The organism is Flavobacteriales bacterium (assembly GCA_016699575.1).
GTDB lineage: Bacteria > Bacteroidota > Bacteroidia > Flavobacteriales_F > PHOS-HE28 > PHOS-HE28.
Window position 1 is genome coordinate 1,267,429 of the sequence record CP064979.1, and the last position, 57,671, is coordinate 1,325,099.

Sequence of the window (57,671 nt, forward strand, 5' to 3'; positions counted from 1 at the left end):
GGTCGAACTGGCTGATGTTCAAAGAGCTTTCCACCCAAGGTTACTACGGCTCCCGCATGCTCATCGAGGATCTGAGTTCGCAGTTCATCGCGAACCTCTATTCGATGTCACCTTGGTTGATCGCTCTCGGGCAAGTGTGCTTCGTGGTGAACGCAGTTCGCGTGGCCAGGGACCGCCGAGCCCCGTGACTTTCCCGGTCTCTGCTCTCTGAGCCTCTGCCTGAAACCAACCCCTATCGCAGCGCCTTTCCCCGTCATACCGGCCCTTCCGCCGCGCCGACTATATTCGCCGCCGCAAAGCGGTGAATGAGGAAGAGGGGACCGCCCCTCTTTTTTGTTCCCTGACCTTTGAAGCCATTGACCACCACCGACATGATCACCACCCAAGAGCTCTCCGAAGCCCTTGAGCGCCAGCTGGAAGGCACGCCGCATTTTGTGGTGCGCGCCGAGGTGCGCACTAGCGGAAAGGCCATTGTGGAGGTGGACAACGACAAGGCCGTTACCCTGGCCACGCTCACCGATATCAACAACGGCCTGCGCGCCGCCTTCGGTGAGCGGCTCGACGACGTGGAGCTGGAGGTGGGCAGTCCGGGCATGGGCAACCCCTTCCGCGTGCTTCGCCAGTACCACAAGCATGTGGGCCGGGTAGTGGAAGTGGACCTGAACAATGGCTCCACTGTTACCGGCAAGCTGCAAACGGTAAGTGATGCGAGCATCAGCCTGTTGGTGCAACAACCCAGCAAGGTGAAAGGCCGCTTGCCCAAAGAAGACAAGGACCCCACGGCGATCCCCTTCGCCGACATCAAGTCAACGAAAGCAACCTACAAGTTCAACTGATAGTGCCATGAGCACCGTGAACCTCATCGACTCGTTCAGCGAGTTCAAGGACCTGAAGAACATCGACCGGGTGACCATGATGGGCATCCTGGAGGACGTGTTCAAAAGCGTGGTGAAGAAGAAGTTGGGCGAAGAGGCCAACGTCGACGTCATCATCAACCCCGACAAGGGCGACCTGGAGATCTGGCTCAACCGCGTGATCGTGGAGGACGGCTTCAGCGAGGACGACAACCTCGACATCGAACTGACCGAAGCGCGCAAGATCGACCCCGACTTCGAGGTGGGCGAGGAAGTGAGCCAGGAGATCAAGATCCCGGAGTTCATGCGCCGCAATATCCTCTCCATCAAACAGAACCTCCAGGGCAAGATCATGGAACTGGAGAAGGACCACTTGTACAACAAGTACAAGGAGCGGGTGGGCGAGATCATCACCGGTGAGGTGTACCAGATCTGGAAGCGTGAGACGCTGATCCTGGACGATGAAGGCAACGAGCTGATCATGCCCAAGGACCAGCAGATCAAGAGCGACTTCTTCAAGAAGGGCGACACGGTGCGTGCCGTGGTGTGGAAAGTGGAGATGTACAACAACAGCCCACGTGTGATCCTGAGCCGCACGGCACCGGAGTTCCTGGAGAAGCTGTTCGAACAGGAAGTGCCTGAAGTGGCCGACGGCCTCATCACCATCAAGCGCATCGTCCGCGAGCCGGGCGAGCGGGCCAAGGTGGCGGTGGAGAGCTACGATGACCGCATTGACCCTGTGGGGGCGTGCGTGGGCATGAAGGGCAGCCGCATCCACGGCATCGTGCGCGAACTGCGCAACGAGAACATCGACGTGATCAACTACACGGCCAACGAGCAGCTGCTCATCCAGCGCGCACTGAGCCCGGCCAAGATCGGTAACATCAAACTGGACCAGGAGCACAAGCGTGCCGAGGTGTACATGAAGCCCGATCAGGTGGCACTGGCCATCGGGAAGGGCGGCCACAACATCAAGCTGGCCGGCAAGCTCACGGGCTTCGACATCGACGTGTACCGCGACAGCGACGAGGTGACCGACGACGTGGACCTGGAGGAATTCGCCGACGAGATCGAGCACTGGATCATCGACGCATTGAAGGGCATCGGTTGCGACACGGCGCGCAGCGTGCTCGATCTGAGCGTGGAAGAACTGGCCAAGCGCACCGACCTCGAGGAAGAGACGATCGCCGAAGTGGTGAAGATCCTCAAGAACGAACTGGAAGGATGATGGCGCTCATGATGTGACGACCACGCGTTGTCACTTCGAGCCCGGCAGAGAAGCGACAACAAACCGAGAACAGGCAACAGGCCCAACAACCGCATGAGCGAGACGACGGACAAGGCAATACGCCTGAGCAAGGTGGCGCGGGAGTTCAACCAGGGCCTTCACACGGTCGTGGAATTCCTTGCGGCCAAAGGATACACCGTAGAACAGAACCCGAACGCCAAGATCGGTGCTGCCGAGTACGACCTGCTGCAAGCGCAGTTCGGCACGGACAAGGCAGAGAAAGAAGCCAGCCAGCAGACCGTGGCCGCCCGCGCCGAGCGCGAGAGCGTGGTGCTCACGAAGGACGGCGCATTGACCAAGGCTGCACCGAAAGTCGAGAAGCCGGTGGCCCCGCAAACCCCTGCTGCCGAAGCGCCAGCGAAACCAGCGCCGGCGGCACCGCCCACCCCTGCCGCTCCTACGCCCGCTCCTGAACCGGAGACCATCCGCGCCAAGGTGGAGAAGGCCGAAGGTCCGAAGACCGTAGGCAAGATCGACCTGGCCCCGAAAAAGCCGAAAGCGGAGGAGCCCAAAGCACCCGCACCTGCTCCTGTTGCCCCAGCGCCCGAGCCGGTGAAGCCTGCGCCCGAGCCAGCCCCTGAGCCGGAGCTCATCCGCGCGAAGTCCGAGAAGCTGGCCGGGGTGAAGAGCCTCGGCAAGATCGAACTGCCGGTTGAGAAAAAGCCCGAGCCGAGGGGTGAAAGCGAGGAAGCCAAACGCCGCCGCAAGCGCATTGTGAAACCCGGTCCGGTGAACGTGGACCGCGCCGTGCAGCAGGAAGCTAGCAGGGCCGCCACCGGACGGCCCGGTGAACTGGACGAGAACGCGGTGAAGAAGAAGGTGAGCGAAACGCTCGCCCGTCTCACCGGTGGTGGTGGTAAAGGCCGCGGTGCCAAAATGCGACGCGAGAAGCGCGACCAACGTGGCCGTCGCTTCGAAGAAGAACAAGCAGCACGCGAGCTCGCAGGACAAACGCTGAAGGTGACCGAGTTCGTTACCGCCAGCGAACTGGCCAGCATGATGAGCGTGCCCGTCACCGACATCATCAAGGCCTGCTTCGCACTGGGCATGATGGTGAGCATCAACCAACGCCTCGATGCCGAAACACTGGCGGTGATCGCCGAGGAATACGGCTTCAAGGTGGAGTTCGTTGGAGCCGATGTTCAAGAGGACATCGTACAGGAAGCCGACGACGAGGCACGGATCACCGGACGCCCGCCCATCGTTACCGTCATGGGCCACGTGGACCATGGCAAAACCTCATTGCTCGACTACATACGCAATGCGAGCGTGGTGGCCGGCGAAGCCGGTGGTATCACGCAGCACATCGGTGCATACAGCGTGACATTGCCCAATGGCAAGCACATCACCTTCCTCGATACACCGGGCCACGAAGCGTTCACCGCCATGCGTGCGCGCGGAGCGCAGGTCACCGACCTCGCCATCATCGTCATCTCGGCCGACGACAGTGTGATGCCTCAAACGCGCGAAGCGATCAACCACGCGCAGGCCGCGGGCGTGCCCATGGTGTTCGCCTTCAACAAGATCGACAAGCCCGGCGCCAACGCCGAAAAGATCCGCGAGCAGCTCAGCCAGATGAACATCCTGGTCGAAGAGTGGGGCGGCAAGTTCCAGACGCAGGAGATCAGCGCCAAGAAGGGCACAGGCATCGACCAACTGCTGGAGAAAGTCCTGCTGGAAGCAGAACTGCTCGACCTGAAAGCCGATCCCGGTAAACGCGCCCACGGTGTGGTGATCGAGAGCACGCTGGAGCAAGGTCGTGGCTACGTGACCACCATTCTCGTGGACAGCGGCACGTTGCGCAAAGGCGACATCATCCTCGCGGGCCAGTTCAGCGGCCGTGTGCGGAACATGTTCAACGAACGTGGCCAGCAAGTGCTCGAGGCAGGGCCTTCAACACCGGTTTCCATCCTTGGCTTGGACGGCGCACCGAACGCGGGTGACACCTTCCAGATCTTCGAGGACGACCGCGACGCGCGCATGATCGCCACGCGCCGCCAGCAACTGCAGCGCGAACAAGGCATCCGCACGCACAAGCACATCACCTTGGACGAGATCGGCCGCCGACTCGCGATCGGCGACTTCAAGGAGCTGAACGTGATCGTGAAGGGCGACGTGGACGGCTCGGTGGAAGCACTGACCGACTCGTTGCTGAAGCTGAGCACCCAGAGCATCAAGGTGAGCGTGATCCACAAAGCCGTGGGCCCGATCGCCGAAAGCGATGTACTGCTGGCCAGCGCTTCCAATGCCATCATCGTCGGCTTCCAAGTGCGCCCAACACCAGGAGCGCGCAAGTTGGCCGAGACCGAGGAGATCGACATCCGCCTCTACTCCATCATCTACGACGCCATCAACGAGATCAAGGCGGCCATGGAGGGCATGCTCGCGCCGAAGGAGGTGGAAAAGGTGGTGGGCACCGCCGAGGTCCGCGACGTGTTCAAGATCAGCAAGGTGGGCACCGTGGCCGGTTGCTACGTACTGGACGGCAAGATCACGCGCAGCAACCGTGTGCGCCTCATCCGCGACGGCATCGTGGTGTACACCGGCGATCTGCAGGACCTCAAGCGGTTCAAGGACGATGTGAAGGAGGTGACGCACGGCTACGAGTGCGGCCTCTCCATCAAGAACTTCAACGACATCAAGGTCGGCGACAACGTGGAGGCCTTCACCATGGAAGAGGTGAAGCGCACGTTGGAGGGTTGATCAGTGGTCTCTGCCGATCAAGCGCGTTGCGAATGCACTGGTGGTGACCACCGAATCGGCGGTCATGCGTATGGGTGCACCCCAATGCACGACCACGTCGATGCGCTGGCCCGACCGCATTTCATACCCGTCCACATCGGCCGTGTGCGGCTGCCCTTCAATGTCACAGTCCCCACTTGCGCACAGTTGCGTGAACGGGTTCACCTCTGACCGCCACCTCGTTTGGAAGTATGCCGTATTCGCTTCGTAATTGTCCAGTGAGATGAAGCGTTGGTCGGCGGCAGCGTACCCGCTCATGTGCTTGAACAGACCGATGCGCGGTGATAGGGTATCGCTGGCCGTTTCGCCCTTCGGTGAAAAGCACAAGGGAAGCACGACCATGCCTTCATTGATCGGCTTCAAGTGGGCGATGTACTCCCCTGCTACCGCTGCGCAAGCGCCATGCTGAAGATGCCGCACGGTACCAAGCGCTAGCGCAACAAGTCCAACCGCGACGGCGATCGGTCGCGCCAAACGTTGCGGCATTGGCACGCAAGCCAGCCAAAGCGCGAACACCATCCATGAGATGAGCGCCATGCGTGAAGTGAGATAGGCGCCGCCGGCGAGTTCGTCGTTCACATGGAAGTGCACCAGCACGCACATCAGCAACAGCGCGAGCAATGGGCCGTTCCGGATGCCGCGCGACTTCCGCACAGTGAACCCCGCAAGGAGCAAGAGACCGATGAACACCATCGACAGCAGACGGAACAACGGCCGCTCCGGTGCGGGGAACACCAACAGATGTTCCATGTGCAACAGGTCCTTTATCGTAGTGGTGTTCAGCTTGTCCACCAAGAGACCTTGATGGTCGTCGCTCGGCGGCAGGAACACCGCGAACATGATCACGGCGGGGAGCAAAGCCGCCGCAAAACGCCAGGTGAGCACGAGAAGACCTTTGCGGTCGCCTCGCGTGCGCCGCAGCGCAGGCACAACCATGATCCCCGCACAGAGCAAGGCCACCACGAACGGTACCGGGTGCGTGACCATCAAAGCAAGGAGCAGCGCACCGCACATCAACGTCCTTTTCCTGGACGGATCGGCGACGAAGCGGTGCAGCGCAGCAATGGTCCAGAACAACAGCGCCAAGCCCAGGCAGAAATTGAAGAAGCCGTAGAGCAAGTGGTAGTTGAAGACGGACACGAAGACCAGTGACGAAAGCCAAGGTGTGCCTGCGCTCAAAGCGCGCACCGCCTGCTTGAACCCGAACGCGAGCAGTAACACATAAGCACTCACCAACACCTTCTCGGCTACCACTGCCGGGAAGAGTTTCAGCAATCCCGCAAGCAGCAGGTTCCCCGTCCAGTTGGGCGAGAAGTCGGTGTTCAGCGTAAAGAACCTGCCATAGCCCAAAGCATCATCGCCCCAGAGTTCGAGCAGGATGCGTGCATTGTAAAGGTGGCTGGGGCCGTCTTGGGTCAAGAAGACCGGCAAACGCCACACAGCAAAAAGGCTCGTAGCCAAGAGCAGCAGGAACAACGCGCGTTCCCAGCGGTCGTTGGTGGCGGTGGGCGGGTTCCGTTCCATCGGGCCTGGCCGCCGACGTTGGGGTGAAGCGATGCGCCTACTTCACGTCCGGGATGCGCGGCAATTCGATCTCATCCGGCACGATGTAGCACCCCGGGTATTCGGCCTTCAGCACATCGCGCAGCTTCTCCGCCTCCAGTCGTGTGCGCAGGTCGCCCACACGTATGCGGAAGTTGGGCGCCAAGTAGCTCTCATAGCCGCCAACATCCGGGTGCTTCACCAAGAAGGATCGGCGCATCTCCCGAGCTTTGTCGCGGTCGCTGCCGAGGAAGATCTGCACCCGGAAACCCTTGAGCGGATGTTTGTGCGCCGCGTACTGGCCCATGAGCTTCGCGATCCGCTCATCCTGTTCGATGGTGACATCACCAACAGCCACCACAGGGGTGTCGGTCCTGGCCGATGCGTCACGTACGGTTCCGGCCACCCGGTCCCGCGCTGGCAGATCCTTCTCCGAACCATCCTGGCCGAACCCAAGCAGAGAAACGAAGAACAGCAGGGGCAGTACGAACAAACGCATCACGGCGGCCAAAGCTAACGGCGTACCAATGCGGACTTGTGTTCACCGCTCTCGTCGAGCAGGATGAAAAGAAGAACGAGCGCACGGGACATCCCCACGATTCCACAACCGGCTGTCAGCGCAATTCGTCATGACTTTCCAAGCGCACGATCCATCCGGCGTTCGACCCCGCACGATCAGGCCCATCGCGGGCTGTAGTGCATCGGCCTTTTCTTAGAACGCTTCTAAATAGAGAGCGCCCGGGGACATGTCATGCGATCGTCATGGAGCGAAAGCATCGGCTTCTATTTTTGCGCGCGATCAACGGAGGGTGCTCTCCCGCTAAAACTTCAGGAATGCCGCGCCAGTCAAGGATTTCCCGACTTTCAACGACACTCCTTAGCGCACTCTTCCTGTTCCTGCTTGCGGCCTCGCCCAACGCAGCCTCCGCCCAGAAGGACGAAGCGGTGTATGCCGCTGGCGAGAAGCTCTTCAAGGGAAACTGCGGTAGCTGCCATAAGCCGATCGACCCTATGACCGGTCCCGGCTTGCAGGGCGCCAGAGCACGTTGGGAAGGCAAAGGCGACATCTACGCTTGGGTCAAGAACAGCCAGGCCTACATCAAAACCGGCAACTCCTACGCAGCTGAGCTCTTTGCTACTTGGAAGAACAGCGTGATGACGCCGCAGGCGCTCACGAACGAGGAGATCGACGCCATCCTGCACTATGCGGACAATTATGCACCGCCGCTTCCTCCGCCACCTCCTCCGGGTGAGGATATTGCTGTGGGTGATGACAACAGCCTCCTCATCTGGCTGATCATCCTGGCCATCCTCTTCGCCATTGTGGCCATGAGCGTGGGTGGTGTGAAGCGGCAATTGGACAGCGCCCTGAGCGAGCAGCAAGGCAAAGGCCCCCTGCCCGATCAAACGATATGGCAGCGCTTCTACGACTGGTGCGGGAACCACAAGTACTGGGCGAGCGTCATCGGCATCTTCCTCTTCTGCTTCCTGATCACCAAGGGCTACATCTGGGCCATGAACATCGCGGTGTACGGCGGTGAGGACGTGGAGCATTACCACCCTAGCCAGCCCATCGCTTTCAACCACACTCTGCACGCCGGTGCGGCCAAGGACCGGAACCTGGAGATCAATTGCCAGTACTGCCACAGCAGCGCCGAGAAGAGCAAGCACGCCGGCATCCCCAGCACCAACGTTTGCATGAACTGCCACAAGGCGGTGAACAAGGGCCGAACTGACGAGGGCACGGCCGACATCCAGAAGATCTACGCGGCCGTGGGCTGGGACGGCAAGGAGTACACCGGCGAGGAGAAGCCCATTGTATGGAACAAGGTGCACAACCTGCCCGACCACGTGTACTTCAGCCATGCGCAGCACGTAGCCGTTGGCAAACTGGAGTGCCAGCAGTGCCACGGCCCCATCGACAAGGAGATGAAGGAAGCCGAGCAGTGGGCACCCCTCACCATGGCGTGGTGCATCGACTGCCACAACCAGAAGGAGATCAAGCTGGACGGCAACGGCGGCTACTACGACGAGATCAAGCATCGCCTCTATGGCACCGACCTGGGCCATAAGGAGCTGAAGGAGTATTTGGAAGACGGGAAGATCACCGTGAAGGAGCTTGGTGGCTGGGAATGCGCCAAGTGCCACTACTGATCCTGAACACGCGCCAAGCGACCATGCCGAGCAACAACCACTACTGGACCGACCTCGCCGACCTCCACGGCAACGAAGCCGTGGCCAAGGCCCGCGCGGACGAGTTCCCCACGCAACTGCCCGCCATCGATGCGGTGCTGGGCGACAGCAAGTTGACCGGCGCCACCACGGGCCGCCGCGACTTCCTCAAGTTCCTGGGCTTCGGCATCGGTGCCGCCACCCTGGCCGCTTGCGAAACGCCGGTGGTGAAGAGCATTCCGTACGTGAACAAGCCGGAGGAGATCACCCCCGGCGTGGCCAACTGGTACGCGAGCACCTACTACGATGGCAGCGACTACGCCAGCGTACTGGTGAAGACCCGCGAAGGCCGCCCCATCCATATCAAGGGCAACCCGCGCTTCGGTATCAACACCCGTCCGGCCAAGGACGAGAAGGATGCCCTGCGCAGCCGCAGCATGGTGAACGCGCGCATCAACAGCAGCGTCATCACCCTGTACGATGGACAGCGCCTGCGCAACCCTGTGCTGAACGGTGCCGACGCCACTTGGGCAGACGTTGACAAGGCCGTTGCAGCTGAACTGGACAAGGCCGCTGCCGCCGACAAGCGCATTGTGGTGCTCACCAGCACCATCATCAGTCCCAGCACCAAGGCCGCCGTTGCGAAGCTTCAAGCCAAGTACGCCGCAGGTCCCGATGGCGCCGGCAGCTTGGTGGAGCATGTGCAGTACGACACCATCAGCTATAGCGGTGTCACCAACGCCAACCTGAAGAGCTTCGGTAAGCGCGTGATGCCGAGCTACGACCTCACCAAAGCCGATGTGCTGGTGAGCTTCGGCGCCGACTTCCTCAGCAGCTGGGGCAGCACCACCGAGCACGGCTGGCAGTACGCCGAGCGCCGTAAACCCGGCAACATGAGCCGCCACTGGCAGTTCGAGAGCCGCATGAGCATGAGCGGGGCCAGTGCCGACGAGCGCGTGATGCTGAAGCCTAGCGAGGTGAACGCAGCGCTGATCGCCCTGCACGACGAGATCGCCAAAGCCACCGGTGGAACGACCGCTGGCGGTGGTGCCGCAAGTGATGAAGTGAAGCACGCGGCGAAGGAGCTGCTCGCCGCCAAAGGCCGCAGCGTAGTGCTGTCAGGCGAGAACAACGAAGGCGTGCAGGTGTTGGTGAACCACATCAACGCGATGCTGGGCAACTACGGCAGCACCATCGATCTGGCCAACCCCACCAGCTTCTGCCAAGGCGACGACGCCAAGGTGGCGCAACTGGTGAAGGACATGAATGCCGGCGCGGTGGGCGTGCTGCTCATCAGCGGCGTGAACCCGGCCTACACCTTGGCCAACGCGGCCGAGTTCAAGACCGGCCTGGGCAAGTGCTTCAGTGTGAGCTTCAGCAGCTACGCGGACGAGACCGCCAGCGCGTGCAATGCCATCTGCCCCGACCACCACTGGTTGGAGAGCTGGAACGACGCCATGCCGAAGCCGGGCCGCTACGCCGTGGTGCAGCCCACCATCAAGAACATTTGGAACACCCGCCAGTGGCAGGAGAGCATCCTGCGTTGGAGCGGGGACAACAGCAGCTACTACGATTTCATCCGCGCCAATTGGCAGGCGAACATGGGCGGTGTGGCCGACTTCGGCAACGCGTGGAACATGAGCGTGCACAACGGCGTGTACGATGCTTACACCAACCCTGCTGAAGCATCCGCGTTCGCTGGGGATGTAAGCGCCGCCGCAACCGACGCGAAGAGCGCGACGAAGGGCGGTGAGTGGGAGGTGAGCTTGTACGAGAAAGAAGGCATCGGCAACGGTTTGCACGCCAACAACCCATGGTTGCAGGAGCTGCCCGACCCCATCAGCAAAGTCACCTGGGACAACTACGTGTGCATGGCACCCGAGGATCTCATCGGCCTGTTGGGCTGGGAGATGAACGGTGCCAGCGTGCGCAACCTGTACATCGGCGAGCAGAGCCCCGCGCACGTGGCGAAAGTCACAGTGAACGGTGTTGAACTGGAGCTACCGGTGGTCCCAAGCCCGGGCCAAGCCCCCAAGAGCGTGAGCATCGCAATGGGTTATGGCCGTGGTGCCAATGGCGAGAAAGTGGGCTTGGCCGCCACCGTGGACGGTGTGCCCGTGGGCAAAAGCGCCTACCCCTTCACCAGCATGGTGGGTGGATCGGTCAGCTACAGCGGTGCTGGCGCGGTGAGCCTCACGGGCGGCACCTATGCCCTGGCCCTCGCGCAAACGCACATGACGGCCATGGACCGTCACAGCATCGCGAAGGAGACCACGCAGGAAGTTTGGGCCGAGCACAAAGGCAAGGAAGTGGGCGGCTACAACGAGCCGCACAAACTGGTGGTGCACGAAGACGTGAACGGTGACGGCACCATCAATTCCCAGGACAAGAAGCCGACGAGCGAATTCGACCTCTGGACCGCGCATCCGGTCGCCCAAGTGGGCCACCGCTGGGGCATGAACATCGACCTGAACAGTTGTTCGGGCTGCGGTGCGTGCATCACGGCGTGCACAGCGGAGAACAACGTGTCAGTAGTGGGCAAGGACGAAGTGCGCCGCAGCCGCGACATGCACTGGCTGCGTTTGGACCGCTACTACAGCAGCGACATGACGCACGCTGCGGGCAAGGAGGCCGGTCTCGGCAAGATCGACCGCTTCCTGGAAATGGAAGTGCCGAGCCGCAACCCGAAGGTGTTCATGATGCCGGTGATGTGCCAGCACTGCAACCACGCACCGTGCGAAACGGTGTGCCCGGTGGCGGCCACCACGCACAGCAACGAGGGCCTCAACCAGATGGCCTACAACCGTTGCATCGGCACGCGTTACTGCGCCAACAACTGCCCCTACAAGGTGCGCCGTTTCAACTGGTTCAACTATGTCACCGAGCGCTTCGCCGAAGTGAACCCCGCATGGGACGATCTCGGCCGCATGGTGCTGAACCCCGACGTGGTGGTGCGCAGCCGCGGTGTCATCGAGAAGTGCAGCCTCTGTGTGCAAAGCATCCAGGCCGGTAAGCTCCAAGCCAAGAAGGAAGGCCGCCCGGTGAAGGACGGCGACATCCAGACGGCGTGCATGGCCGCTTGCGGAACGGGCGCCATCACCTTCGGCGACCTGAACGACAAGGACAGCAACGTGGCGCAGCTCGCTGCCGATGAGCGCGCCTACGGCATGCTCGACGAGATCGGCGTGCAGCCCAACATCAGCTACATGACCCTCGTGCGCAACACGCACGGTGGCGCGCACCACTAAGAAGCACAGGACCACATGCACAGCGAAGCAGCACTACGCGAGCCCCTGATCCTGGGCCACAAGACGTACCACGATATCACCAACGATATCGTAGGTCCGATCGAGAACAAGGCCCCGCGCGGCTGGTACATCCTCACGGCCATCGCCTCGCTCATCGCCCTCTACGGCGTGGGCTGCATCATCTACCTGCTGAGCAACGGTATCGGCAGCTGGGGCTTGAACAAGACGGTGGACTGGGCCTGGGACATCACCAACTTCGTTTGGTGGGTCGGTATCGGCCACGCCGGAACCCTCATCAGCGCAGTGCTGCTGCTCTTCCGTCAGAAATGGCGCATGGCCGTCAACCGCTCGGCGGAGGCCATGACCATTTTCGCCGTGATCATGGCGGCCACGTTCCCGCTGATCCACATGGGCCGCCTGTGGCTCGGCTACTGGGTGTTCCCGCTGCCCAACCAGTTCGGTTCGCTGTGGGTGAACTTCAACAGCCCGCTGCTATGGGACGTTTTCGCGATCAGCACCTACTTCAGCGTATCGCTCGTGTTCTGGTACATCGGCCTCATCCCCGACTTCGCCACCATCCGCGACCGCTTGACGAAACCGAGCTGGAAACGCGCGTACAGCATCCTCAGCTTCGGCTGGAAGGGCAACGCCAAGGCGTGGACCCGCTTCGAGGAGGTGAGCTTGGTGCTCGCAGGTATCGCCACCCCGCTGGTGTTCTCGGTGCACAGTGTGGTGAGCTTCGACTTCGCGACTTCCGTGATCCCCGGCTGGCACACCACCATCTTCCCGCCCTACTTCGTGAGCGGTGCCGTGTTCAGCGGCTTCGCCATGGTGCTCACGCTGCTGCTGGTGATGCGCAAGGTGATGCACCTCGAGGCGTACATCACGGTGAAGCACGTGGAGTACATGAACATCGTGATCATCGTCACCGGCTCCATCGTCGGTGTGGCCTACATCACCGAGCTGTTCGTGAGCTGGTACAGCGGCGTGGAGTACGAGAGCTACGCGTTCATCAACCGGGCGACCGGTCCGTACTGGTGGAGCTACTGGGCGATGATGACCTGCAACGTGATCAGCCCGCAGCTGTTCTGGGTGCGCAGCTGGCGCCGCAACCTCACCTTCACGTTCTTCATGAGCCTGGTGGTGAACACCGGCATGTGGTTCGAGCGTTTCGTGATCATCGTCACCAGCCTGCACCGCGACTACGTGCCCAGCAGCTGGAGCATGTTCCATCCCACCTGGGTGGATGCCGGCATCTTCATCGGCACCATCGGCATCTTCTTCACACTGTACCTGTTCTTCGCCCGCTACTTCCCCGTGCTGGCGCTGAACGAGCTCAAGAGCATCCTGAAGATCACCGGCGAGAGCTACAAGGCCGAAGCCAAAAACCACCACCACTAGGCCATGGCGAACAAGGTCATCTACGCGGTGTACGACGATCCCGAAGTGCTGAAAGGCGCTGCGCGCAAGCTGGTGACCAGCGGCGTGAAGGTGAAGGACGTCTACAGCCCCTTCCCGGTGCACGGTCTGGACCCCATCATCGGGGTGAAGCGCACCCGCCTCGCCATCGCATCGTTCATGTTCGGCATCACGGGCACCACGCTCGCGCTGATCGGCTTCTACTACTTCATGATCACCGATTGGCCGATGAACATCGGTGGCAAGCCCAACAACACGCTCTACCACAACCTGCCCGCCTTCGTGCCGGTGATGTTCGAGTTCACGGTGTTCTGTGCCGCGCACGGCATGGCCATCACCTACCTGATCCGCAACAAGACCTTGCCCGGCATGCCTGCGCGCAACCCCGACCCACGCAGCACCGACGACAAGTTCGTGATGGAGCTGCGCACCGAGGACAACCACGGGCACAGCGCCGAGCAGATCACCAGCATGCTGCGCGAGACGCCGGTGTTCGAGATCAACGAACGCGAGTACTGAGCCATGAGCAAGCACACCCTCATCCTTACTTCGGCGGCGCTCGCGGTGTTCACCCTCGCGGCGTGCGGTGGCGATCCGGACAGCCCCGGCATCGAGTATTTCCCTGATATGTACCGCAGCCCGGCCGTGGAGGCTTATGTGGATTACGGCCAGGACCCTTACTACTTCGAGGACAGTGTGGTGGTCGGTCAGCGCATGACCCAAAGCGCGCGCAAGCCGGTGCCGGGCACCATCGCCTTTGCCGCCGACCAGAGCAAAGCCGCTTACAACTTCCCTTACCCCTACCCCAACACCACGGAAGGCTACGAGGCCGCCGCCGCCAACCTCTGCCCCCTGCCGATGACACAGGAGAACGTGGACAAGGGCAAGGTGATCTATGACAAGATGTGCAAGCACTGCCACGGCGAGAAAGGTGCCGGTGACGGGCCTGTGGTGAACAACGGCAACTACCCGCCGCCAGGCGCCTACAACGGCCCGCTGAAGTCCCTGCCCGAAGGCAAGATCTTCCACAGCCTGATGTACGGGAAGAACCTGGCCATGGGCAGCCACGCCGGACAGCTCAACAAGGAAGAGCGCTGGCTGGTGACCCGCTACGTGCAATACCTGCAGAACGACAGCAAGCTGACCGTAGGTGCGGCACCCGCCGTCGCCGACAGCGCCACAACGGCTGTCAATTCGAGCAGGATCGAGAATACACCCGCGAACTGATACGAGCACCACGATGGAATTCACCTTCAGCAAACGGGCACGCACACTGAGCTTGGCACTGGCCGTCTTCGGTCTGCTGCTTTTCGTGGCCGGTTTCATGACCAGCCACGGCGAGACCGGTCAACGCGTGTGGGCCAACCTGCTCGTGTGCGGTTTCTTCTTCTTCGGCATCTCTTTGGGCGCGCTGTTCTTCTACGCCCTGCAATACGCCACCGAAACCGCGTGGACGGTGATGGTGAAGCGCGTCTACGAAGGCATGCTGGCCTGGCTGCCCATCGGTGCGGGCGTGATCTTGCTGGTGCTCCTGAGTAGCACGCCAGCGCTCCATTGGAGCCACCTCTACCACTGGATGGAGCCCACGCTCTACGATTCCGCGAGCCCGAATTACGACGCGATCATGGACGGCAAAAAAGCCTTCCTGAACCAACCGTTCTTCTGGATCCGCACATTGGCCTACGTGGCCACCTTCGTGTTTGCCGCGCACTGGTTCCGCAAGGAGAGCCTGCGCATGGACAAGGAGAGCGGTGAGACCCTGGTGAAGAGCCACTTGAAGAACTACCGCCGGGGCGCCCTGTTCCTCGTGTTCTTCGCCGTGTTCAGCAGCACCATGTCGTGGGACTGGCTCATGGCCATCGACGCGCACTGGTTCAGCACGCTGTTCGGCTGGTACGTGTTCAGCGGCATGTGGGTGAGCGCCATGATCACGGCCGTGGTGATCGCTCTGTACCTCAAGAGCAAGGGCTACCTGCCTCAAGTGAACAACAGCCACATCCACGACATGGGCAAATGGGTGTTCGCCATCAGCTTCCTGTGGACCTACCTCTTCTTCAGCCAGTTCATGCTGATCTGGTACGCCAACATCCCCGAGGAGGTCACGTGGTTCCAGACGCGATGGGAGCACTACATGCCCATCTTCTGGATGACCTTCTTCATCAACTTCGCCATTCCGATGGTGCTGCTGATGAGCCGCGACGCCAAGCGCAATCCGCGCTTCCTCATCGGCGTGGGCACGGTGATCTTCATCGGCCACTGGCTCGATGTGTTCATGATCGTGATGCCGGGCACCATGCACGACCATTGGCACCTGGGCCTGGTGGAAGTCGGGTTGTTCCTCGCCTTCCTCGGCGCATTCGTTTACGTGACGTTGAACCGCTTGACCAAGGCACCGCTGACACCCGTGCAGCACCCGTACCTTGAAGAGAGCATCCACCACAGCATCTAAGCCCGCACCGGCAACGAACCACCTCAGCAGATGATGACGCTCCTGGTACTACTGGTCATTGCCCTCGGGATCATCGCCGTCACCCAGATGGCGCGGGTCTATGAGATCACTTCGAAGCTCCGTGGGAAGAAGGAAGAGGAGATCAGCCCGGCTGCCAACCGCAGCAACGGGCAGGCCTTCTGGATCTTCTGCATCGCCTACTACGCGTTCTTCTTCTGGCTCTACTTCGCCTACGGCGACAAACTGCTGCCCGTTAGCGCAAGCAAGCACGGCGTGGTGCTCGATGACCTGATGACCCTGAACTGGGTGATCCTGTTCGTGATGTTCTTCTTCACGAACACGCTGCTCTTCTACTTCGCCGGCAAGTACTACTTCCGCAAGGACCGCGTGGCGAAGTGGTACCCGCACAACAACAAGCTCGAGCTGGCATGGACGGTTGCTCCTGCCATCTTCCTGGCAGTGATCGTCATCACCGGCCTGAATGCTTGGCAGGACATCACCGCCAAGGCGGCCCCCGGCACTCCGGAGGTTGAGCTCTACGCCAAGCAGTTCGATTGGACAGCACGCTATCCCGGCAAGGACGGCGTGCTCGGTGCCACCGACTTCCGCCTCATCAACGACAACAACCCGCTGGGCATCGTCACGGAGAAGAGCATCGCAACGCGTTTGGGTGAACTCCAGAAGGAAAAGGATGCCACGATCCGATCAGTGGCCGATGGAAAGGACGTGCTGCCCGAGGAGAAACTGACCGAGCTGAAGAACCACGCGGACAAAGTGAGCCGCGAGATGGACCGCATCGTGAACCTGCGCACCATGATGCAGCAGGACTTCGCCAAGAACGGAGCTGCCAGCAAGTACGCTGCCGGTGCCGATGATGTGGTGATCAAGGAATTCCACCTGCCGGTGCACGAAGAGGTGAACCTGGTGATCCGCAGCCGCGACATCATCCACAGCATGTTCCTGCCGCACATGCGCGCCCAGATGAACGCCGTGCCGGGCATGAGCACCGCGTTCAAGATGACGCCCACCATCACCACCGACAGCATGCGCTTGGTGACCAAGAACGACAAGTTCAACTACGTGCTGTTGTGCAACAAGATCTGCGGTGCGAGCCACTACAACATGCAGATGGACCTCATCGTGGAGAAGAAGGCAGCCTATGATGCATGGGTGGCCGACATCAACCAGAAAGGATTCGAAATCGCCGAAGCCGCAGCGGGGGAACCCGCACCTACGGCAACAGGCGACAGTACGGCAACGGTAGCTAAGGACAGTACGGTAGTGGCCGTGGTGACCTCACCAGCAGGCAACTGACCAACAACGCATTGACGAACCATGGGTGCACACGCACACGCTGATCACGGGGCGGCCGCTCACCACGAGCACCACCACCACGAGGAGAGCTTCATCTCGAAGTGGATCTTCTCGCAAGACCATAAGATGATCAGCAAGCAGTTCCTCGTGACTGCGATCATCATGGCCGTGGTGGCCGTGATGATGTCCATCTTCTTCCGCCTGCAACTGGCATGGCCGGGCGAGGGCTTCGCGATCACCAACTTCTTCCTGGGTGACAAGTGGGCGCCCAACGGCGTGCTGGACAGCAACATGTACCTCGGGTTGGTGACCATCCACGGTACCATCATGGTGTTCTTCGTGCTGACCGGCGGTCTGTCCGGTACGTTCAGCAACCTGCTCATCCCCTTGCAGGTGGGAGCGCGCGACATGGCCAGCGGTTTCCTGAACATGCTGTCATACTGGTTCTTCTTCCTCAGCAGCGTGCTCATGCTCGCCAGTCTCTTCGTGGAAGGGGGACCCGCAAGCGCTGGCTGGACCGTTTACCCACCGCTGAGCGCATTGCCACAGGCCATACCCGGCTCCGGCGCCGGCATGACGCTCTGGCTCACCAGCATGGCCGTCTTCATCGTCAGTGCCCTGCTCGGTGGCTTGAACTACGTGGTAACGGTGCTGAACCTGCGCACCAAGGGCATGAAGATGACGCGCATGCCGCTCACCATTTGGGCATTCCTGATCACCGCGGTGCTCGGCATCCTCTCTTTCCCTGTGCTCTTGAGCGCGGCGCTGCTGCTGCTCATGGACCGGACACTGGGCACCAGCTTCTACCTGAGCGAGATCCACATCGGCGGTGAGGCCTTGGACAACATGGGCGGAAGCGTGATCCTCTTCCAGCACCTGTTCTGGTTCCTCGGCCACCCGGAAGTGTACATCGTGCTGCTGCCCGCATTGGGCATCACGTCCGAGATCATCGCCACCAATGCGCGCAAGCCCATCTTCGGTTACCGCGCCATGATCGGGTCCATCCTGGCGATCGGCTTCCTGAGCTTCATCGTGTGGGGCCACCACATGTTCGTAACCGGCATGAACCCCTTCCTCGGAAGCGTGTTCGTGGTCACCACCCTGCTCATCGCCATACCGTCGGCGGTGAAGGTGTTCAACTACATCACCACGCTCTGGAAAGGCAACATCGTGATGACGCCGGCCATGCTCTTCAGCATCGGCCTTGTGGCCACCTTCATCGCGGGCGGTCTCACTGGCATCATCCTCGCCGACAGCTCGTTGGACATCCCCGTGCACGACACCTACTTCGTGGTGGCGCACTTCCATATCGTGATGGGCATGAGCGCCATCTTCGGGATGTTCGCCGGGATCTACCACTGGTTCCCGCGCATGTACGGCAAGATGATGAACACGCGCATGGGGTATGCGCACTTCTGGATCACCTTCATCTGCGCGTTCGGCGTGTTCTTCCCCATGCATTATATCGGCCTGGCCGGTGCCCCGCGCCGTTATTACGAGTACACCTCGTTCCCGATGTTCGACAACGTCATCGACCTGAACGTGGTGGTGACCGTCTTCGCCATTGCCGGCGCGTTGGCCCAGCTCATCTTCATCTACAACTTCTTCTACAGCATCTTCCGGGGCCCGGCCACCAGCCAGAACCCCTGGCGCAGCACCACCCTGGAGTGGACCGCCCCCGTGAAGCACATGCACGGCAACTGGCCCGGCAAGATCCCCGAGGTGCACCGTTGGCCCTATGACTACAGCAAGCCCGGCAAGGACGAGGATTTCGTGCCGCAGAACGTGCCGCATGCCGACGGCGAGGAGGAGAGCCACGGCTGATCGTTGAATGAACGAGCGTTGAAGCGTCCGCACCGATGGTGCGGACGCTTTGTTTTCGGCCCAACTCCGTCGCTTTGACCCCATCCCTGCCCTTCCCCGGAGGGGAAGGGTCAGAGTGCAAGCGAACGCCGTGGAGCACCCAGCCCAACCCGCGCCCTTGCCACCAAGGAGCTACCACCTTGTCGTCACCCCGCGCTTGACGCGCGGGCTCCGGTATGGCGCTTCTGCGCCATTGCAATCCAGCCTCACCCCTGCCCCACTCCGCTGGAGAGGGGTCAGAGTGCAAGTGAAGAAGGTTGTTGCCGGGCGTCTATTGGCGCTCCTGCTCTTCCTCCTTCCCCTGACTTCCACCGCTCAGCTCCTGGACAGCATCCGCCTGTTCAGGCAGGAAGAGCCCCGCATCGTGGTGCGCCTCGACACGCGCGGCAGCTTCATCAGCAACGAACCCGTGAACATCCACGGGGTGAAGGTGGGCTGGGAGCATGCGCGCCGGTTCCAGTACGGCTTCGGATACAGCGTGCTGCTGAAGCCCGTGCACCGCGAACGGCAGATCTTCGAGGCGGGCATACTCCGCAACGTGGAAATGCGGTTGCGGATGGGCTACGTGAACGCCTACGCCGAATACGCCTTCTACCAGCGCCGCCGCTGGACCGTGCGCATACCCGTGCAAGTGGGCCTGGGCCATGGCAGCGTGGTGTATGAAGACCTCACGGGCACCACCCGCAAGTGGCGGAAGACCTGGTTCGCCACCTACGAACCCGCCATGGTGGTGCAGTACCGCTTCCTGAAGTACTTCGGGCTGCAGGCCGGCTTCGGCTACCGGCTGGTGTTCCGCGCCAGCGCAAGTCTTGGCGAACAACTCACCGCGCCGATCTACGTGGCGGGCGTCAAGGTGTTCACCGGGGATATGTGGAACGACCTGAACAGGTGATCGCGCTCTGATCACCTCAATTGCCCCAGTCTCTCCGCATCGAGCCGTAGCAGGATGCCGAGGAGGATACTGAAGCCGATGAGCGAGCTGCCGCCGTAGCTGAAGAAGGGCAGCGGTATGCCGATGACGGGGGCGAGGCCGACCGTCATGCCGATGTTGATGGTGAGGTGGAAGAAGAAGATGCACGCCACGCAGTAGCAGTAGATGCGCGTGAAGCGCGAGCGCTGCCGATCGCTGATGAAGATGATGCGCAGGATGAGCGTGGCGAACAGCGCGATGAGGAGCACGCTGCCCAGGAAGCCCCACTCCTCCCCTACGGTGCAGAAGATGAAATCGGTGCTTTGCTCGGGCACGTACTTGTATTTGGTGTGCGTGCCTTCCAGGTAGCCCTTGCCGAGCAGGCCGCCGCTCCCGATGGCGATCTTGCTCTGCTCCACGTTGTAGCCGAAGCCCTTCAGGTCTTCCTTCTGCCCCAGCATGTCCAGGATGCGGTCGCGGTGGTGGTCCTGCAGCACGTTGTTGAAGGCGTAGTCCACGCTGCTGATGATGCCCACGCTGATGAGGAAGGTGAACCCCATGAGCTGGAAGTAGCGCTTGCGCTCGCGGCGCACCACCAAGCGGCGCACCACGAAGACGAGGCCCAGCAGCACGAGCGCGATCATTGTGATGAGGAAGTACTTGCCGGTGAGCACCACCTCGGTGAAAGGCAGGTCCTGGCTGCTGTCCTTGGTGAGCAGGCTGAGGATGCCGAGCACGAGCGCCAGGATGCCCAGGAGCAGGAAGTTACCGGACAGGCCTTCCTTGTAGAGCACCAGGATGAAGGCGAGGCTCACGAGCGCGGTGCCTGTATCGGGTTGAAGCAGGATGAGCGCCGCCGGGGCCGCGATGATGACCGTGCTGACCAGTCGCGAGCGGTTATCGGCGAGCGCTTTCAAGCCGCTGAGGTAGCGGCTGAGGGCAAGGGCTGTGGCGAACTTGGCGAACTCGCTGGGCTGTACGCCGAAGGAGCCCACACCGAACCAACCCTTCTGGCCATGCACCTCCTTGCCGATGATGAGCACGAGGACGAGCAACAGCAGGATGAAGGCGTAGATGCCATAGCTGAAATCACGGAGGAAGTCGCCGCGCACCAGCATTACCGCAGCGCCCAGGGTGAGGCTGATGCCGATCCACACGGCCTGTTTGCCGTGCTCGGTGGTCTGGTCAAAGAAATTGGGGAAGTCGGGGTCGTAGCTGGCGCTGTAGATGTTCATCAGCCCCAGCCCCATGAGCAGCAGGTAGATGCCCAGGATCACCGGGTCGAGGTTGGCGATGATGTTCTCGCGCTTGTTCATCGGCGGCGGCGCGCGGGTTTTTTCTTCTTCACGAAGAACTTCTCCTTGCTGATGAGGTCGGCCTCCTCCATCTTCTTCACCACCTCGGGGCGCTTCACTTCGCCGGTGAGGTACTGCTCCATGAGCAGGCTTGCGATGGGCGCGGCCCACGTACCGCCGAAGCCGCTGTTCTCCACGTAAACGGCGATGGCGATCTTGGGATCTTCCATCGGCGCGTAGGCGATGAACACGGCGTGGTCCTGTCCGTGCGGGTTCTCGGCGGTGCCGGTCTTGCCGCACACGGTGATGCTATCGATGCGGGCGCTGCGGGCCGTGCCGCCGGGCTCGTTCACCACGCGGCGCATGCCCTCGTCCACCAGGTCGAACCACTTGGCATCGATGCCGGTCTCATGGCGCTGCCACGTGGTGAGCGTGCTGTCCTGGTGCCCCACGGCGCGCACCACGTGCGGGTCGATATAGTAGCCGTGGTTGGCGAAGATGGCCGCGAGGTTGGCCATCTGCGCGGGCACCACCAGCACTTCGCCCTGGCCGATGCTCAGCGAGTAGATGGTGCTGAAGGCCCAGCGCTCCTTGCCATGCACACGGTCGTACAGGTCAACACCAGGGATGCTTCCGCCCTTGAGCGCGGGCAGGTCGAGCGCGGGCTTGGCACCAAGACCGAAGCGCTGCATGTGCTCCTTCCATTCCTTCAATCCGATGGCGGCGTCCTTGAAGCGGTTCGGGTCTTTATCCTGCTCCAACAGGCGCTTGAACACTTGGTAGAAGTAGGGATTGCACGAGTATTGGATGGCCTCTTCAACACTGCCCGCCGTGGGGTGGTTGTGACAGCCCACCAATGCCTTGTTGCACGCGAAACTGGTGTTGGGCTGAATGACGCCTTCCTGCAAGGCCGTGAGCGATTGCACGATCTTGAAAATGGAGCCCGGCGGGTACTGCGCTTGCAACGCGCGATCGAACAGCGGGTTGAGCGAGTCCTTCTGAAGGATGCGGTAGTTGGTGTTGCGCACGCGGCCCACGAGCAGCTCGGGGTCGTACGTGGGCGAGGTCACCATGGCGATCACTTCGCCGGTCTTTGGTTCCAGGGCCACGATGCTGCCCTTCTTGCCCTTCATCAGCCGCTCCCCCAGCGCCTGCACGTCGAGGTCGATGCTCGTAAAGAGGTGCTTGCCGTCCACGCTCAACGTATCGTAGGCACCGCCTTTGTAGCGGCCCTTCATGTTGTTGTGCACGTCCACTAGCATGAAGCGCACGCCGCGTTGCCCCCGGAGCTCCTTCTCGTAATAGCTCTCCAACCCGCCCACGCCGATCACGTCGCCCGGCTTATAGTACGGGTCCTGCTCGACTTTCCGCGCGTCCACTTCGCTGAGATAGCCGAGCAGGTGCGCCGCCACTCGCGCGGGGTAGGTGCGCAGGGTGCGGCTTTGCCCATAGAATCCCTTGTGGTTGTGAAGGTGCACGGCAATGGCCGCGTACTGGTCCGCAGTGATCTGTTTCTCGAAGATGCTGGGCTTGTAGGCGCTGTAAGCCCTGGCATCCTTCAGACGTTTGCGGGCCTCTTCCAACGGTACGCCCACCAATTGCGCCAATGCCGCCGTATCAAGGCCTTTCACCTCACGTGGCACCACCATGATGTCGTACACCGGGGTGTTGGCCGTGAGCAGTCGTCCCTTGCGGTCGTACACGAGGCCCCTGCTGGGGAATTCCGTGATGGTGCGCTGGCTGATGTTGGCCGCCTTTTTAGTCCATTGGTCGTCGATGACCTGCACGTAGAACAAACGCAGCACGAACACCGCGCACACGAAGAGCACGGTGGCGACCAGCACGTATTTGCGGTCCTCGAAGTTCATGAGCGCTGCCGATCGGAGCGGAAGAAGAGGAGCTGCACCAGCAGGATGAGCACGAGGGTGAGCGCGGCGCTGGCCAGGCTGCGGCCCAGTGTTCCGAAGAACCGGTCGAAGCGGAGCACTTCGGTGAAAAAGAGCCAGATGTGGTGCACGGGCACCAGGAGAGCCGAGCATGTGATGAACCAAACGGCCCCCATGGTCCGCAGGCTCGGCGTTACGCCGGGCTCATAACCATCGCGCGGGCGCAGCAGCCGCAGCACGCCCGTGCGCGCGAAGGCCATCACGGTGCAGGCCCCGGCATGCATGCCCGGGGTGCTGCTGAACAGGTCCACGGTGGCCCCGGTCGCGAACCCGATGAGCAGTACCGCCCATGTAGGCAGTTCCAACGGAAGCATGATCAGGAAAAGGACATACAGGTAGGGCACCAGCCAGCCGTTGGCCACATCGAGCTGATCGAGCAGCAGCACCTGTGCGGCGATGAGCACCACGAACCGGAACAGGTTGCCGACGATGATCATTCGGCGGGGAGCTTGGCTTCCAACGTGTCGCGTTCCAAGGTCAGCAGGTCGTTCACCACCCATACGTGGTTGCACCGCGACAGGTCCTCGCTCAGGGCGATGACGATGTCCAGCGCCACCGCGCCCGGCGTGTTCTCCACGCTTTGCACCACGCCCACCGGCACGCCCATGGGGAACACCTGGTCGTTGCCGCCCGTCACCACGGTGTCGCCCACTTCGATGAGCGCATGCTTGGGCACGTCGCTAACGCGGGCCGTCAGCGGGTCGCCGGTATCCCAAGTGTAAATGCCGGAATGCCCGGTCTTCGGGAAGATGGTGCTGAAGTGCAGGTCCGCGTTCAACAAGCTCATGGCCGTACTGAACCGCGGGCTGCATTCGTACACCTTGCCCGCCACGCCTTTCGCCCCGATGACGCCCATGCCTTTGCCCAACCCGGCCTTGGTGCCTTTGTCCAAGGTGAGGTAGTTGCGCTGCTTGCCGATGGTGTTGTTGATCACGCCCGCGTCGAAGTAGCGGTAGCGCTGCAACAGCACCGTGTCGTTCACGATGTGCACCGGGGCCGTGGTGGCCAGGAAACTGCCGCGTGAGCGTTCCATCAGATGGGCCAAGGCACCGTTCAAACGCTGGTTGTCTTCCACAAGGTTGGTGTACTGCACCACTTCATCGCGCCAGCCGTACACCGTGCCCACAGCTGCCTGGCTACTGGTGAAGGCCTGCGCCCGATGATGGTCGTTTCCGCGCGCCAGCCACACGAACGAGAGCGTCATCAGCGCGATGAACAGCAAGGTGCTCCGCGACCGCCAGAGGAATCTGAAGAGGTCTCTCATCGAGTAGCGAGCGGTGAGTAGTGAGTAGTGAGTGGTAACGACTCACCACTCACTACTCACTACTCTTCAATCCCTCATCAGGAATTGGAAACGATCAATGTTCTTGAGCGCGATGCCGGTGCCGCGAGCCACTGCGCGCAGGGGATCCTCGGCCACGTGCACGGGCAGCTTCGTCTTGATGCTGATGCGTTTATCGAGGCCGCGCAGCAGGGCGCCACCGCCGGCCAGGTAGATACCGGTGCGGTAGATGTCGGCGCTCAGCTCGGGCGGCGTGGCTTCCAAGGCGCTCAGGATGGCCTCTTCGATCTTACTGATCGACTTGTCCAGGGCCTGTGCGATCTCCGCGTACGTCACCGTGATCTCCTTGGGGATGCCCGTCATGAGGTCGCGGCCCCGCACAGCATAATCGGGCGGTGGGTTCTCCAGTTCGGTCATTGCGGCGCCGACCTCGATCTTGATCTGCTCGGCCGTGCGCTCGCCCACAAGGATGTTGTGCTGGCGGCGCATGTACTCCTCGATGTCCTGTGTCAGTTCATCACCAGCCACGCGGATGTTCTTGTCGCACACGATGCCACCCAGGGCGATCACCGCGATCTCGCTTGTGCCGCCGCCGATGTCGATGATCATATTGCCCATCGGCTCCTCCACGTCGATACCGATACCGATGGCAGCGGCCATGGGCTCGTGGATCAGGTACACCTCCTTGGCGTTGGCATGCTCGGCGCTGTCGCGCACGGCGCGCTTCTCCACTTCGGTGATGCCACTGGGGATGCAGATCACCATACGCATCTGCGAGGCGAAGAGCTGGCGACCCGGGTTGATCATCTTGATCATGCCCTTGATCATCTCTTCCGCTGCCCGGAAGTCCGCTATCACGCCGTCCCGCAGCGGACGCACGGTCTTGATGTTCTCGTGCGTCTTGCCGTGCATCTGCTGCGCAGCACGTCCTATGGCGATCACCTTGCCACTGGTGCGGTCCATGGCCACGATGCTCGGCTCATCCACCACCACCTTGTCGTTGTGGATGATGAGCGTGTTGGCCGTGCCGAGGTCGATGGCGATCTCTTGGGTGAAGAAGTTGAGGAGGCCCATGTGATGGGGTAGGTTCAGTGTTTGAAGTGGCGGTTGCCGGTGATGACCATGGCTTGTCCCTGCGCATCGCAGGCGGCGATGCTCTCGTTGTCCTTGATGCTGCCACCCGGCTGCACGATGGCGGTGATGCCGGCTGCGTGAGCGATGGTGACACAATCGGGGAACGGGAAGAAGGCGTCGCTGGCCATCACGGCGCCCTTGAGGTCGAAGTTGAATTTGCCCGCCTTGGCGATGGCCTGCTCCAGTGCATCCACGCGACTGGTCTGTCCGGTGCCGCTGGCGAGCAGCTGCCTGTTCTTCGCAAGCACGATGGCGTTGCTCTTGGTGTGCTTCACCAGAATGTTCGCGAAGACCAGGTCGTCCATTTCCACTGCGGTCGGTGCCTTCTTGGTGGCCACGGACATGTTGGCTGGTCCATCAACGGCCGCGTCAGGCGCTTGCTCCAACACGCCGTTGAGCGCGGTACGCAGTTTCCGGGCTGGTTTGGTGGAAGGCTTACGCACGAGGATGATGCGGTTCTTCTTCTTCCGAAGCACCTCCAATGCATCGGTGTTATAGCCCGGTGCGCAGATGATCTCGAAGAAGATGGTATCGATGGCCTCGGCCGTGATCTTGTCGATAACGGCGGTGGTGATGAGCACGCCGCCGAACGCGCTCACCGGGTCGCCAGCAAGCGCATCGTCCCAAGCAGCTTTCACTGTCGGCCGCAGCGCGGCACCGCAGGCATTGTTGTGCTTCAGGATCGCGAAAGGCACGCCAGGCAGCGTAGCGAGGTCGTCAACAAGTTCCACCGCACTGTCCAGGTCCAGCAAGTTGTTGTAGCTGAGGTCCTTGCCGTTCAGCTGCTCGAACATGCCGCGCAGGTCACCGTGGAAGGCCGCCGGTTGGTGGGGGTTCTCGCCATAGCGCAACACGTGCGTCCCACCCGTGAACCAGCGCTGGATGGCACCGTCGTAGCTGGAGCTAACGGCGAAGGCAGCGGCGGCAAGCTGCTTACGCTCAGCCAACGTGCTGGTCCCCTTTCCCTCGTCAAGCATCCTCTGCAACGCCGGGTACTGGCCCATGCTCGGCACGATGACCACATCGTTGTGGTTCTTGGCCGCTGCGCGGATCAAACTGATGCCACCGATGTCGATCTTCTCGATGATCGCTTCCTCCGTTCCACCCGCCGCTACCGTCGCCTCGAACGGGTACAGATCAACCACCACAAGGTCGATCGGCGGGATGGAATACTCCTCCAACTGGGCCACGTCGCTCTCAAGGCCGCGCCTGCCGAGAATGCCGCCGAACACCTTCGGATGCAATGTCTTCACGCGGCCCCCAAGGATGCTCGGATAGGTGGTGAGTTCTTCGACAGGCGTAACGGGAATGCCCAGCCGCTCGATGAACTCCTGCGTTCCTCCCGTGGAATAGAGATGCACCCCCAGGCGGTGGAGGCTCCGGACGATGGGTTCAAGACCGTCTTTTTGGTAAACAGAAAGGAGCGCGCTGGTGATGCGCTTGGTGCCGTCCAATGGGGATGTGCGCGAAGGCCGCGATTTGGTTGCGCAAGTTTACACTGCGGCAACACCGTGCGCGGAGCCTCACCGCCCTGAAAGGCAACGGATTACCAACAAGGTTCTGAACGACAGCCGAACGCCCCGGCACGGGAAGAGCGCCCCTTCCTGGTGGCCTTCCATGCCCCCCTCCGCCCCTACTTTCGTCGACCTTCCATCCGCCTTCGCACGAGCTTCGGCGGGATACCATGAGCGACATCATACGCCTGCTGCCCGACCACGTGGCCAACCAGATCGCAGCGGGCGAAGTGGTGCAACGCCCGGCCAGCGTGGTGAAGGAGCTGTTGGAGAACAGCGTGGATGCCGTGGCAACCTCCGTCGCGCTGGTTGTGAAGGATGCCGGGCGAACGCTGATCCAGGTGAGCGACAACGGCATGGGCATGAGCCCCACCGACGCCCGGCTCAGCTTCGAGCGGCACGCCACCAGCAAGATCAGCAAGGCCGACGACCTCTTTGCCCTGCGGACGAAAGGCTTCCGTGGCGAAGCGCTGGCCAGCATCGCGGCCGTGGCCCAAGTGGAACTCAAGACACGGCGGACCAACGATGAGCTCGGCACACGCATCGTCATCGAAGGGAGCCGCATCCGCAGCCAGGAACCGATCGCCGCACCAGTCGGCACCTCGCTCAGTGTGCGCAGCCTCTTCTTCAACGTGCCCGCACGCCGGCAGTTCCTGAAGAGCGATGCGGTGGAGCTGAAGCACATCGTGGACGAGTTCCAGCGCGTGGCCCTGGCCCACCCCGACCTGGCCTTCACCTTGGTGCACAACGACCAGGAGATGTTCCACCTGCCCGCGCACGACCAGCCGGGCGTTTCGAGCGCTGGACTGCGCCTGCGCATCGCGCACCTCTTCGGCCGCAAGTACGACGAGCGCTTGGTGCCCGTGGAGGAGCACACCGACTTCGTGAGCGTGATGGGCTTCACCGGAAAGCCGGAGCACGCGAAACGCACGCGCGGCGAACAGTTCTTCTTCGTCAACCGCCGTTTCATCCGCAGCAACTACCTGGACCACGCCGTGCGCACCGCCTACGATGCACTGCTTCCCAAGGACCACTATCCGGGCTGCTGGGTCTTTTTGGAGCTCGATCCGGCCCACATCGACATCAACATCCATCCCACCAAGACGGAGATCAAGTTCCGCGACGACCGCACCGTGTACGCGATCGTGAACGCGGCCGTGCGCCGCGGGCTGGGCAAGAACAACATGGGCCCCTCGCTCGATTTCGACCACGAGCCCGCCATCGACATCATGGCGCAAACGAGCCAGCGCAGCGTTACGGTGCAGAGCGCGGCATGGCGCAGCACGGACCTCGGCCGCCACACCCGCGTGGACGGCTGGCAGCAGCTGTTCGACTTGTCGGGGACGGAGGACGGAGTGGTGAGGAGGCCGGTTGATAACGGGCGGAATAAGGACCATGCAGAGCCGGGCATTGGGCGGGATCCCTCCTCGAAGACTCGTCGGGATGACGAGGGAACGGAAAGTGCCACGGAAGCGACGGAAGTCGGCCACGCGCCGATCACATTGCCAAGCCGGGCGCTGGACGATGTGCCGAACAACGAGCGGCCCGTGACGCAGTTGCACGGCAAGTACATCCTCGCCCAAACTCGCAGTGGCTTCATTGTAGTGGACCAGCAGCGCGCGCACGAGCGCATCCATTACGAACGTGCGTTGAAGTCGCTCACGGAAGGCGCAGGCATGAGCCAGCAACAGCTCTTCCCAGCCACCGTGGAACTGTCACCGGCGGACCATGTGCTGCTCAGCGATATCCTGCCCGACCTGCGCGCGCTCGGCTTCGACCTGGAGCCCATGAGCGGTAGCACCGTAGCCGTGAACGGTATGCCCGCCGAAGCCGCCGACGAAGATCCCGCCGCGCTGCTCGGCTCACTGTTGGAGCAAGTGAAGCACGAACGCGGCACCCTGCGCAACGAGCGCCACCACGCACTGGCCCGTAGCATGGCCTTCGGTGTTGCGCAACGACAGGTGCGCACGCTCACCACCACGGAGATGCACGACCTCATCGATCGGCTCTTCGCCTGCGAGCAACCCTATCGCTCACCCGGTGGTAAGCCAGTGATCGTTCCTTTCAGCCTCGACGAACTCAACGAACGTTTCGAGCGATGATGCGCGCCTACGGATCCCCCTTCCAGCTCGGTGTGCCGCCGGTAGTGAAGAACCTGCTCATCATCAACGGGCTGTTCTTCCTGTTGCGGATGGTGTTGGGCACTGACGATCTGGGAACCCACAAGCTGGACCACCTGCTGGCCTTGCATTGGCCGGGAAGCCCGCATTTCCGGCCGTGGCAGATCATCACGCACATGTTCATGCACGGAAGCTGGGGCCATATCCTCAGCAACATGTTCGGCCTTTTCATGTTCGGCAGCTCTTTGGAATTCCTCTGGGGGGCCAAGCGCTTCATCTTCTACTACATGGTCTGCGGCTTGGGCGCCGCGGCCCTGCACCTAGCGGTGGGGTGGAGCGATGTGCGGGCCGCCGAGCAAAGCGCTGCCACCTACGGGGTCAGCATCGAGGATGTGGTGGACGCGAACCTGATCGCACACGAGGACATCGTAGCGGCGGAAGAGGAACTGGCCGAAGCCATGCGCGTAGAGGATTCACGCTCGGCTGCCGAGAACCTGTTCTGGACCTATGAAAGTGTCATGCTCGGTGCCAGCGGGGCCATCTTCGGAATCCTGCTCGCCTTCGGGATGATGTTCCCGAACGAGATCATTTTTACGCCCGGCCTCTTCTTACCGCTGCCCGCAAAATTCGTGGTGCTGATCTATGGGGGCATGGAGTTCTTCCGAGGTTTCAGCGGGGCGAACGATGGTGTTGCGCACTTCGCGCACCTGGGCGGCATGCTCGTGGGCATCTTCCTCATCCTGCACTGGAAGAAGCGTGTGATCCTGTAGCGGTGCGCCATGCCCGAGGTCAAACGCTCCCCGGTCCGTCGCCTGATCAGGTGGTTGGCCCTGCTGCTGTTGACGCTCCTCGCTTTTGCAGCGCTCTACGGACTGGCCATGGTACTACTACCACTAGTTGGCAGCAACACCGACTACACTGCGCCGCCCACCGGCCACACCATCTACCTGCACAGCAACGGTGTGCACACCGACATCGTGCTGCCCGTGCGCACGGAAACGAAGGACTGGTCGCGCACGTTCCCGTTCGCCAACACCAGCAGCGGCGACAGCACCTTCACGCACATCGGCATCGGCTGGGGCGACAAGGGCTTTTACCTGGAAACGAAGGAGTGGGCCGACCTGAAGGCCAGCACGGCAGTCAAAGCGGCTTTCGGCCTAAGCGGCTCCGCATTGCACGTCACCTACCAGAACGCACCTGACGTTGGCGAGGACTGCCGTGCAGTGGTGGTGAATGATAGCACGCTTCATCTGCTCGTGCAGCGCATCGAGGCTGGCTTTGTAAAGAACAGTGACGATGCACCACAGTGGATCGCGGAACGCTACTACGGCGAGCACGATGCGTTCTACGAGGGCACCGGGCGCTACGGCCTCTTCCACACGTGCAACACCTGGACGAACAGCACACTGAAGGAATGCGGCTTGCCCGCAGCGCTGTGGACGGCCACGGCCGGTGGGGTGTTGAGGCAATATCATTGAACGATGGACAGCAAAGGATCTTCATGGGGTGCTGCATTGTTCTCCGGCATTCTGCTCGTGGTCATGTTCGGATGCCTGCTGCTGATCTTCCTTGACTACCACAAGCGGAGCAACATCCATAAGGCGCTACTGTTCATCGGGGCGATCATCGCAGCAGGTTGGCTGGTCCTGTCTTTGCCCCAAGTGTGGAAGCTGGTCCTGGCCTCGGCGGCCCCCTTGCTTGTGTTCGTCTATGTGCTGCTGGCCCGAAAACGGAAGAAGCCTTAGCGCACACCTTTGGAGCGCTCCCATGCGACAACAGCTACTGAACTGGATGCGTGAACGGCCGATGGCCGCGCTCACCCTCATTGCCCTTGTGCCACGCCTGCTGGCGGCGTTGTTCAGCCAGGGCTACTTCGCGCACGACGACCACTTCCTGGTGATCGAAGCGGCCGACAGTTGGGTGAAGGGTTACGACTACAACGACTGGCTGCCGTGGAACCAGCATGGTGAACCACGTCCGAGCGGCCACAGCTTCGTGTACGTCGGTGCGCACTACCTGCTTTTCAGCGCGCTCGACGCCGTGGGGTTGACCGACCCCAAAGCCATGATGGTCGTGGTGCGTTTGCTGCACGCACTGCTCAGTTTGGTGGTGGTGCGTACGGGCTATCGCATCGCCCTGCGCATCGCGGATGAGCGCACAGCCTGGCAGTGCGGCCTTTTCCTCGCGCTGTTCTTCTTCATGCCGTTCCTCGCCGTGCGGAACCTGTTCGAGGTGGTGTGCATCCCCTTCCTAATGCTCGGCGCATGGCCGTTGGTGAAGGATGAACGAGGCCCAACGCTGCAACAAGCGCTGGTGGCCGGGCTGTGGATCGGGCTTGCCGTGAACATCCGCTTCCAGACGATCGTGTTCGCAGCGGCACCGGGGATCGTCCTGCTCTTTGGTCGTTGGCGACAAGCATTGGCATACGGCATTGGGGTGTTCGTTCCGCTGCTTGTGCTGCAAGGCAGCATCGACTACTTCATCTGGGGACGGCCGTTCGCGGAGATCGGAGAGTACGTGTTCTACAACATGGCCAATGCCACCACCTACTTCGACCAGCCGTGGTGGTTCTACCTGCCTTGGCTCGCCGGTGTTTTCATTCCGCCCCTGAGCGTGTTCGTCTTTTTCGGGTTCCTGAAGGACTGGCGCAGGCACCTCCTGCTGTGGCTGCCGGTGACCTTCTTCATCGCCTTTCATTGCTGGCACCCGAACAAGCAGGAGCGCTTCATCACCACAGTGCTGCCACTGTTCTTCGTGCTCGGTTTCTGCGCATGGGAGCGCTGGCGGCTCAGCAGCAACTGGTGGCGCGAACGCGACGGTTGGTGGCGGAACATCCTGCGGTGGACGTGGGCCTTCAACTCCGTGTTGCTCATCGGTCTGCTCTTCACGTACAGCAAGCGCAGCCGCTGCGAGGCGATGTATGCGCTGCGGGATGTACCCGGCATCACCGGCGTGATCATCGAGGATACCTTCGAGAAGGAACCTCCGCAAGCACCGCTCTTCTACCTGGGCGCTTACAAGCCCGGGCTGCTGTACTTCAGCGACCCGGCCATGGACCAACGCGCCGCATTGATGGCCGCCGAACCCGCGCGCCGACCCAACGCCGTGTGTTTCGTCGGGAAGGAAGACCTGGCCCAGCGCCGCATGGCCGTGGAACGCCAACTGGGCTCGTTGACTTTCGTCGCCGAAGCCGGGCCCGGACTGGTGGACCGTATTGTGCACTGGCTGAACCCGATCAATCGCAACGAGACCATCACCGTGTACCGGCTGCAAGTGGAGCCACGGCCGTAACCCGGAATAGTTTCCAATGGCATGTTTTGGATAGGTTGCGCTGCGCCACTACCTTGGCAGCAAACAACATCACCATGCAAACGCCAAACGCCATATCGCTTAAGCGGTAGGCGGAAGTTCTTCATCTCCTCTAGTACTATACTGACCGTGGTCGTCTTAGCCAGTGCAGTGCAGCTGAGCTTCGCTCCAGCGGCTCCACCTCCGGGTCTCACCTACACGTTCGGGCACGAGAACAGCGGCGGGATACCGCTCTATCGATTGTACATCGAAACATGGGGCACCAATGGGCTAATTGGTCCAACACAGGTGTACGGGAATGTCCCAACGGGCACGATCACGTACACGATGCCGCTGAACGTAGCGCATATCCGTGGCGTAAGGGTGTATTGCACGGCATGGAACTCATTCTCAACCTACTGGAATGCCTGTGGTGCGTATACAGGTGGTTGTAGTTGGACCACTTGCGCTCCGGACCTGTATTGCTACGATTTCGATCACATTTCGACGAACGGTTTCTGCATGGACAATGGTTGGCTGCGGATCGGTACCGATTGACCATAAGGAACATGCTCCGGAAAGCGTTGCTGATGGTATGGGCGGTAGGCTCAGCATTGGCACTCACCGCACAATCAGGTGCACTGCGTTATTGGGACAACTGGTATTTAGGGTTCGGGGTTGGACTTCAATTCGATTCCACGGCAACACCGACCGCGAACCCGGCAACCGAACCACTCCTATGCTGGGATGGCTGCATCGTCAGCGATCCGCATGATGGCACACGCTTGTTCTCGGTACACGCCTGCGGGATCTATGACGGGCTGGGCAACGCGGTTCCGAGAAGCGGGGAATGGACCGGCACTTGGTTGACTGCGTTGCTCCCTCATCCGGGAGACCCGGATCTGTTCTATCTCTTCCATTACCAGGACGGCCCGACCGTGACGGGGAAGATCGTGTATTCCACCTTCGACCTATCGTTGAACGGAGGCTTCGGCGATCTGGTCGGACCGGTCGGGACTGTACTAGCGGACAGTGCTTCCTTTGAAGTGAAAGCAATCAGTTCACCCGGTGGTAATCGCCATTGGCTCATCGCACATGAATGGGAAAGCGACGAGTTCCTAGTCTTCGAGGTGAACGGACAAGTCGGCCTCGTTCCCCAGCCCCAGTCAATGCAAACAGCCTTCATCATGAATGACGGTGCTTGGCATGAGAGCCACTGGGGCGTCGATCCCGGGAACTCCAGGTTGGCCATTGCATGGAGGAGCCAGATCAATCCGTCGAACTTCAGTCGGGTGCACCTTTTCAATCTCGATCACAACATTGGGGCGGTTTCCGAGACTGCCGTTTTTGAAGTTTTGGACTGGGGGCGGATCCTCGACCTGGAGTTTTCGTCCAATGGGAGCAAACTCTTCATCTCTACCATGCCCGGTACAAGCACCCACGCCCTGCATCAGATCGACCTTTCCAGCGGCGACAGCCTGACCATAGTGAACAGTTCGGTGGGGATCGAACACCCGTTCCAAGGGGTCAGCGACGAGGGATTTGAGATGGCTCTTGGGCGCGATGGGCGGATCCACGCCACCAGCCAATCGCATCCCTTCTATCAGTTCCACACTTGGCGCATCAACTACCCCGATTCGATTTGTCCGGCTTGCGCACCCGACACAAGCAACACCTACTTGGGCAATCAAGACCCGGGCGTTTTCTACATCCCTTGGTCGTTCTGGACATACCCGCCGGAGGTGGGAATTGAACCTGACCAGCAATTGTATGGGACTGCGCATGCATGGATGAACAGCGCGAATAACATGACAGTGCAATTTGATCCTGCGCCAACGGGCAGTGCACAACTACAAGTGATCGGCGCCAATGGCCAAATCGTTCGGCGAGCCCCATGGCCCAATGGCAGCCCTCAAGCACGGGTTGACATGTCCGGCACCGGTGCCGGTGTGTATGTGGCCCGCGTGCTGGACACCAAGGGTGGCACCATCGGTAGCGCTCGTTTCGTGAAGACCGAATGAGCCACGTCCTTCCGACATGGAAGAAGCCCGGTCAAACGTCCGGGCTTCTTCCATTCTCACCGTGGGGTGATAGACCATTGCGTGTCAAGTGCACGGTTTCTTCGGCCATAACGGGCTGACCCCGTTCTTTGCGCCCGCAACAAATGGACTTCGACCTCTCCGTCCTGCTCACCGCCGACGGCATCATCGCGCTCCTCACGCTCACCGTGCTGGAGATCGTTCTCGGCATCGACAACATCATATTCATCAGCCTGCTGAGCGGCGAACTACCGCCGCACCAGCGCGACAAGGCCCGCATTACCGGATTGGCGCTGGCCATGTTCACCCGCGTGGCGCTATTGCTGTCCTTGAGCTGGGTGATGAGCTTGAAGAACACCCTGTTCACGTTGGGCGGCCACCCCGTGAGCGGCCGCGATCTCGTGCTCCTGCTCGGTGGCCTCTATCTCATCTACAAGAGCTCTGCGGAAGTCTTCAAACTGGTGGAGCTCAAGGACGAGGACGAGCACCATGTGAAAGCCGCGTCCTTCTTCTGGATCATCGCCCAGATCGTGTGGATCGACATCGTGCTGAGCCTGGACAGCGTGATCACCGCGTTGGGCATGAGCAACCAGATCCCCATCATGGTCATCGCCGTGGTGACGGCCGTGCTGATCATGATGTTCGCCAGCAAGCCCATCGCCGAGTTCGTGAACAAGCACGCCAGCGTGAAGGTGCTGGCGTTGGTGTTCCTGGCCATGGTGGGCATCGTGCTTGTCATCGAGGGCATGGGCACGCACATCAACAAGAACTACGTGTACGCGGCCATGGGCTTCAGCCTGCTCGTGGAAGGCTTGAACCTGCGCATGCGCAAGAACGCCGACCGCAACAAGAACCTGCCGGACCAGGAGGACTAGGGCAACTGCGCTTGGCGCACCGCCGTGGGCAGGTTGCCACCCACATTGACCAGGATGGGGTCGCGGTCGTTCGCTGCACCCGTGTACTTCACCACGCCGTCCAGGTTGATGTCGGCGTTGAGGTAGCCCGCCTGGACATTGCTGGGCAAGGTGCCACCGATGGTGGAAAGGATGATGTCGCGGTCGTTGCCGGTACCGGTGTACTTCAGCGTGCCGTCGTGGTCCACATCGCCGCTCCATAGGCACTGGCGGCCGTTGATGATCGCGGCGGGTTCCGTACCGAACAGGGGCACCGTGGGCTGCGACAGGTCCAGCAGCGCTGAGGCGGAGGAAAGCTGAACAGGGGCACCGGTCATGATGCCCAAATGGTTGCGATGCCGCACGGCCACGTAGTACGATCCGGCAGGCATGGCAAAACCCAATGTTGAAGCAGCATCTACGGCGAGCACAGTGCCGTCACGCTGCAACAACGCGCATTGCGAGGCCAGCACGACGGCACTGTCATCCGGGTCGCGCAGTTCGACCAGCACCCAATCGGTGATCGCTTCGTCGCCGGTGGCGTACATCACTTCCGGCAACACAGCAATGGGAGCCACTGTAGGTGACAACCCAAGGGCGCTGTACGGCTCGGACAACGGAAGCAGGGAATCACCGGCCAGATCGGCATGCATGGTCATGGTCGCCGTATCCAACGGTCCTTGCAAGAGCACACGCAATGGAAGCGTCAAACCGGCCGGTGAAGGCACGACCAGATGGTCCGTGATGCCATCGAAGATGCTGTCCGTTCGAGCGGCGAAGAATTCGGCCCATGCGTGCGGCGTGCCGCTGATGTCCTCGAAACGGTGCGCCGCGCCGATCCCCGTGAGCTGGTTGTGCAACTGCGCCTGGTCGGCGTTGCCATTGGTGCTCACCAAAAGGTGCAAGTAGGTCTGTTGTGCATGCGCGGTGAACTGCGGCAACACCGTGAACAGGTTGTGCGCGGTGGTCTGCGGCACGTCATTGTAGCACGAGAACTTGAACTGCGGGCTTTCATTGCCGATCACGCGGATGGCGCCGTCGAACGAAGTAGCACTGGAGAACAAGTTGCTGCGCAACGCCAGGTTCATCGCACCATAGCCGCCCATGCTGAACCCGACTATGGCGCGGTTCGCTTTCTGCGTACCGACCCTGTATGCCGTTTCCAAATGCGGGATCAATTCGTTCACCACCGTGCTGTAGCCCTGCACTTGCGTGCCGGTGCCCGTGCTCTGCGAGGCATCGTGCCAGAACGCATTGCCGACCGGGTTCAACACCACCAGCACACTGCGCGGGAAGGTGCCGTTGGCCATGCGCGCCACGAACTGCACGAAGTAGTCCGTGTACACCTCCGTGCTGCCGTAGCCCGGTAGCAAAAGGACGAGCGGGTAGTACCGACCGGGCTCGTTCGCGTAATCGTGCGGCAGGTAGATCTTGTACTGGATGTTCTGGTCGTGGATGTCGCTGAAGTAGGAGGCCAGCAGCGTTGTGCCCTCGGACTCCTGCAGCACCCCACCGGGATTGCACCACGGATCGATGCACTGCGTCCGGGCCACGAGCACGCCCAACCAAGCCGCCGCAAGGACCAACGCACGGTTCAGCATGGTCCGCCGCTCAGGGGATCTGTGCGTTGCGCGTGGCGGTCGGCACCGAGCCGCCAACGTTCGTCAGGATCGGATCGCGATCGTTGGCCGTGCCGGTGTACTTTACCTGGCCGTCCATCGTGCAGTCCTCGGTGTAATAACCGTTCACCGTGGCCGTGGGCACCGTACCGCCCACACGCGTCAGGATGGGATCGCGGTCGTTCGTGCCGCCGGTGTACTTGAGCTGGCTATCGCGAACAGCATCGCCCATCCAAAGGCAGTTGACACCACTGATGGTGGAGACGGCTGCCGCGAAACCACCGTTCAGGTTCACGCTGGCATTGGACAGGTCCTTCAGCGATGCGGTGGATGTCAGGGCCTGTGGGCTTTGGGTCATGATACCGAGGTGGTTGCGGTGGCGCAGCGCGATGTAATAATCGTCGGCGGGCAAGCTGAACTGCACATCGCTGGTGCCGTCGGTGGACACCACATTGCCGTTGCGCAGCAAGAGCGCGCTCTTGCTGGCAACGATCTGCGCGCTGTTGTTCTTGTTGCGCAATTCCACCACCACCCAGTCCACCACCGCGCTGTTGCCGGTGATGTTCAGCACCGCTTGCTGCACCGTTTCACCACCGCCGCCATTGGTATGCACATAGCCCAATGCGGTGTACGGCTCCGTCAATGGAACGAAACCGCCAGTGCGCAATGCGTCGTTCATCGTGCCTGCGACACTGTTGTAGGGTCCTTCCAGGAACGCCTTCAAGCGCACCCTCACCAACGGTGCCACGGCGAACGGATCGTAGCCATTGAGCGTGTTCACCGAATTCGACGGGTCGAGCCAATCGCGAAGACGCGTGCTCGCCGCTGTGCCGTCCCAGGCCGCGCTCAACTTCGCGAAGCCGCTGTACTGCGTGGTCGCTAGGGCGCATGTCGGTGGGAACGGATCGGCCACTTCGTGCAGGTTCCCCACCACGCGCTTGTTCTGATCGAACAAGGGCGCTCCACTGCCCACGGCTTCGATCATCCCGCTTTCCCAGAAGCACTTCCATGCCGGCGTAGGGATCAGGCTCGTGTAGCTCGTGGGGGCGTTATTGTCGAAGGTGATCTTCTTCACGTCGTACAATGGATGCAGTATTGCTGTGCCCTGCGTGGGCTGTGTGCCCGTGCGGTCCCAGCCGGCGTAGTAGGGGTTGTAGTTGGCCGGTGGTGCACTGCTCAGTTCCACCAGGCCGAAGTCATCGAAGTACTCATTGGCCCGCAACGTGGATCCACTGATGTTGGTGGTGGTGGGTCCGGTGCTGCCCACGCAGGTGGGGCTTTCGTAGTTGAAGTAGAACACCCACTGGTTCACGGTGGGCACGTAGCAGTGGTTGGCAAAGTAGAAGTACGGTGTGCCGTTCTGAAGGGTGTTGTTCATCAACGTGCCGCTGCAACCAGCACCATCGGGCCTCAGGAACATGGCCACTGCGCGCTTTTCAACCTGATAGTTACTGGCGACCGGGCAGATGGTGTTGTTGTGACAAGGGCTGCTCTGGTAACCGGGGTCGTAGTCGCGCAACAGGCCCTGCTCGCCGAAGTTGAAGATGTCGCGGTAGCCGTGGGTGATGCTGGCGATGCTCAGGGCCTGCGGCGCCGTGGCATTGGCGGGCACCTGCACTTCTATGATGATGGAATCACCGGGCACTACGGAAGTCGCCAAGCCTCCGTACGGCTGCTCGTTCGCTTCGGTGAACCCCCCGATGAAAAAGCTGCGGTCCTTGTTGTAGAGGTAAACGAACGCGCCGGGCGCGAGGTCGAACTGATCGAACTGAACGCTCAACATCACCGCACCCGGACTGTACACCGCCAGGCGGCAGCGCTGACGATCGTCAGGCAAAGCATCCCATTGGCCCTGCGCCAATACATCGACCATGGCGAAGCGCTGCACGCCGTACCTGACCTCTGTTCCGTTCTGCTGTTCCTGCGCGATCAGCGTCTGGCGGTCCAGCCCCGGAAGCTCCAGTTTGGGCAAAGCGTTCTGGTGACCTCCCGCTCCGCCCCAATTGTAGGGCTGGCCCCCGTGGGCGATCTGTGCCACGGATGGCGCAGCGAACAAGGTCGCAAGCAGTGGTAATACAAAGCGTGACATGAGGGATGGGTTAGGGAACGCGAATCTACCGGCTGCACCAAGGGCGATCAACGAGCCATCCCCATATACGCGGGTCCGGTCGCGGCGGATCAGCGGCCCGTGATGACGAAGGCCGTGCGCCGGTTCTGCGCGCGACCGGCCTCGGTTCCGTTGTCGGCCACGGGCTGGGTGGGGCCATAGCCCTTGGCTGAAAGCCGTGCTCCGCTGATGCCCCTGCTCTCGAGGTAGCTCTTCACGGTGAAAGCCCGGTCTTGACTGAGCGCCATGTTGTCGCCCATGCCGCCCACGTTGTCCGTATGCCCTTGGATCTCGATGCGCACCGATGGGTTCTCCTTCAGGAAAGTCGTCAGCTCATCCAGCACGAACTCGCTGGCTTTCTCGATCACGGCACTATTGGTGGCGTAATTGATGTCGTTCACCCGGTAGCTCTTGCCCACTTCGATCTTCTGTACGGTCATGTCCACCTCGGCCACGCCGCCCCGCGTCGTATCACTGGCACTGAAAGCACGGCTGTCGAACACGTGGTCGGGCTTCTTCACCGTCACCACCACATCGGCACCGGCTTTCAAGCGCACCACGGCCGCGTACTTGCCATCGGCTTCATCCACGCGCAGCACCTCGGTCTTGCGGGTGTCGAGGTACTTGATCTCCACGGTGGCGTCCTTCACGGGTTTGCCGCTCTCGTCCTTGATGTCGCCCTTCACCACCAGGATGTCATCGGGTCGGGCATCCTGCGGCATGTCGAAGGTGAAGACATCGAGGCCGCCCATGCCCTTGTGGCGATTGCTGGCGAAGTAGGCGAGCTTGCCATCGGCGCTCACGATGAGGCCGTGCTCATCCTCCGGGGTGTTGATCGGTGCTCCCAGGTTCTTCGGTTTCGTCCAACTTCCGTCGTCGTTCAGTTTGCTGAAGAAGATGTCGTAACCGCCTGCACCTCGATGGCCCTTGCTCGCGAAATAGAGCGTTCGGCTGTCGCTGTGCATGAAGGGTGCCTTGTCCGCACTATCGGTGTTGATGGGCGCCGGCAGCGCCACGGCCGTGCCCCACTTCCCGGCTTTGTCGCGCGTGCAGCTGTAGATGTCCATCCCTTTGCTCCCGTCCTTGGGCATGCGTGCGAAGTAGAGCGTGTTGCCGTCGGAGGTCAGGCTCGGTTGGCTTTCCCAACCATCGGTGTTCACGCCTTCACCGAGGTCCTCCAGCTCGCTCCACTCCCATTGTATGCCACCTGCATCGAGGTTGAACTTGGTGTCGTAGTGGCTGCGGAAAATGTCGCAGTTGCGGTAGCCCTTCACATCAGGCGGGCCGCACACCGTGACGAACATTTCCTTGTTGTTCACGCTGATCGTCACACCACCGTAACCGTCCCCCGTGTTGAAGGGCTCGGGCAGCGCGGCACCCGCATCGAAGCTGCTCTTCGTATCACCCCGCTTGCTCCAGGTCAGCTCCTCGACCTTCCGCGCAACGAAGTCGCCCTTGGCCTGCACACTGCGCACCCGGGTGAAGAAGATGAGCTCGTTGTCCGGCGAGAGGTTCGGCAGGTACTCGTCGTTGGCCGTTGAAACACCGGCCACCACTTTCGCCGGACCTGCGGTGGTGTTGCGGTTGAAGTCGGCGAGGAACTCGAGTTCGGGCATCACCTCTTCAACGTCCTTGTACTTCTTGTCCTGGTCCTTGCTGAACTTGCTCTGATCATCGCTCGGGAACCGTATGAAGGCATCGAAGCTCTTCTTCGCCTTGGCGTACTCACCGTTGCCGTAGTGGATGCTGCCCATGTAGTAGTCCACATCGGCATGGTACTCCGGGCACTTTGCCTTCAGTTGCTCGAAGTACTTCAGGCTCGCCTCGTAACTGACGTTGCTCTCCTTGGCACGCTTGTACGCGCTGATCCCGAGCTGGAACAAGCATTCTGCGCAGTTGGGATCCACCTCTTGCGTGGCTTTCAACTTCGCGTGGCGCTCGCCACCGTCCTTGGCCTTGGCGGCATCCTCCAACAGTTTCACGATCTTCTTGTCGGTGGGCTTGGCGCAAGGGTCGGTGGCGCCGCCTTGGTCTTCTTGCGCCAGTGCGCGATTGCCCCCAAGCACAACAAGCACCGCCATCACGACCTTGAGAATGCTGCAGCCCATCCTCTCGATTCCTCTCTTTCCCATTCCTGCCTCCTATTTCACCGTCGTGTTCGTTTCCTCGGCTTTCTTGATGATGGCGTCGCCCTGCTTCTGCGCTGCAACCACCAGGCCATCGGCTTTTTTGTCGGCCTCGGCCAGGTACTTCTGCTCCTGTTTGTCGGCTTCCTTCTTGGCGGCGTCCGCCGCAAGTTTCGCGGCCACCTTGGCCAAGGGGTTCGTGACTTTCGCCAGCTCGGCATCGGCGGCTTTGTAGGCGTCGGACTTCACCTTGGCGGCTTCCGTTCGTGCCTGGGCCTTCAATGCGTCGGCTTGTTTCTGTGCCTCGGCCACCAGCTTGGCGGCTTCTTCACGTGCTTTTGCGATGGCTTCTTCCTTCGCCTTGCCGATCTCCTCGTTCACGGTGTTCTTGATCTCCGTCACCACCGTCTCCTTCAGGTTGGTGCTGCCACCGGCGAAGACGGGCTTCACCACGGGCTTCATCACCGTGCCTGTGATCTTGCAGGTCATATCGAGCTCTTTGGGCACCTGCACGTTGGAGCCGATGGCACTGTTCAATTGGCCGAGCAATCCGCCGACCGCTTGAGCCGCTTGCGCGCCGAACATCTCGGTGGGCACCTTGGCGTCCATGTTGTAGTCGATGCTCTGATCGGCGAACGCCGTGCTTCCGCCCACCTTCGCTTGGATCTTGTCCAGCTTAACCGGGAACTTGTCGGTGATCATCTTCCCGTCCTTGAAGTGATAGCTGAAGTCGAGGTTGTCGATGACGGTGTTCTCGAGCTTCGTCAGTTTCAACGCACGGGCCAGGTCCACCAACGGCTGGAAGCCTTCGATCGCCACGGTCTTCGTTCGCAGTTTGCCATCGCCCGTGAGGCTCTCCATCACCGGCATCATGTCGGGGCCCAGTACGCCGGTCATGCGCAGGTCGGTGCTGAACTTGCCTGTGCACGTCTTCACGATTGGCGCCACCATCTCCACGGTCTCCACGTACTTCACCGTCTGCTCGATGTCCACGTCGTTCACGTCGTAGGTGAGGTCGAAGGTGGGCTTCTTCGGATCGGTGGTGACGTACGAACCGCTCATGCCGATGCCACCGCCGAGCGCGTTGAAGAAGACATCGCGCAGATCCACCCGGCTGTCGTGCACGTGCAGGTTGCCCTTTGCGTTGTCGAGGGTCATGTCATCGAAGAGCACTTGCTTGGCCGCTAGGCCCAGTTTGAAATCGATGTTCTTGGGGACTTCGATGATGGACATGCTTGACGTATCCGTGCTGACCCCCTCCTGGCCTCCCCCGGTGGGGGAGGATGCAACCGCTTCCTCGTCGCTCATGAACTCGTTCAGATCAAGCTTGTTGCTCGTCATGGTGAAGGCACCGACGATGGTGCTGTCCTTCAGCAACCACTCCAGGTAGTTGTCGAAGCGGCCTTGCGCTTTCACATCGCTTGCACCGATTGTGCCGTCGAACCCGTCCAGTGACAGGAACTTCGGACTGAACGTGAAGTACAGGCCCGTGATGCCGACCGTCGGCATGCTGTCCGCTTTGTACTCCATGCCCATGAGCTTGAGCGTGCCGGCCGCGTTGAACTTGTCGTACTGCTCTTCCTCGATGGCGCTCATCCGCCCCTTCAATTGCACATCGGCCACAAGACTGCCCTTCAGGTCCTCGCCCTTTTCCATGGGCACCACCTTCTTCACGCTGGTCAGGTCCACGTTCGCTTTCAGGTCGGCGTCCACATCGGGGTCGCTGATGGGGGTCTTCAGGAACATGCGCGCGTTGACCGGGTTGCCGGCCATGCGCATGGCGAAGCGGCTCAGGTCGATCGTCATGCCGTCAAGGTCCTTTCCCTCGGGGCTGATGATGGCGCACATCACCTGGATGTCGTCCACGCTCTCCGGCAAGCTGGGGTATTTGAAGCGTCCGTTCTCCACCCCGATGTTCACGCCGAAGCCGGGCATGGTGTTGTCGTTGAAGGTGCCCTTCACGAAGCCGTCGAACGCCGCCTTGCCGGTCATGTCAACTCCGTCCAGGTTGCTTGCGAATTCGGCCGGCACCAACGAAAGCAACGTGGCCAGGTCGTTCTTCTTCGTGTTCCACTTCAGGTCCATCACCATGTCGTCGCCAGGCATGCTCAGCCAGCCGTCGAAGCCGAGCACGAGCTGATTGATGGTCACTTCGTTCTCCTTGAAGGTGTACTTGCTCTGCGGCATGTCCATCTCCAGATCCGCCTTCATGTCGAGCTTCACGTTGCGCAAGTACTTCACCCCGTCGAACAACACGTTCACCGTATCGCTGTGCGTGGTGGTGTTCAGCACGAAGAGATCTTGCGTGAAGTCGCCATTACCGTTGTGGTCGAGCCCGAGCAGTTCCATGGTGTACGGCAGGCTCGCATCATCGTAGATCAGGCGTCCGTCGGTGATCCAATACTCCTGCAAGGCGATGTTGAAGGCCGTGGCCCCGGTATCGGCAGGTTCTGCAGCAGCTGAACTGTCCACCTTGGCAATGTCCCAGTTCGCTTTGCCGTCTTCCAGCACCTTCACGTGGATGTTGGGCCGCACCAGCCCGATCTTTTTGATCTCGATACGATCGCCGAAGAGGCTCATGAGCCCAACAGTGGTCTCAAGCGATCCGATGTCGGCCAGGCAAATGCCCTCGAAGGGTGCGTTGTTGCACACCTTGACGTTGGCCACGGTCACGTTCAGGTTGGGGAAGCTGCTCAACAACGTGATGTCCCATTCGCCCCAATCCACGGTGGCGTTCAGGTTCTTGTTCACTTCCTCCTTCACGCGCGCTTCGATCTTGTCCTTGAAGGCGATGGGGATGATGATGGCCGCCGCGATGAGCAGCACGAAGAGGATGAGGAGCGTGAGACCGATGCGTTTGAGCCACTTCATGGATGGGAAGGTGGAAAGGTGAAAGGGTGCGAAGGTGGTTTGGTGAGGGGGTGATCCGGTCCGAGGTTCTTTGTCACTTCGAGCGCAGTCGAGAAGGCAAAGGTGAAAACGCCTTCAGCGGCTTGATGGTGCGCTCGTCGAAAAGGTGAACAAGTACGGGGTGGATCGCGGTGCAGCCAAGACGCATGCCGAACAACGTCCGATCAGACCCTTGCCGCACGTTGCCGCAGCAAATGATCGGCGAGGACGAGACAGGTCATGGCTTCCACGAGGGGCACGGCACGCGGCACCACGCACGGGTCGTGACGGCCCTTGGCTTCCAGGGTCACGGCTTCGCCGGCACTGTTCACCGCGGCTTGGGCCTTGGAAATGGTGGCGGGGGGTTTGAAGGCCACATCGAAGTGGAGCTCATCGCCATCGCTGATGCCGCCCGCCAGACCGCCTTGCGACTGCTGGTTGTGCGTGCTTCCCCGCATGGCAGCCGCCCTGAAGCCGTTGCCGATCTGAAAACCTTTCGTGGCGTTGATGGACAGCATGGCCTTGGCCAGGTCGGCGTCGAGCTTGTCGAATACGGGCTCCCCCAGGCCAACGGGCAGACCACGCACCACGCACGAGACCACGCCACCGATGCTGTCGCCCTCGGCGCGCACCATCTCGATGACCTTGGCCATCAAACCTGAAGCGACGGGCTCGGGGCAGCGAACATCACTCTGCCAGGTTGCGCTCGGATCGGCCGGGCGCTTATCCATGATCACGTTGCCCACCTGGCTGACATAAGCCTGCACGATCACGCCTTCACGCACCAAGAGTTGGCGGGCAATGGCCCCGCCGACAACACAAGCAGCCGTGGTGCGTGCACTGCTACGCCCGCCGCCACGATGGTCGCGCAAGCCGTACTTCTCCTCCCAGGTCTTGTCGGCGTGCCCAGGCCGGTAAACGTCTTTCAGAGCATCGTAGTCGCTGCTGCGGGCATCGGCATTGCGGATCAAGAAGCCGATGGGCGTGCCAAGGGTCCGGCCATCGAACAGACCGCTCAGGAACTCCACTTGGTCCGCCTCATTGCGCGCAGTGCCCAATGGCGTGCTGCCGGGGCGCCTTCGGTCGAGTTCCAGCTGCACGGCTGCCATATCCACTGGCAATCCCGCAGGACAACCATCGAGCACACCACCAATGGCAGCGCCGTGGCTCTCGCCGAAGGTGGTCAACCGGAAGATCTGGCCGAAGGTGTTGCCGGGCATGCGGCGAAGGTGGTTGAAAGGCGGCACTTGTACCATCGGGCACGGCCACCAATGCTCACCGGAGAACGTTATCGTCCCTTGCGGAAACCGGACACCAGTACGTAAACAGCGATGGCCAAGCCGACCATGTACACGATGGCCAACGCCGGCTTCTCGAAGCGTAGTTCATCGGCGTGGAACTGGTCCAGCAATCCACCTCCGATGATGACCGCGATGATCAGCATGGGCAAGTTCAACGACTTCTTCTTCTCCGTGCTCGCGTTCATTGTCCCCTGGGTGAGGCCGCGAAGTTCAGCACGACGCAACTACCACTCGCTGGTCATGGCCGCATCCAGGCTCTTGATCACGCCGGTGAGGATGGCGTGCATCTTCTCGAAGTCCTCGCGTTCGTCGGTGGCGAGCTTGTCCTCCAGCGGGTACTTGCCCACGGCCACGTACTCCAGATCGGTGAGCTTGTAGCGGTAGCGCTTCTCCTTCAGGTCCACCGTCAGGTTGTACTCCACGAACTTGCGCTGTTTGCCGGGCAACGCCTCACGGTCGTGGATGGTGTACGTGTCGCCGTCCACGCCGAGCTTCACGTACTGGCTTTCCTGGGCGTTGTAATTCTGTTTGATCCACTTCTCCAGCTTGGTCCGCAGCTCTTCCTTGCTGAACGAGAGCGTATCGCTCGCCTTGGTGTACGCGTACTTGTGTGTGATGCTGTCGCGTGGGATGATCTCGCGCTTCTTCTGGGCTTGGGCCGAAGTGACCAGGGCGATGCACAGGAACCATAACAGGGCACGCATGAGGGTGTGGGGTTGGTTGCCCGAAAGTATGGCGGCGCGACCGCTATCCTTGCAACGGACATGTCGCGCCTGCTCATCAAGAACGCCAAGGCCCTGCTCGGCACCCACCCTGCCGGAGCACTGCGTGTTCACGGCGGCGACATGGCCACGCTGCCGCGCATCGAGGACGGCTGGCTGCTGGCGGAGAACGGCCGCATCACGGCGCTCGGCTCCATGGACACCTGGCCCGGCATCACCGATTGGAACGGCCTGGAGGTCATCGATGCAACGGGGCGTTTCGTGTTGCCGGGCTGGTGCGATCCGCACACGCACGCCGTGTTCGCCGCAACGCGCGAGGAGGAATGGGTGGACCGTCTGCGCGGGCTCACCTATCAGGAGATCGCGGCCAAAGGCGGCGGCATCCTGAACAGCGCGCGCAAACTGCGGGAGGCCAGCGAGGATGACCTCTTTGTCGCAGCCAAGGCACGCGTGGAAGAACTCATGCGGCTCGGCACGGTGGCCATCGAGATCAAAAGCGGTTACGGCCTTTCGTTGGAAGCCGAACTGAAGATGCTGCGCGTGGTGAAGCGGCTGAAGGAGGCGCTGCCCCTGCAGGTGAAAGCCACGTTGCTCGGCGCGCACGCATTGCCCACCGAATTCAAGGAGCACCGCTCAGCTTACCTGGACATGGTGGTGAACGAGCTCATCCCCGCCGCGGCCCGGGAAGGACTCGCCGATTTCGTGGATGTGTTCTGCGAAACGAACTACTTCACCGTGCCGGAGATGGTGCGCGTGCTGGAAGCCGGAGCCAAGCATGGCCTTCGCGGCAAAGTGCACGTCAACCAGTTCACTTCCATCGGCGCCATCGAAGCCGCCGTGGAGCACGACTGCCTAAGTGTTGATCACTTGGAAGTCATGAACGATGGGGATATCAAGTCTCTCTCTCCCCTCTCCACCGGAGAGGGGCCGGGGGTGAGGTCAAACTCGCCATTGCCCACACTCCTCCCCGGCTGCTCCTTCTTCCTCGGGATCCATTACGCTCCAGCCCGCCGCCTCATGCAGCAAGGTTGCGCCGTGGCCTTGGCTAGCGACTTCAACCCCGGCAGCACCCCTAATGGCAATATGAACCTGGTGCTGTCGCTGGCCTGCACACAGCTGAAGATGCTGCCGGAGGAAGCCATCAACGCCGCCACGCTCAACGCCGCAGCGGCCATGGACCTGTCGCACGAGGTGGGCAGCTTGAGCATCGGCAAGCGCGCCAGCTTCATCGTTACCACGCCGCTACATTCGCCGGCCGCGCTGCCCTACTATTTCGGCAGCGACAACATCGACACCGTCGTCATTGATGGAAGGATCATCCGGGCCGGAGAAGCAGTGGCCTGAACCCAACGACAAGGGGCTGCCCAGCCATCCGTTCCGCCCGCCGGGACTGGAGATGATGATGGGGCTGGGCTTGTTCTTCAGCGCCTTCATGGTGCAACAGATGGGCTTGCTCTGGGGCTTCTCCACGCACCCGCACGTGGAAGCGGCCAAAGCCGAGGCCCCGCTGGAAGACGTGATCGAGGCCTTGCAGCACCACGGCGATGTGGTCTCCTGGTCCGTCGGCTGGGGTGGCACCATCGGCACATTGACCATCCTGCTGTTCGTGGCGCTGTGGAAGAAGAAGCAATGGCGCTCCTTCCTTGCGTTGCGCACCCCACCGCTCAAGACAGCGCTGAAATGGATGGGGATCTTCCTCGCGTTCGCGCTGGTTATTGAGCTCGTGGTTTCGCAGTTCGAGGTGTTGCAGGACCCCTTCACGGCGGAAGTCGTCGGCACCGTCACCAAACCGTTCCTGTTCATCCTGTGCATGGGCATCATCGGCCCGCTCTTCGAGGAACTGGCGTTCCGTGGTCTGTTCTACGGAAGCCTGCGCTACCTCCTGGACAAGCATGTGGCCATCGCCATCGTCAGCGGTGTGTTCACCGTGCTGCACATGCAGTACTCGCTGGCCATCATGTTCACACAAGTGTTCCCCCTGGCCGTGCTGCTGGGCTATGTGCGCAGCGAGACCAACAGTCTTTGGCCGGGCCTGCTCATCCACATACTGGTGAACAGCAGTGCCCTCTTCATCGCGAGTGCCTGACCGGCACGTTCAACTCCTCACCTCCATGACCGCTCCCATCATCGAATGCGTGCCCAACATCAGCGAGGGCCGCGACCGCCAGAAGATCGACGCCATCGTTGCCGCAGCCGCCAGTGTGGACGGTGTGCGCGTGCTGGATGTCGATCCCGGCAAAGCCACCAACCGCACCGTCATCACGTTCGTGGGCGCGCCCGGGCCGGTTTGCGAAGCCGCCTTCCGCTTGGTGAAGAAAGCGCAGGAGCTCATCGACATGCGCAACCACACGGGCGAGCACCCGCGCTTCGGCGCCACCGATGTGTGCCCCTTGGTGCCCATCAGCGGCATCAGCATGGAGGAGGTGGTGCCCTACGCGAAGAAGCTCGGCGAACGCATCGGCAAGGAGCTCGGCATACCGGTATACAACTACGAGTTCGCGGCCAGCGAGGAGAAACGCCGCAACCTGGCCAACAACCGCGCAGGCGAGTACGAAGGACTTCCGAAGAAGCTGATGGACCCCGCGTGGAAACCTGACTTCGGTCCGGCCGAGTTCAACGAGAGCGTGGCGCGCAGTGGCGCCATTGCCGTGGGTGCCCGCAAGTTGCTGGTGGCCTACAACGTGAACCTTAACACCACGAGCACGCGCCGCGCCAACGCCATCGCCTTCGACATACGCGAGGCAGGTCGCAAGGTGAAGCAGGCCGATGGCAGCGAGCAGCAGGTGCCCGGCAAGCTGAAGAGCGTGAAAGGCATCGGCTGGTTCATTGAGGAGTACGGCATCGCACAGCTCTCGCTCAACCTCACCGACATCGACATCGCGCCCATGCACATCGCTTTCGATGAGGCTTGCAAGAGCGCACAGGAGCGCGGCATCCGTGTCACAGGCAGCGAGCTGGTGGGCCTGGTGCCGAAGAAGGCCCTGCTCGATGCGGCCGACTTCTACCTCGCACGCCAACAGCGCAGCCTCGGCATCAGCGAGCGCGAGAAGATCAAGATCGCGGTGAAGTCGATGGGCCTCGACGACCTGGCGCCGTTCGACCCGGAGAAACGCGTGATCGAATACCTGCTCGCCGACACCAAGGACGAACGCCTGGTTCGCATGGACCTCAAGCGCTTCAGCGAGGAAACGGCCGCCGAAAGCCCCGCCCCGGGCGGTGGCAGCGTTGCGGCCTACTGCGGTGCGCTCGGTGCCGCGCTGGGTACCATGGTGGCCAACCTCAGCGCGCACAAACGCGGCTGGGACGAGCGTTGGGAAGAATTCAGCCAGTGGGCGGTAAAAGGCGAAGCGCTGCGCCAACAACTCATCGCCCTAGTGGACGAGGACACGCGTGCGTTCGACGCCATCATAGCGGCGATGCAACTTCCGAAGGGCTCGCCTGAACAAGTGGAAGCCCGCAAAGCCGCCATCCGAGAGGCCACCAAGGGTGCCATCCTTACGCCGCTGCGCACGCTGGAGCTGTGCGTGGAGTGCATGACCGTTGCCAAAGCCATGGCCGATAGCGGCCTGAAGGCCAGCGTGAGCGACGCCGGTGTGGGTGCCCTCTGCGCGCGGGCCGGTGCGCTCGGTGCCTACCTCAACGTGCGCATCAACTGCGCAGGACTCGACGACGAAGCCTGGAAGAAGGACGTGCTGGCCAAAGCCGAAGCGTGGAAAAAGAAGGCCGAAGAGGAAGAGGCAGCGGTAATGGCCGTTGTGCTGGGGAAAGTCTGAGCCCGGGCAGCCCAACGGCATTTCCACCGTCACGTTGGGTGTGATCCCTTACGTTCACGTTCCCATGCGCTCCACGCTCTTCGTTCCGCTCGCTCTTGTCCTTCCCAACCTGCTGTGCGCACAACAGTGGTATTGCATGAACCCGACATACCCGAGCACACCGCCGAATGCCAGCGGCATGGTGGGGTTCGAGGCCGCAGGCAAGTTCTACTACGGCTTCGGTACGGATGACTTGGACCAGATCGACGGTAGCTGGGAAATCTATGACCCGGCCACGAACACGGCCTCGTGGTCCGGTGCACAAACCGCTGGGCGGTCGCAATGCGTTGCCTTCAGCGTGAACGGCTATGGCTATGTGGGCACCGGCAATGTCCAGGTGGGCGGACCCTTCGATCCCAGCTACGTGACCAGCTTCATCCAGCGGTACGACCATGTTGCCGGTCAGTTCACCTCGGGCTCGCACTTCGCCGGTGGGCCACGCCTCGATGCGGTGGCTTTTACCATCGGCAACCTGGTGTACATGGGCGGCGGCCTCGATGTGGACACAGCGCTCGGCACAACGCTCCCGGAGAACGACCTCTGGGTCTTCGACGCGGTTGCGGATACATGGACATCACGCGCCGACATGCCGACCAACCTCAACAAGGGCCTCTCCTTCGTCCTGAACGGGAAGGGCTACGTGATGCCCAACGGGAGCAATGCCCTCTGGGAGTACGACCCCGTTGCGAACGCATGGGCCACACGCGCCCCGTACCCGGGCACCGCGCTGAACGGCCGTTGTGCTTTCGCGCTCAACGGGCTGGGGCATGTGGGCACCGGCACAAGCGGTGGCAGCGATGCGCAGGCGTTCTTCACGTACGACCCCGTGAGCAACACATGGGCAAACGCGCCCAGCATGTGGGCATCAGGTGGTCGAACGGATGCCTTGACCTGCGTGATCGGCAACAGTGCTTATGTGCTGGGTGGCAAGCGCAACTCGAACACCATCCTCGGTGACCTCTGGCGCTTCGGGCCCGCCACCTCGCCGTTGCCCAATGCGTGGACCCAACGGCCCTTCATGCAGGCAGCCGCGCGCGAACTCCCCATTGCCTTCACCATTGGCGACAAGGGATACGTGGGTGGTGGCAGTGGACAGAACGGCAACCTCACCGACTTCTGGATGTACGATCCGGCAACACAAGCCTGGACCGCTCGTGCCAACATCCCGGCTGTTCAAGCCGATGAGGGATTCAGCATCGATGGCATCGGGTACGTGGTGACGGCCGCCGCTGCCAACAACTTCTTCGCCTACGATCCGGTGGCCAATGCCTGGAGCCCACGGGCCGACATGCCCGGCGGCGCCCGCAGCGCGGCATCCAGCTTCGCCATGGAGGGCAAGGGCTATGTGGGCGGCGGCGTGATCGGCGGAACGCGCACCAGCACGTTCTATTGCTACGATCCGCTGACGAACACCTGGACGCAACGGGCCGACATCCCGCTGGCACGGCGCAGTTCCACCGGATTCGCCATCGGCAACAAAGGGTACATCTGCGCGGGCAACTTCTCCGGTTCAAGCACCACGATCGGCACCACCTACCGTTACGACCCCGTGGCCGACTCGTGGACGGCCGTGGCTGCCTATCCGTTCAACGGTAACGGCAACCAGAACGGCATGTGCTTCACCATCGGCAACCGCGCCTACGTAGGTGGTGGCTTGGTGGGCGGACCCACGTTGAGCAGGCACTTCCACGCGTACGACGCACCCACCAACACCTGGACGCAAATGACCTTTTGCGGTGGCGGCTACCGCTACAACGGGGTCGGCTTCGGCATTGGCGACAAGGGTTACCTCTTCGGTGGGCGGCTCGAGCCGGACACCATTACGCCCTTCCTCAACAACGCCGAACGGAGCAACGACTTGTGGGAATACATCCCGGAGATCATCAGCGTATCGCCACGCGCATTCCTGGAAGGTCCGTTCGGTGCGCTTGCGGGCGTGATGCACGACAGCTTGCATGCGCAAGGACTCCTGACCGCACTGGATCCATACGGCGCGAACGGCTACCCCAACCCCGGCGGCACCTACACCGGCATGCCGACGCAAGTCCCGGCGAACACCGGCACCGATGCGATCGTCGATCGTGTGGTCGTGGAACTGCGCGATGCCGCGAACCCAACGATCGTGCGCGCCACGCGCCATGTGTGGCTGCAGCGCGATGGCGATGTGGTGGACATGGACGGCACATCGCCGGTGCGTTTCACTCTGCCGCCCGGCAACTACCATGTGGCCGTCCGCCATCGCAACCACCTGGGCGCAATGACCTTCACCGCACCAGCGCTCTCGGGAGCGCCGACCATGGTGGACTTCACCGACCCGGGCGTCGCGACCTACGGAACGGACGCTCGCAGGATCATCGGCCCGCACGCAGTGCTCTGGGCGGGGGATGTGACCTTCAACGGACAGTTGAAATATGCCGGGGCGAGCAACGACCGCGACCCGATTCTGGTGGGCGTGGGCGGCAACACACCGCTGAACGTGGTGCCCGGCCATTTTGCCGAGGATGTGAACATGGACGGGCTGTTGAAGTACGCCGGGGCGAACAACGATCGCGACCCCATCCTGCTGAACCTGCCGGGCAACGTGCCCACGGCGGTGCGCAACGCGCAACTGCCCTAGCGCAACCGCCAAAAGCAGCGAAGGGCCGCCGGAGATACCGGCGACCCTCGCTTTGCCCTAACGATCAGTTCCCTGACCAAAACCTGAGTGCTTCAACGGGGCGGGTTGGGATAGGTTACGGGGTGGGTGAAAAAAGTTGGCCGGAACGGCGATGCCCGCACACATAGGCAACCGGACCCACAGGGGTACGCGCCTACGATGCGGCGGGCCTTCAAGCTGCAGGATGATCGGGCAAACTGCACCAACATCAATCTACCACCACTTTCACACCGCTCAACCACCTCCCCTCATCGCGCAGGTGCAAGTGATAGACGCCCTGCGGCAACCCCGACAAGTCCAGTGCGGTGCTGCTGAAACCGCGGCCCACTTGCTCGTTGCGCACGGTGCGGCCAAGCCCATCAACCAGCACGAGGCTCAGTATGCCGCGAACCACCAGATCGGCCGGCAGCGCAGCTGATACGGTGACCGTGCCGTGCGCCGGGTTCGGGTACACGCTCAATGCGTTTTCCAAACCAAGGGCCACCTCCTCCATGCCATCCCAGCCGCAGCCCGGCACCAAGCAGCCCATGCTGTCCACCTTCAGAAGCCACACCATTTCCAGATTGGGTATGCTGTCGTCAGTTCCCTGTTGCGCGACACCGGTCATTGCAAAGCCTCCATCGCTGGTCGGCTCCACATCGTAGGGGATGTGGTTGCTCGCCTGTCCACTATAGTAATTGTACTTACGCAACCAAGTGAGGTCACCATCAGGCTCCAACTTGTAGAGCAGACCCCTGCGTATTCCACCGCCCTGCAAGCTCAATTCGTATCCGCTCGCCACCAAAGACCCGTCATCTAGTTCTTCCATGTCGTAGCTGAAAGCCCAATACTGTTGGTTATACTGCTTGGTCCACATCACGTTCCCGTCGATGTCCCACTTCCTGAAGTAGTTCCACTGCATATTGAACGGGCCACCCGGCAGAGGCATATAGCTGCACGCCGCCACAATACCACCGTCCTGCGTCTGAAGGGCGCTCACGTTCGTGCCAACGTACCGGCTCCCGCCAATGTCCCGCCGCCAGATCACATCGCCGATGCTGTCCAGCCGCATAACCCAAACGGGGTTGTCCACGCCGCCCAACTGGTAGCCAGAGTAAACCAGCCCATGCGCACCACAGGGTCTCACTCCTAATGCCTCAGTGGTTGAGGTAAAACTCTTGGTCCAATGAACACCGTTGAGCGTGTCGCCAACAACCAGCAAAGCCGAACCGCTAGTTTCATCCGGATCATTGAAACCGCATACTGCAAAGCGATCATCCGGCAACAAACAGGTCTGTCGCCCACCCACGTATCCCGTGTCCAACAATGTCCGCGTCCAAACGGTATCACCATCTGCCCCGTAGCGCACCAGGCTCATTTGGCTCCATGAAAAGTTCCCGGCTTGGAAAGCGGTCAAGGCGGTGAGCGCCGTTGGGCCGTTATTCCAGGCCGCATCGCTGTAGCCATGATTGTAATCGTGGGCCGTCGTGGAATAGTGTTGGGTTTCATCCATGAACGCCCCATTCGCATCGAAATGAATTGCGAACGGTTTGCCCAGGTTCCCTGGCACTACGGCTTCGGCGATCACCATGTATCCGCTCGGCACCTGCACGACTGAGCGGCCCACGGCACCACCTGCGTCCAGCATGCCCTGTTGCACACTATGATTGTGAACCACATTGAAAGTGCCTTGTCCAAGGCACACGCCTTCCGCGAGAATCAGCACGACCCCGATCCGCCTCATTGCTTCAGTTCGTTTTCGCCACGGTGAACTTCACCTCAGCAACCGGAACACCCTCCCGTAAGAGCGCACCCAGATACAATCCGCTGCCCCAGCCGTGCAGGTCAAGCTCCACAACCCCCGACTTGTCCGTCAGTGCGAACTGCCCTACCACTTGGCCCATGCCGCCGTACACCACCAAGGCATCGGCCTGCGTGCCCGTGCTATAGCTCAGCACCACATCCTCAACTGCGGGGTTGGGTTGTGCCTGTAGTTGCGGCACATCGCGTTCCACAACACGCTCGCGAACGCGCGGACGGTAAGCCTTCCAATCGTTGGGCAGCTCCAACACCGGCAGTTCGCGCCAGTGGTCGGCCTCCAACAGCACGTCCCATGCCTGCGCCGCTCCGGAAAGACCGGTGTAGGCCAACGTTTCCAAAGCATCGATTTCCGTGCTCCCCATGGTGGTGCCATGGTTGGTGCCTTCCATGTAACCCGCGTAGGTGATCAGATCGGCATAAGCCTCCTCTTGCGCCCATTCCTCGCTGAGCAGGTCGTTCACAGCGCCATGGTCCGAAGCCGCCAAGGCATGGTGTACCAACGCAATACGGTTGCCCCGGCCCAGGCCGTCGTCCAGCACGGCTTGCAAGCTGTCCATGGCACCGGCGGTTACCGTATCGGCCGCCCAGTAGCGCATGCAGTTCGTGGCCGCCATAAAGTGCTCGGTGTTCAACTCGTTGATCTCGCGTTCCAGCACGTCCTTCATGCTGCCTGGGCCGTTGGCCTGGGCATCGTCTATAAGGGCCATCTGGTAAGTGCTCACCAAGCCGCTGTTGGGCAGGCGCTCCACGATGTTCTGCTGCACCGGCGCGTTCTGGATGAAGACCTGCGTGATGTGCCAGCCGTCCATCGGTTCGCCGCGTTCTATCACGGCTTCGAGCACCTCTTCACTTAGGGGGTGGTGCGCGAAGAGTATGTCGCGTAATGCATGACTTTCAAGCCAAGGTGTTTCCTGGGTCAAGGCCTCCATTACATCCGGGGTTTCGCCCATATCCACGGTTTCGTTGTACTGGGCCAAAGTGCTCACCAAAGCGGCCTTTGCGTTCTTGCGCGCAGCGACCTCCGAATTGATAACAATACCGCCAACGGCCGCGAAGCCGTCTGCACAGTGTACTGGCTTGTCCAAAAGCAGGCCGTTGAAGGGCACATTTTCCTGCATGTAATCAATGTTCGGACACTCGACAACGCAATCGGGATCATCGTGCCGGTGGTAAAAGAAGTAACAATCGGGGTCTATGGCGGGGTCGAAGGCCATGTCCCAATCCACGGTGCAGGAGGGGCTGTTGAAGAAGCGGTTGCCAGCAAGGGCTGTTGCAACCCCAAAGACTCCTTGGTTCCCTGAGATCCGCGCATTCGGCCCAAGAGCGTAGTCCACCTTGTTCGCGGTGTAATCCCCGCAAAGAATGTCCAAGCCTATTTCAGGGTCGGTAGCCTCATCACAATGATCACCCCACACCGTGGTGCCAAGGGTCAGGTTCATGAACTCGTTGTTGTAGATGCGGTTGTTCATCTCCGCCGTGCCCAGGAAGACAATGCCAAGGTTGCTATTAGGGGTGCCCCCATCAAAGAGATTGTCCTCCACCACGTAACCATAGGTTTGGAACAGCAGCAAACCAATGGGCGAAGGAGTGCCGGGTTGCCACTCGGGCACTTCGAACACATTGCCGGTTACTTCACCCTGGAAGGGGCCAAGGTCAGCAAGGCCGTACACCGTGTTACGGAAGTGCATGTCCCGCACCCAGTAAGGCCGATGGCGCCCCACGCTTACCCCGCACCACAAGCCATCGAAATAACTCTGGGATGAGTTGCCATTGCCGAGCACACGAGGTGCGCCCCATGAATTGCTCAGGATACCGAAGCCCCGCTCAATGCCGGAGCTGGTGGTGCTGCTGATGATGTTCCAGAAGCGGCAGTTCTGGAAGAGCACCCTGCCGCACCATCTGAGGTTGGCATGAGCATAGGGCACCTCTGCATCCGGCCAATTGTCGTTGGTGCCGAAATCGCAGTCCTGGAACCTGTTCTGCGTATTGGGCGGGGCCGGAACCGCGCCCGTGGGCCCAAGGATCTGGACATCGATGATGTTGTTCAGCCATTGCGTGCTTGCGCTGTGTATGATGCCACGATATCCACTGCTTGTGTAGCCACCAAGGCCATTGCGCGTTGCGGCCAAAGCACCAACCTCGGCATTCTCCACCACCGCATTCTGGGTCCTGAACCTGCCTTGGTTGCTATAAGGCAACTGCGACAAGTTACTGTTACCCCGCACTTCAACGCCTCTCCAGCGTTCGTCGCAAGCATTGGTGAGCGTGCAGCCGTTGCAGTAGAGGTAGCCGCCGGGTTGCACTATGATCCCGGCCCCGGTCCCGAACTCGAACCGCATGCCCTGTATCGTCAACGATGCCCCGTCCGGTACCATGAGGTTGCCCGCCATGCGCACAGTGTTGGAAGTACCGAAGGGGTTGGCCGCCGCCGTCCATGTAGTGCTGCCGCTGGGCGCTTCGGATCCATTGAAGGCCGTGAGGTCGAACCGGGTAGCACAGCAGGAAACGTCGCTCATCGCAGGGGGAGGATTACCGCCCGGTTGAGCATTCAATAAGTAGTACAAGTCACCACCGTTCATTTCTCCGGAAATGCACACTTCGTTGAGTGCATACACATCATCATCCCAAACGGCGTTCACGGGGTCATCGGGGTCAATCAGCGCTCCGAGAAGAGCATTGCCCAATGCATCCTTGCCGCACACGTAGAGCGCTGGCGTTATGCCCCCTGGCGCCATGCCGAGTTCAAGTTCGCTATCAAAGAACTCCGGGGCGGTGGTCACGAGGTCATTGAGGGTGTTGTTGTCCAGATCGATGTAGCCGAGGGAGGTCGGTCCGTTGGTATAGTTCGGCATCCACCAGTACAGATATTCGCCATTGGGAGAAAACTCCAAGCCTGCGATCCGCATCTCGAGGATGGGGTCGCCATTGACATCCAAAGGGTCAGGCCCTTGGCTGTCCGTAAAGACCAAGTAGGTCCCTGCACCGAGGAACGGCCACAGATCCGCGTCCAATGCATTGATCCTCCAATAGTTCACGCTGAAGAACCGGTCGTTGCCATCCGCGTGATAGTTTGTGAAGGCGAACCGGATCTCCGACCCAACGCTCACCACCTCGACCTCTCCCTTTGCTGATCTCAGACCGTAGTTAACCTGTCCACTTGAAACGGTACCCGTCCTGATGTGGACCAGATCATTGCTTGTGATCTCGAAGATGGCGTAGTGCCATCCGGTTGAAGCGAACAGGAAGTGGCGTTCTGCCACGGCATTGTACACCGCATCGAAGTGGATCGTTCCGGTGGTTCCTTGCCATGGGTCGATCGGGATCGTC

At 61.2% G+C, this 57,671-nt stretch carries 42 protein-coding genes (2 of these 42 only partly in view); 25 read left to right on the top strand and 17 right to left on the bottom strand.

Features of this window, described 5'->3' with window-relative positions; translation table 11 throughout:
• The 4 genes from IPJ76_05245 to infB all read left to right on the top strand — a co-directional run.
• On the top strand, nucleotides 1–188 hold the 3' portion of the coding sequence (locus IPJ76_05245; GenBank protein ID QQR87634.1) for a hypothetical protein. Its footprint begins 298 nt before the window's first position; 188 of the gene's 486 nt are visible here — the last part of the coding sequence; its start codon lies off the left edge, out of view; the stop codon is at nucleotides 186–188.
• A gap of 168 nt (nucleotides 189–356) precedes the next feature.
• The gene (locus IPJ76_05250) at nucleotides 357–836 is read left to right on the top strand and encodes a hypothetical protein (protein ID QQR87635.1); all 480 of its coding nucleotides are present in this window, start codon (nucleotides 357–359) and stop codon (nucleotides 834–836) included.
• Between the two features lie 7 nt (nucleotides 837–843).
• A complete protein-coding gene (gene nusA, locus IPJ76_05255) occupies nucleotides 844–2,082 on the top strand; it encodes a transcription termination/antitermination protein NusA (protein ID QQR87636.1) in 1,239 nt (412 codons plus the stop codon).
• Between the two features lie 93 nt (nucleotides 2,083–2,175).
• Entirely contained in the window at nucleotides 2,176–4,845 is a 2,670-nt protein-coding gene (gene infB / locus IPJ76_05260) for a translation initiation factor IF-2 (protein ID QQR87637.1), read from the top strand.
• On the opposite strand, the gene IPJ76_05265 is transcribed toward infB, so the two are convergent.
• Together IPJ76_05265 and IPJ76_05270 are read right to left on the bottom strand one after the other, a co-directional pair.
• Entirely contained in the window at nucleotides 4,846–6,408 is a 1,563-nt protein-coding gene (locus IPJ76_05265) for a hypothetical protein (protein QQR87638.1), read from the bottom strand.
• Nucleotides 6,409–6,445: 37 nt separating this feature from the next.
• The gene (locus IPJ76_05270) at nucleotides 6,446–6,925 is read right to left on the bottom strand and encodes an SPOR domain-containing protein (GenBank protein ID QQR87639.1); all 480 of its coding nucleotides are present in this window, start codon (nucleotides 6,923–6,925) and stop codon (nucleotides 6,446–6,448) included.
• Between the two features lie 335 nt (nucleotides 6,926–7,260).
• Between IPJ76_05270 and IPJ76_05275 the strand changes: the two genes are divergently transcribed.
• The 9 genes from IPJ76_05275 to IPJ76_05315 all read left to right on the top strand — a co-directional run bounded on the left by IPJ76_05275 (nucleotide 7,261) and on the right by IPJ76_05315 (nucleotide 19,783).
• Nucleotides 7,261–8,580 carry a c-type cytochrome gene (locus IPJ76_05275; GenBank protein ID QQR87640.1) on the top strand — a complete coding sequence of 440 codons (1,320 nt, stop codon included), beginning with the start codon at nucleotides 7,261–7,263 and terminating at the stop codon, nucleotides 8,578–8,580.
• A gap of 23 nt (nucleotides 8,581–8,603) precedes the next feature.
• Complete coding sequence (locus tag IPJ76_05280; protein ID QQR88397.1) at nucleotides 8,604–11,846, top strand: TAT-variant-translocated molybdopterin oxidoreductase; 3,243 nt, start codon at nucleotides 8,604–8,606, stop codon at nucleotides 11,844–11,846.
• Nucleotides 11,847–11,861: 15 nt separating this feature from the next.
• Nucleotides 11,862–13,247, top strand: coding sequence for a polysulfide reductase NrfD (gene nrfD, locus IPJ76_05285; GenBank protein QQR87641.1), 1,386 nt, complete (start codon nucleotides 11,862–11,864; stop codon nucleotides 13,245–13,247).
• 3 nt (nucleotides 13,248–13,250) lie between these two features.
• A complete protein-coding gene (locus IPJ76_05290) occupies nucleotides 13,251–13,784 on the top strand; it encodes a DUF3341 domain-containing protein (protein QQR87642.1) in 534 nt (177 codons plus the stop codon).
• Nucleotides 13,785–13,787: 3 nt separating this feature from the next.
• Nucleotides 13,788–14,492, top strand: a complete 705-nt coding sequence (locus IPJ76_05295) for a cytochrome c (GenBank protein QQR87643.1) — start codon at nucleotides 13,788–13,790, stop codon at nucleotides 14,490–14,492.
• Nucleotides 14,493–14,589: 97 nt separating this feature from the next.
• A complete protein-coding gene (locus tag IPJ76_05300) occupies nucleotides 14,590–15,714 on the top strand; it encodes a quinol:cytochrome C oxidoreductase (protein ID QQR88398.1) in 1,125 nt (374 codons plus the stop codon).
• 30 nt (nucleotides 15,715–15,744) lie between these two features.
• Entirely contained in the window at nucleotides 15,745–17,028 is a 1,284-nt protein-coding gene (locus IPJ76_05305) for a cytochrome c oxidase subunit II (GenBank protein ID QQR87644.1), read from the top strand.
• 21 nt (nucleotides 17,029–17,049) lie between these two features.
• Nucleotides 17,050–18,852, top strand: coding sequence for a cbb3-type cytochrome c oxidase subunit I (locus IPJ76_05310; protein ID QQR87645.1), 1,803 nt, complete (start codon nucleotides 17,050–17,052; stop codon nucleotides 18,850–18,852).
• Between the two features lie 286 nt (nucleotides 18,853–19,138).
• Nucleotides 19,139–19,783 carry a hypothetical protein gene (locus IPJ76_05315; GenBank protein ID QQR87646.1) on the top strand — a complete coding sequence of 215 codons (645 nt, stop codon included), beginning with the start codon at nucleotides 19,139–19,141 and terminating at the stop codon, nucleotides 19,781–19,783.
• Nucleotides 19,784–19,794: 11 nt separating this feature from the next.
• Here the strand turns inward: IPJ76_05315 and rodA are convergent, their stop codons facing one another.
• The 6 genes from rodA to purH form a co-directional block, all read right to left on the bottom strand.
• Nucleotides 19,795–21,117, bottom strand: coding sequence for a rod shape-determining protein RodA (gene rodA, locus IPJ76_05320; protein ID QQR87647.1), 1,323 nt, complete (start codon nucleotides 21,115–21,117; stop codon nucleotides 19,795–19,797).
• Nucleotides 21,114–22,964: a penicillin-binding protein 2 gene (gene mrdA, locus IPJ76_05325; protein ID QQR87648.1), complete on the bottom strand. Its 1,851-nt coding sequence runs from the start codon at nucleotides 22,962–22,964 to the stop codon at nucleotides 21,114–21,116. Before mrdA ends, rodA begins: the two co-directional genes overlap by 4 nt.
• Entirely contained in the window at nucleotides 22,961–23,479 is a 519-nt protein-coding gene (mreD, locus tag IPJ76_05330) for a rod shape-determining protein MreD (GenBank protein ID QQR87649.1), read from the bottom strand. Before mreD ends, mrdA begins: the two co-directional genes overlap by 4 nt.
• On the bottom strand, nucleotides 23,476–24,306 hold the full coding sequence (locus IPJ76_05335) for a rod shape-determining protein MreC (protein ID QQR87650.1): 831 nt from the start codon (nucleotides 24,304–24,306) through the stop codon (nucleotides 23,476–23,478). Before IPJ76_05335 ends, mreD begins: the two co-directional genes overlap by 4 nt.
• A 66-nt stretch (nucleotides 24,307–24,372) precedes the next feature.
• On the bottom strand, nucleotides 24,373–25,398 hold the full coding sequence (locus IPJ76_05340) for a rod shape-determining protein (protein ID QQR87651.1): 1,026 nt from the start codon (nucleotides 25,396–25,398) through the stop codon (nucleotides 24,373–24,375).
• Between the two features lie 14 nt (nucleotides 25,399–25,412).
• Nucleotides 25,413–26,912 carry a bifunctional phosphoribosylaminoimidazolecarboxamide formyltransferase/IMP cyclohydrolase gene (purH, locus tag IPJ76_05345; GenBank protein ID QQR87652.1) on the bottom strand — a complete coding sequence of 500 codons (1,500 nt, stop codon included), beginning with the start codon at nucleotides 26,910–26,912 and terminating at the stop codon, nucleotides 25,413–25,415.
• A gap of 230 nt (nucleotides 26,913–27,142) precedes the next feature.
• Between purH and mutL the strand changes: the two genes are divergently transcribed.
• The 8 genes from mutL to IPJ76_05385 all read left to right on the top strand — a co-directional run bounded on the left by mutL (nucleotide 27,143) and on the right by IPJ76_05385 (nucleotide 35,294).
• Nucleotides 27,143–29,074 carry a DNA mismatch repair endonuclease MutL gene (gene mutL / locus IPJ76_05350; protein QQR87653.1) on the top strand — a complete coding sequence of 644 codons (1,932 nt, stop codon included), beginning with the start codon at nucleotides 27,143–27,145 and terminating at the stop codon, nucleotides 29,072–29,074.
• Complete coding sequence (locus tag IPJ76_05355; GenBank protein ID QQR88399.1) at nucleotides 29,074–29,862, top strand: rhomboid family intramembrane serine protease; 789 nt, start codon at nucleotides 29,074–29,076, stop codon at nucleotides 29,860–29,862. The genes mutL and IPJ76_05355 overlap by 1 nt, the downstream gene beginning before the upstream one ends.
• 9 nt (nucleotides 29,863–29,871) lie before the next feature.
• The gene (locus IPJ76_05360; GenBank protein ID QQR87654.1) at nucleotides 29,872–30,570 is read left to right on the top strand and encodes a TIGR02117 family protein; all 699 of its coding nucleotides are present in this window, start codon (nucleotides 29,872–29,874) and stop codon (nucleotides 30,568–30,570) included.
• A 3-nt stretch (nucleotides 30,571–30,573) separates the two neighbouring features.
• Nucleotides 30,574–30,837 carry a hypothetical protein gene (locus IPJ76_05365; GenBank protein ID QQR87655.1) on the top strand — a complete coding sequence of 88 codons (264 nt, stop codon included), beginning with the start codon at nucleotides 30,574–30,576 and terminating at the stop codon, nucleotides 30,835–30,837.
• A 22-nt stretch (nucleotides 30,838–30,859) separates the two neighbouring features.
• Nucleotides 30,860–32,383 carry a glycosyltransferase family 39 protein gene (locus IPJ76_05370; GenBank protein QQR87656.1) on the top strand — a complete coding sequence of 508 codons (1,524 nt, stop codon included), beginning with the start codon at nucleotides 30,860–30,862 and terminating at the stop codon, nucleotides 32,381–32,383.
• A gap of 147 nt (nucleotides 32,384–32,530) precedes the next feature.
• The gene (locus tag IPJ76_05375) at nucleotides 32,531–32,938 is read left to right on the top strand and encodes a hypothetical protein (protein QQR87657.1); all 408 of its coding nucleotides are present in this window, start codon (nucleotides 32,531–32,533) and stop codon (nucleotides 32,936–32,938) included.
• 11 nt (nucleotides 32,939–32,949) lie between these two features.
• Nucleotides 32,950–34,401: a T9SS type A sorting domain-containing protein gene (locus IPJ76_05380; GenBank protein QQR87658.1), complete on the top strand. Its 1,452-nt coding sequence runs from the start codon at nucleotides 32,950–32,952 to the stop codon at nucleotides 34,399–34,401.
• 143 nt (nucleotides 34,402–34,544) lie between these two features.
• Nucleotides 34,545–35,294 carry a TerC family protein gene (locus IPJ76_05385; protein ID QQR87659.1) on the top strand — a complete coding sequence of 250 codons (750 nt, stop codon included), beginning with the start codon at nucleotides 34,545–34,547 and terminating at the stop codon, nucleotides 35,292–35,294.
• Here IPJ76_05385 and IPJ76_05390 read toward each other — a convergent pair.
• From IPJ76_05390 to IPJ76_05420, 7 genes are all read right to left on the bottom strand, one after another.
• Nucleotides 35,291–36,913 carry a hypothetical protein gene (locus IPJ76_05390; protein ID QQR87660.1) on the bottom strand — a complete coding sequence of 541 codons (1,623 nt, stop codon included), beginning with the start codon at nucleotides 36,911–36,913 and terminating at the stop codon, nucleotides 35,291–35,293. The genes IPJ76_05385 and IPJ76_05390 overlap by 4 nt on opposite strands.
• Nucleotides 36,914–36,923: 10 nt before the next feature.
• Nucleotides 36,924–39,020 carry a hypothetical protein gene (locus IPJ76_05395; protein QQR87661.1) on the bottom strand — a complete coding sequence of 699 codons (2,097 nt, stop codon included), beginning with the start codon at nucleotides 39,018–39,020 and terminating at the stop codon, nucleotides 36,924–36,926.
• A gap of 89 nt (nucleotides 39,021–39,109) precedes the next feature.
• On the bottom strand, nucleotides 39,110–41,170 hold the full coding sequence (locus tag IPJ76_05400; protein ID QQR87662.1) for a PD40 domain-containing protein: 2,061 nt from the start codon (nucleotides 41,168–41,170) through the stop codon (nucleotides 39,110–39,112).
• Between the two features lie 9 nt (nucleotides 41,171–41,179).
• Nucleotides 41,180–44,035, bottom strand: a complete 2,856-nt coding sequence (locus tag IPJ76_05405; protein ID QQR87663.1) for an AsmA family protein — start codon at nucleotides 44,033–44,035, stop codon at nucleotides 41,180–41,182.
• A gap of 203 nt (nucleotides 44,036–44,238) precedes the next feature.
• Entirely contained in the window at nucleotides 44,239–45,273 is a 1,035-nt protein-coding gene (gene aroC, locus IPJ76_05410; GenBank protein ID QQR87664.1) for a chorismate synthase, read from the bottom strand.
• Nucleotides 45,274–45,341: 68 nt separating this feature from the next.
• On the bottom strand, nucleotides 45,342–45,539 hold the full coding sequence (locus IPJ76_05415; protein ID QQR87665.1) for a hypothetical protein: 198 nt from the start codon (nucleotides 45,537–45,539) through the stop codon (nucleotides 45,342–45,344).
• Nucleotides 45,540–45,578: 39 nt separating this feature from the next.
• Nucleotides 45,579–46,058 (bottom strand): hypothetical protein, encoded by a 480-nt coding sequence (locus IPJ76_05420; GenBank protein QQR87666.1) that lies wholly within the window; start codon nucleotides 46,056–46,058, stop codon nucleotides 45,579–45,581.
• Nucleotides 46,059–46,118: 60 nt separating this feature from the next.
• Here IPJ76_05420 and IPJ76_05425 point away from each other — a divergent pair, with 60 nt between their 5' ends.
• From IPJ76_05425 to IPJ76_05440, 4 genes are all read left to right on the top strand, one after another.
• Nucleotides 46,119–47,420 (top strand): imidazolonepropionase, encoded by a 1,302-nt coding sequence (locus IPJ76_05425; protein QQR87667.1) that lies wholly within the window; start codon nucleotides 46,119–46,121, stop codon nucleotides 47,418–47,420.
• Nucleotides 47,383–48,162, top strand: coding sequence for a CPBP family intramembrane metalloprotease (locus IPJ76_05430; protein QQR87668.1), 780 nt, complete (start codon nucleotides 47,383–47,385; stop codon nucleotides 48,160–48,162). Before IPJ76_05425 ends, IPJ76_05430 begins: the two co-directional genes overlap by 38 nt.
• A gap of 25 nt (nucleotides 48,163–48,187) precedes the next feature.
• Complete coding sequence (gene ftcD, locus IPJ76_05435) at nucleotides 48,188–49,849, top strand: glutamate formimidoyltransferase (GenBank protein QQR87669.1); 1,662 nt, start codon at nucleotides 48,188–48,190, stop codon at nucleotides 49,847–49,849.
• Between the two features lie 64 nt (nucleotides 49,850–49,913).
• Entirely contained in the window at nucleotides 49,914–52,505 is a 2,592-nt protein-coding gene (locus tag IPJ76_05440) for a hypothetical protein (protein ID QQR87670.1), read from the top strand.
• 247 nt (nucleotides 52,506–52,752) lie between these two features.
• Here the strand turns inward: IPJ76_05440 and IPJ76_05445 are convergent, their stop codons facing one another.
• Together IPJ76_05445 and IPJ76_05450 are read right to left on the bottom strand one after the other, a co-directional pair.
• On the bottom strand, nucleotides 52,753–54,171 hold the full coding sequence (locus tag IPJ76_05445) for a T9SS type A sorting domain-containing protein (GenBank protein QQR87671.1): 1,419 nt from the start codon (nucleotides 54,169–54,171) through the stop codon (nucleotides 52,753–52,755).
• A 100-nt stretch (nucleotides 54,172–54,271) separates the two neighbouring features.
• Nucleotides 54,272–57,671, bottom strand: the 3' portion of a protein-coding gene (locus IPJ76_05450; GenBank protein QQR87672.1) for a hypothetical protein. It continues 566 nt past the right edge of the window; 3,400 of the gene's 3,966 nt are visible here — the last part of the coding sequence; its start codon lies off the right edge, out of view — the gene reads right to left on this strand; the stop codon is at nucleotides 54,272–54,274.

Excerpts from the sequence above, each read along its gene's own strand:
- nusA (QQR87636.1), top strand. The coding sequence starts at position 844 with ATGAGCACCGTGAACCTCATCGACTCGTTCAGCGAGTTCAAGGACCTG.
- infB (QQR87637.1), top strand. The coding sequence starts at position 2,176 with ATGAGCGAGACGACGGACAAGGCAATACGCCTGAGCAAGGTGGCGCGG.
- IPJ76_05265 (QQR87638.1), bottom strand. The coding sequence starts at position 6,408 with ATGGAACGGAACCCGCCCACCGCCACCAACGACCGCTGGGAACGCGCG.
- IPJ76_05270 (QQR87639.1), bottom strand. The coding sequence starts at position 6,925 with ATGCGTTTGTTCGTACTGCCCCTGCTGTTCTTCGTTTCTCTGCTTGGG.
- IPJ76_05275 (QQR87640.1), top strand. The coding sequence starts at position 7,261 with ATGCCGCGCCAGTCAAGGATTTCCCGACTTTCAACGACACTCCTTAGC.
- IPJ76_05280 (QQR88397.1), top strand. The coding sequence starts at position 8,604 with ATGCCGAGCAACAACCACTACTGGACCGACCTCGCCGACCTCCACGGC.
- nrfD (QQR87641.1), top strand. The coding sequence starts at position 11,862 with ATGCACAGCGAAGCAGCACTACGCGAGCCCCTGATCCTGGGCCACAAG.
- IPJ76_05290 (QQR87642.1), top strand. The coding sequence starts at position 13,251 with ATGGCGAACAAGGTCATCTACGCGGTGTACGACGATCCCGAAGTGCTG.
- IPJ76_05295 (QQR87643.1), top strand. The coding sequence starts at position 13,788 with ATGAGCAAGCACACCCTCATCCTTACTTCGGCGGCGCTCGCGGTGTTC.
- IPJ76_05300 (QQR88398.1), top strand. The coding sequence starts at position 14,590 with ATGACCAGCCACGGCGAGACCGGTCAACGCGTGTGGGCCAACCTGCTC.
- IPJ76_05305 (QQR87644.1), top strand. The coding sequence starts at position 15,745 with ATGATGACGCTCCTGGTACTACTGGTCATTGCCCTCGGGATCATCGCC.
- IPJ76_05310 (QQR87645.1), top strand. The coding sequence starts at position 17,050 with ATGGGTGCACACGCACACGCTGATCACGGGGCGGCCGCTCACCACGAG.
- rodA (QQR87647.1), bottom strand. The coding sequence starts at position 21,117 with ATGAACAAGCGCGAGAACATCATCGCCAACCTCGACCCGGTGATCCTG.
- mrdA (QQR87648.1), bottom strand. The coding sequence starts at position 22,964 with ATGAACTTCGAGGACCGCAAATACGTGCTGGTCGCCACCGTGCTCTTC.
- mreD (QQR87649.1), bottom strand. The coding sequence starts at position 23,479 with ATGATCATCGTCGGCAACCTGTTCCGGTTCGTGGTGCTCATCGCCGCA.
- IPJ76_05335 (QQR87650.1), bottom strand. The coding sequence starts at position 24,306 with ATGAGAGACCTCTTCAGATTCCTCTGGCGGTCGCGGAGCACCTTGCTG.
- IPJ76_05340 (QQR87651.1), bottom strand. The coding sequence starts at position 25,398 with ATGGGCCTCCTCAACTTCTTCACCCAAGAGATCGCCATCGACCTCGGC.
- mutL (QQR87653.1), top strand. The coding sequence starts at position 27,143 with ATGAGCGACATCATACGCCTGCTGCCCGACCACGTGGCCAACCAGATC.
- IPJ76_05355 (QQR88399.1), top strand. The coding sequence starts at position 29,074 with ATGCGCGCCTACGGATCCCCCTTCCAGCTCGGTGTGCCGCCGGTAGTG.
- IPJ76_05360 (QQR87654.1), top strand. The coding sequence starts at position 29,872 with ATGCCCGAGGTCAAACGCTCCCCGGTCCGTCGCCTGATCAGGTGGTTG.
- IPJ76_05365 (QQR87655.1), top strand. The coding sequence starts at position 30,574 with ATGGACAGCAAAGGATCTTCATGGGGTGCTGCATTGTTCTCCGGCATT.
- IPJ76_05370 (QQR87656.1), top strand. The coding sequence starts at position 30,860 with ATGCGACAACAGCTACTGAACTGGATGCGTGAACGGCCGATGGCCGCG.
- IPJ76_05380 (QQR87658.1), top strand. The coding sequence starts at position 32,950 with ATGCTCCGGAAAGCGTTGCTGATGGTATGGGCGGTAGGCTCAGCATTG.
- IPJ76_05385 (QQR87659.1), top strand. The coding sequence starts at position 34,545 with ATGGACTTCGACCTCTCCGTCCTGCTCACCGCCGACGGCATCATCGCG.
- IPJ76_05390 (QQR87660.1), bottom strand. The coding sequence starts at position 36,913 with ATGCTGAACCGTGCGTTGGTCCTTGCGGCGGCTTGGTTGGGCGTGCTC.
- IPJ76_05395 (QQR87661.1), bottom strand. The coding sequence starts at position 39,020 with ATGTCACGCTTTGTATTACCACTGCTTGCGACCTTGTTCGCTGCGCCA.
- IPJ76_05400 (QQR87662.1), bottom strand. The coding sequence starts at position 41,170 with ATGGGAAAGAGAGGAATCGAGAGGATGGGCTGCAGCATTCTCAAGGTC.
- IPJ76_05405 (QQR87663.1), bottom strand. The coding sequence starts at position 44,035 with ATGAAGTGGCTCAAACGCATCGGTCTCACGCTCCTCATCCTCTTCGTG.
- aroC (QQR87664.1), bottom strand. The coding sequence starts at position 45,273 with ATGCCCGGCAACACCTTCGGCCAGATCTTCCGGTTGACCACCTTCGGC.
- IPJ76_05415 (QQR87665.1), bottom strand. The coding sequence starts at position 45,539 with ATGAACGCGAGCACGGAGAAGAAGAAGTCGTTGAACTTGCCCATGCTG.
- IPJ76_05420 (QQR87666.1), bottom strand. The coding sequence starts at position 46,058 with ATGCGTGCCCTGTTATGGTTCCTGTGCATCGCCCTGGTCACTTCGGCC.
- IPJ76_05425 (QQR87667.1), top strand. The coding sequence starts at position 46,119 with ATGTCGCGCCTGCTCATCAAGAACGCCAAGGCCCTGCTCGGCACCCAC.
- IPJ76_05430 (QQR87668.1), top strand. The coding sequence starts at position 47,383 with ATGGAAGGATCATCCGGGCCGGAGAAGCAGTGGCCTGAACCCAACGAC.
- ftcD (QQR87669.1), top strand. The coding sequence starts at position 48,188 with ATGACCGCTCCCATCATCGAATGCGTGCCCAACATCAGCGAGGGCCGC.
- IPJ76_05440 (QQR87670.1), top strand. The coding sequence starts at position 49,914 with ATGCGCTCCACGCTCTTCGTTCCGCTCGCTCTTGTCCTTCCCAACCTG.
- IPJ76_05445 (QQR87671.1), bottom strand. The coding sequence starts at position 54,171 with ATGCTGGACGCAGGTGGTGCCGTGGGCCGCTCAGTCGTGCAGGTGCCG.